At 69.9% G+C, this 57194-nt stretch carries 50 protein-coding genes and 3 pseudogenes (2 of these 53 running past the window's edge); 28 read left to right on the plus strand and 25 right to left on the minus strand.

Annotated features, from left to right (window positions below; all coding sequences use genetic code 11):
- From QUE79_RS19835 to QUE79_RS19850, 4 genes are all read right to left on the minus strand, one after another.
- Nucleotides 1–260, minus strand: partial view of a LacI family DNA-binding transcriptional regulator gene (locus tag QUE79_RS19835; protein WP_286344563.1) — the start only. 757 nt of this gene lie to the left of the window's left edge; only the first 260 of its 1017 coding nucleotides appear in the window; the start codon lies at nucleotides 258–260; the stop codon falls past the left edge of the window.
- A 124-nt stretch (nucleotides 261–384) separates the two neighbouring features.
- Nucleotides 385–1353, minus strand: a complete 969-nt coding sequence (locus QUE79_RS19840) for a ferritin-like domain-containing protein (protein WP_286344564.1) — start codon at nucleotides 1351–1353, stop codon at nucleotides 385–387.
- Between the two features lie 183 nt (nucleotides 1354–1536).
- Complete coding sequence (gene corA, locus QUE79_RS19845) at nucleotides 1537–2535, minus strand: magnesium/cobalt transporter CorA (RefSeq protein WP_286344565.1); 999 nt, start codon at nucleotides 2533–2535, stop codon at nucleotides 1537–1539.
- Nucleotides 2536–2571: 36 nt separating this feature from the next.
- Complete coding sequence (locus tag QUE79_RS19850) at nucleotides 2572–3144, minus strand: DUF6518 family protein (protein ID WP_286344566.1); 573 nt, start codon at nucleotides 3142–3144, stop codon at nucleotides 2572–2574.
- Between the two features lie 105 nt (nucleotides 3145–3249).
- Here QUE79_RS19850 and QUE79_RS19855 point away from each other — a divergent pair, with 105 nt between their 5' ends.
- From QUE79_RS19855 to QUE79_RS19880, 7 genes are all read left to right on the plus strand, one after another.
- Nucleotides 3250–3954 carry a 4'-phosphopantetheinyl transferase family protein gene (locus tag QUE79_RS19855; protein WP_286344567.1) on the plus strand — a complete coding sequence of 235 codons (705 nt, stop codon included), beginning with the start codon at nucleotides 3250–3252 and terminating at the stop codon, nucleotides 3952–3954.
- On the plus strand, nucleotides 3951–4409 hold the full coding sequence (locus QUE79_RS25890; protein WP_350271595.1) for an AMP-binding protein: 459 nt from the start codon (nucleotides 3951–3953) through the stop codon (nucleotides 4407–4409). The genes QUE79_RS19855 and QUE79_RS25890 overlap by 4 nt, the downstream gene beginning before the upstream one ends.
- A complete protein-coding gene (locus QUE79_RS19860; RefSeq protein WP_350271596.1) occupies nucleotides 4406–7717 on the plus strand; it encodes a Pls/PosA family non-ribosomal peptide synthetase in 3312 nt (1103 codons plus the stop codon). The genes QUE79_RS25890 and QUE79_RS19860 overlap by 4 nt, the downstream gene beginning before the upstream one ends.
- 213 nt (nucleotides 7718–7930) lie before the next feature.
- A complete protein-coding gene (locus tag QUE79_RS19865; RefSeq protein WP_286344568.1) occupies nucleotides 7931–9247 on the plus strand; it encodes a M1 family metallopeptidase in 1317 nt (438 codons plus the stop codon).
- A 398-nt stretch (nucleotides 9248–9645) separates the two neighbouring features.
- Entirely contained in the window at nucleotides 9646–10662 is a 1017-nt protein-coding gene (locus QUE79_RS19870) for an ATP-binding cassette domain-containing protein (RefSeq protein ID WP_286344569.1), read from the plus strand.
- Nucleotides 10659–11390, plus strand: coding sequence for a hypothetical protein (locus QUE79_RS19875; protein WP_286344570.1), 732 nt, complete (start codon nucleotides 10659–10661; stop codon nucleotides 11388–11390). Before QUE79_RS19870 ends, QUE79_RS19875 begins: the two co-directional genes overlap by 4 nt.
- Complete coding sequence (locus QUE79_RS19880) at nucleotides 11387–11599, plus strand: hypothetical protein (protein ID WP_286344571.1); 213 nt, start codon at nucleotides 11387–11389, stop codon at nucleotides 11597–11599. The genes QUE79_RS19875 and QUE79_RS19880 overlap by 4 nt, the downstream gene beginning before the upstream one ends.
- A gap of 94 nt (nucleotides 11600–11693) precedes the next feature.
- Here the strand turns inward: QUE79_RS19880 and QUE79_RS19885 are convergent, their stop codons facing one another.
- Together QUE79_RS19885 and QUE79_RS19890 are read right to left on the minus strand one after the other, a co-directional pair.
- Complete coding sequence (locus QUE79_RS19885) at nucleotides 11694–12191, minus strand: GNAT family N-acetyltransferase (protein WP_286344572.1); 498 nt, start codon at nucleotides 12189–12191, stop codon at nucleotides 11694–11696.
- 544 nt (nucleotides 12192–12735) lie between these two features.
- Nucleotides 12736–13311 (minus strand): helix-turn-helix domain-containing protein, encoded by a 576-nt coding sequence (locus tag QUE79_RS19890; RefSeq protein WP_286344573.1) that lies wholly within the window; start codon nucleotides 13309–13311, stop codon nucleotides 12736–12738.
- A gap of 39 nt (nucleotides 13312–13350) precedes the next feature.
- On the opposite strand from QUE79_RS19890, the gene QUE79_RS19895 reads away from it, so the two are divergent.
- Together QUE79_RS19895 and QUE79_RS19900 are read left to right on the plus strand one after the other, a co-directional pair.
- The gene (locus tag QUE79_RS19895) at nucleotides 13351–13893 is read left to right on the plus strand and encodes a GNAT family N-acetyltransferase (protein WP_286344574.1); all 543 of its coding nucleotides are present in this window, start codon (nucleotides 13351–13353) and stop codon (nucleotides 13891–13893) included.
- 19 nt (nucleotides 13894–13912) lie between these two features.
- Nucleotides 13913–14143 (plus strand): hypothetical protein, encoded by a 231-nt coding sequence (locus tag QUE79_RS19900; RefSeq protein WP_286344575.1) that lies wholly within the window; start codon nucleotides 13913–13915, stop codon nucleotides 14141–14143.
- On the opposite strand, the gene QUE79_RS19905 is transcribed toward QUE79_RS19900, so the two are convergent.
- On the minus strand, nucleotides 14140–15585 hold the full coding sequence (locus QUE79_RS19905; protein ID WP_286344576.1) for a DHA2 family efflux MFS transporter permease subunit: 1446 nt from the start codon (nucleotides 15583–15585) through the stop codon (nucleotides 14140–14142). The genes QUE79_RS19900 and QUE79_RS19905 overlap by 4 nt on opposite strands.
- Before the next feature lie 79 nt (nucleotides 15586–15664).
- On the opposite strand from QUE79_RS19905, the gene QUE79_RS19910 reads away from it, so the two are divergent.
- Nucleotides 15665–16288 carry a TetR/AcrR family transcriptional regulator gene (locus QUE79_RS19910; protein WP_286344577.1) on the plus strand — a complete coding sequence of 208 codons (624 nt, stop codon included), beginning with the start codon at nucleotides 15665–15667 and terminating at the stop codon, nucleotides 16286–16288.
- Nucleotides 16289–16363: 75 nt separating this feature from the next.
- On the opposite strand, the gene QUE79_RS19915 is transcribed toward QUE79_RS19910, so the two are convergent.
- Nucleotides 16364–17128 (minus strand): nucleoside/nucleotide kinase family protein, encoded by a 765-nt coding sequence (locus tag QUE79_RS19915; protein ID WP_286344578.1) that lies wholly within the window; start codon nucleotides 17126–17128, stop codon nucleotides 16364–16366.
- On the opposite strand from QUE79_RS19915, the gene QUE79_RS19920 reads away from it, so the two are divergent.
- The 4 genes from QUE79_RS19920 (at nucleotide 17127) to QUE79_RS19935 (ending at nucleotide 21037) form a co-directional block, all read left to right on the plus strand.
- Nucleotides 17127–17816, plus strand: a complete 690-nt coding sequence (locus QUE79_RS19920) for an endonuclease/exonuclease/phosphatase family protein (protein ID WP_286344579.1) — start codon at nucleotides 17127–17129, stop codon at nucleotides 17814–17816. The two genes, QUE79_RS19915 and QUE79_RS19920, sit on opposite strands and share 2 nt — an antisense overlap.
- A 332-nt stretch (nucleotides 17817–18148) precedes the next feature.
- Complete coding sequence (locus tag QUE79_RS19925) at nucleotides 18149–18850, plus strand: GntR family transcriptional regulator (RefSeq protein ID WP_286344580.1); 702 nt, start codon at nucleotides 18149–18151, stop codon at nucleotides 18848–18850.
- Nucleotides 18831–19535: a GntR family transcriptional regulator gene (locus QUE79_RS19930; protein WP_286344581.1), complete on the plus strand. Its 705-nt coding sequence runs from the start codon at nucleotides 18831–18833 to the stop codon at nucleotides 19533–19535. The genes QUE79_RS19925 and QUE79_RS19930 overlap by 20 nt, the downstream gene beginning before the upstream one ends.
- A gap of 167 nt (nucleotides 19536–19702) precedes the next feature.
- Nucleotides 19703–21037 carry an O-acetylhomoserine aminocarboxypropyltransferase/cysteine synthase family protein gene (locus QUE79_RS19935; protein WP_286344582.1) on the plus strand — a complete coding sequence of 445 codons (1335 nt, stop codon included), beginning with the start codon at nucleotides 19703–19705 and terminating at the stop codon, nucleotides 21035–21037.
- A gap of 45 nt (nucleotides 21038–21082) precedes the next feature.
- On the opposite strand, the gene QUE79_RS19940 is transcribed toward QUE79_RS19935, so the two are convergent.
- Nucleotides 21083–22453: a glycosyltransferase 87 family protein gene (locus tag QUE79_RS19940; protein ID WP_286344583.1), complete on the minus strand. Its 1371-nt coding sequence runs from the start codon at nucleotides 22451–22453 to the stop codon at nucleotides 21083–21085.
- 131 nt (nucleotides 22454–22584) lie between these two features.
- Between QUE79_RS19940 and QUE79_RS19945 the strand changes: the two genes are divergently transcribed.
- Together QUE79_RS19945 and QUE79_RS19950 are read left to right on the plus strand one after the other, a co-directional pair.
- Nucleotides 22585–23742, plus strand: coding sequence for an inorganic phosphate transporter (locus QUE79_RS19945; protein ID WP_286344584.1), 1158 nt, complete (start codon nucleotides 22585–22587; stop codon nucleotides 23740–23742).
- Nucleotides 23742–23999, plus strand: coding sequence for a hypothetical protein (locus QUE79_RS19950; protein WP_286344585.1), 258 nt, complete (start codon nucleotides 23742–23744; stop codon nucleotides 23997–23999). The genes QUE79_RS19945 and QUE79_RS19950 overlap by 1 nt, the downstream gene beginning before the upstream one ends.
- Before the next feature lie 68 nt (nucleotides 24000–24067).
- Here QUE79_RS19950 and QUE79_RS19955 read toward each other — a convergent pair whose 3' ends face one another.
- The 8 genes and pseudogenes from QUE79_RS19955 to QUE79_RS19990 all read right to left on the minus strand — a co-directional run bounded on the left by QUE79_RS19955 (nucleotide 24068) and on the right by QUE79_RS19990 (nucleotide 32411).
- On the minus strand, nucleotides 24068–24991 hold the full coding sequence (locus QUE79_RS19955; protein ID WP_286344586.1) for a PDDEXK family nuclease: 924 nt from the start codon (nucleotides 24989–24991) through the stop codon (nucleotides 24068–24070).
- 97 nt (nucleotides 24992–25088) lie between these two features.
- Nucleotides 25089–26602, minus strand: a pseudogene (gene araA, locus QUE79_RS19960) (L-arabinose isomerase).
- Nucleotides 26599–27375 (minus strand): L-ribulose-5-phosphate 4-epimerase, encoded by a 777-nt coding sequence (locus QUE79_RS19965; protein ID WP_286344587.1) that lies wholly within the window; start codon nucleotides 27373–27375, stop codon nucleotides 26599–26601. Before QUE79_RS19965 ends, araA begins: the two are co-directional and overlap by 4 nt.
- A pseudogene (locus QUE79_RS19970) lies at nucleotides 27372–29014 on the minus strand (xylulokinase). The gene QUE79_RS19965 and the pseudogene QUE79_RS19970 overlap by 4 nt, the downstream one beginning before the upstream one ends.
- Nucleotides 29015–29315: 301 nt before the next feature.
- Nucleotides 29316–29996 carry a substrate-binding domain-containing protein gene (locus tag QUE79_RS19975; RefSeq protein WP_286344588.1) on the minus strand — a complete coding sequence of 227 codons (681 nt, stop codon included), beginning with the start codon at nucleotides 29994–29996 and terminating at the stop codon, nucleotides 29316–29318.
- On the minus strand, nucleotides 29942–30319 hold the full coding sequence (locus QUE79_RS19980) for a LacI family DNA-binding transcriptional regulator (RefSeq protein WP_286344589.1): 378 nt from the start codon (nucleotides 30317–30319) through the stop codon (nucleotides 29942–29944). Before QUE79_RS19980 ends, QUE79_RS19975 begins: the two co-directional genes overlap by 55 nt.
- Nucleotides 30320–30394: 75 nt before the next feature.
- The gene (locus QUE79_RS19985) at nucleotides 30395–31453 is read right to left on the minus strand and encodes a PfkB family carbohydrate kinase (protein ID WP_350271728.1); all 1059 of its coding nucleotides are present in this window, start codon (nucleotides 31451–31453) and stop codon (nucleotides 30395–30397) included.
- Entirely contained in the window at nucleotides 31392–32411 is a 1020-nt protein-coding gene (locus QUE79_RS19990) for an ADP-ribosylglycohydrolase family protein (RefSeq protein ID WP_286344590.1), read from the minus strand. Before QUE79_RS19990 ends, QUE79_RS19985 begins: the two co-directional genes overlap by 62 nt.
- A 124-nt stretch (nucleotides 32412–32535) precedes the next feature.
- Between QUE79_RS19990 and QUE79_RS19995 the strand changes: the two genes are divergently transcribed.
- The 7 genes from QUE79_RS19995 (at nucleotide 32536) to QUE79_RS20025 (ending at nucleotide 37962) form a co-directional block, all read left to right on the plus strand.
- Nucleotides 32536–33315, plus strand: coding sequence for a putative protein N(5)-glutamine methyltransferase (locus tag QUE79_RS19995; protein WP_350271729.1), 780 nt, complete (start codon nucleotides 32536–32538; stop codon nucleotides 33313–33315).
- 13 nt (nucleotides 33316–33328) lie between these two features.
- Nucleotides 33329–33637: an EthD family reductase gene (locus QUE79_RS20000; protein ID WP_286344591.1), complete on the plus strand. Its 309-nt coding sequence runs from the start codon at nucleotides 33329–33331 to the stop codon at nucleotides 33635–33637.
- Nucleotides 33638–33827: 190 nt separating this feature from the next.
- Nucleotides 33828–34787: an iron uptake transporter permease EfeU gene (gene efeU / locus QUE79_RS20005; RefSeq protein WP_286344592.1), complete on the plus strand. Its 960-nt coding sequence runs from the start codon at nucleotides 33828–33830 to the stop codon at nucleotides 34785–34787.
- A complete protein-coding gene (locus QUE79_RS20010) occupies nucleotides 34721–35446 on the plus strand; it encodes a hypothetical protein (protein WP_286344593.1) in 726 nt (241 codons plus the stop codon). The genes efeU and QUE79_RS20010 overlap by 67 nt, the downstream gene beginning before the upstream one ends.
- Nucleotides 35433–36662, plus strand: a complete 1230-nt coding sequence (gene efeO, locus QUE79_RS20015; protein WP_286344594.1) for an iron uptake system protein EfeO — start codon at nucleotides 35433–35435, stop codon at nucleotides 36660–36662. The genes QUE79_RS20010 and efeO overlap by 14 nt, the downstream gene beginning before the upstream one ends.
- On the plus strand, nucleotides 36659–37117 hold the full coding sequence (locus QUE79_RS20020; RefSeq protein WP_286344595.1) for a hypothetical protein: 459 nt from the start codon (nucleotides 36659–36661) through the stop codon (nucleotides 37115–37117). The genes efeO and QUE79_RS20020 overlap by 4 nt, the downstream gene beginning before the upstream one ends.
- Nucleotides 37114–37962 carry a Dyp-type peroxidase gene (locus QUE79_RS20025; RefSeq protein ID WP_286344596.1) on the plus strand — a complete coding sequence of 283 codons (849 nt, stop codon included), beginning with the start codon at nucleotides 37114–37116 and terminating at the stop codon, nucleotides 37960–37962. The genes QUE79_RS20020 and QUE79_RS20025 overlap by 4 nt, the downstream gene beginning before the upstream one ends.
- A gap of 45 nt (nucleotides 37963–38007) precedes the next feature.
- Here the strand turns inward: QUE79_RS20025 and QUE79_RS20030 are convergent, their stop codons facing one another.
- Nucleotides 38008–39111: an acyltransferase family protein gene (locus tag QUE79_RS20030; protein WP_286344597.1), complete on the minus strand. Its 1104-nt coding sequence runs from the start codon at nucleotides 39109–39111 to the stop codon at nucleotides 38008–38010.
- A gap of 148 nt (nucleotides 39112–39259) precedes the next feature.
- Here QUE79_RS20030 and QUE79_RS20035 point away from each other — a divergent pair, with 148 nt between their 5' ends.
- Both QUE79_RS20035 and QUE79_RS20040 read left to right on the plus strand, forming a co-directional pair.
- Nucleotides 39260–40339, plus strand: a complete 1080-nt coding sequence (locus QUE79_RS20035) for an acyltransferase family protein (RefSeq protein WP_286344598.1) — start codon at nucleotides 39260–39262, stop codon at nucleotides 40337–40339.
- 203 nt (nucleotides 40340–40542) lie between these two features.
- Nucleotides 40543–40797 (plus strand): annotated as a pseudogene (locus QUE79_RS20040) (YveK family protein); the annotation flags it as partial.
- A 1197-nt stretch (nucleotides 40798–41994) separates the two neighbouring features.
- On the opposite strand, the gene QUE79_RS20045 reads toward QUE79_RS20040, so the two are convergent.
- Entirely contained in the window at nucleotides 41995–42951 is a 957-nt protein-coding gene (locus QUE79_RS20045; protein ID WP_286346790.1) for a glycosyltransferase family 2 protein, read from the minus strand.
- Between the two features lie 35 nt (nucleotides 42952–42986).
- Between QUE79_RS20045 and QUE79_RS20050 the strand changes: the two genes are divergently transcribed.
- On the plus strand, nucleotides 42987–43922 hold the full coding sequence (locus tag QUE79_RS20050; protein WP_286344599.1) for a glycosyltransferase: 936 nt from the start codon (nucleotides 42987–42989) through the stop codon (nucleotides 43920–43922).
- Nucleotides 43923–43977: 55 nt separating this feature from the next.
- Here QUE79_RS20050 and QUE79_RS20055 read toward each other — a convergent pair whose 3' ends face one another.
- The 5 genes from QUE79_RS20055 to QUE79_RS20075 form a co-directional block, all read right to left on the minus strand.
- Nucleotides 43978–45312, minus strand: coding sequence for an oligosaccharide flippase family protein (locus tag QUE79_RS20055; RefSeq protein WP_286344600.1), 1335 nt, complete (start codon nucleotides 45310–45312; stop codon nucleotides 43978–43980).
- A complete protein-coding gene (locus QUE79_RS20060) occupies nucleotides 45309–46310 on the minus strand; it encodes a glycosyltransferase (RefSeq protein WP_286344601.1) in 1002 nt (333 codons plus the stop codon). The genes QUE79_RS20055 and QUE79_RS20060 overlap by 4 nt, the downstream gene beginning before the upstream one ends.
- Before the next feature lie 53 nt (nucleotides 46311–46363).
- Nucleotides 46364–49900 carry a PKD domain-containing protein gene (locus QUE79_RS20065; protein WP_286344602.1) on the minus strand — a complete coding sequence of 1179 codons (3537 nt, stop codon included), beginning with the start codon at nucleotides 49898–49900 and terminating at the stop codon, nucleotides 46364–46366.
- Nucleotides 49894–51588 (minus strand): WD40 repeat domain-containing protein, encoded by a 1695-nt coding sequence (locus tag QUE79_RS20070; protein ID WP_286344603.1) that lies wholly within the window; start codon nucleotides 51586–51588, stop codon nucleotides 49894–49896. The genes QUE79_RS20065 and QUE79_RS20070 overlap by 7 nt, the downstream gene beginning before the upstream one ends.
- Nucleotides 51589–51789: 201 nt before the next feature.
- Nucleotides 51790–52167, minus strand: a complete 378-nt coding sequence (locus QUE79_RS20075; protein WP_286344604.1) for a hypothetical protein — start codon at nucleotides 52165–52167, stop codon at nucleotides 51790–51792.
- 318 nt (nucleotides 52168–52485) lie between these two features.
- Between QUE79_RS20075 and QUE79_RS20080 the strand changes: the two genes are divergently transcribed.
- Nucleotides 52486–54090, plus strand: a complete 1605-nt coding sequence (locus QUE79_RS20080) for a glycosyltransferase family 39 protein (RefSeq protein WP_286344605.1) — start codon at nucleotides 52486–52488, stop codon at nucleotides 54088–54090.
- Here QUE79_RS20080 and QUE79_RS20085 read toward each other — a convergent pair.
- The gene (locus QUE79_RS20085; RefSeq protein ID WP_286344606.1) at nucleotides 53979–55361 is read right to left on the minus strand and encodes a hypothetical protein; all 1383 of its coding nucleotides are present in this window, start codon (nucleotides 55359–55361) and stop codon (nucleotides 53979–53981) included. The genes QUE79_RS20080 and QUE79_RS20085 overlap by 112 nt on opposite strands.
- A 229-nt stretch (nucleotides 55362–55590) precedes the next feature.
- On the opposite strand from QUE79_RS20085, the gene QUE79_RS20090 reads away from it, so the two are divergent.
- Nucleotides 55591–57194 carry the 5' portion of a right-handed parallel beta-helix repeat-containing protein gene (locus QUE79_RS20090; protein ID WP_286344607.1) on the plus strand. It continues 922 nt past the right edge of the window, so the window shows 1604 of its 2526 coding nt (coding positions 1–1604); it begins with the start codon at nucleotides 55591–55593; its stop codon lies beyond the right edge, outside the window.

Here is a 57194-nt window from a genome sequence, read left to right on the forward strand (position 1 = left end):
CCGTTCTGCGCGAGCCCGACACTCAGCACCTCGCCGAACGCCGGGAAGATGGGGTTCTGCAGCTCGGGAAGCACCAGCCCGACCAGCCGGGCCCGCTCACCGCGCAGCTTGGTGGGGCGCTCGTAGCCGAGCACGTCGAGAGCGGTCAGCACCTGCTGGCGCGTCGCGTCGGAGACACCGGGCTTGCCGTTCAGCACGCGGCTCACGGTCGCTTCGGACACACCGACTTTTCGGGCTACTTCGGCCAGTCTGCGGGACATGCCGTCACCCTACTGCGCCCTGCAAGAACCCAGCAACATCACGCAAGAACGTGATATGGGTGCCGACCCGGGCAGGGCAGGATCGCAGGACGGGCCGCCCGCGATCCTGCCCGCCGGGGGTGACCTACGAGGTGGGGCTGCCCGGGTTGCCGCTGGCGACGATCGCTCCGTTCACGCCCGCGGGGTAGAAGCCGCCGTGGTCGATCTGGTTCGGGGTCAGGTAGACGATGTTCAGCACGCGCTCGGTCGTCCGGCCGAAGGCGATGCTGTTGGCGTCCGTCGGCACCAGGCTGATCACGTTGTTGACGACGACGCCCTGGTCGTCGTGCGTCGACCCGTCGAGGCTGTCGCGCGCCACCGAGATGGCGTCCGCCTGGTGGTACAGCCCCTTGTCGAGGATCCTGTCGCGGATGATGCCCGCGTGGTAGGCCTCGACCGCGAGAATGCCGGCGGCCGCCCCGAGGTAGGTCTTGTTCGTGATGAGCGGCGCCGCGCCCTTGTAGGCGGTCACTCCGACGTCCTCGAAGATGAACGCGCCGAGGAGGAAGTTCTCCTCGCTCGCGAACGGGTCGAAGGTCTGCCCGGCCTTGATCAGGCCGGCGGCCGTGGCCGCAGCGTTGAAGCTGGCCTTGAGATCGATGGCGGGCCGCGAGACCTTGGCGCCGCCGAGCGCGCCGCGCAGGAAGGCGACGTGAGCCTTCTCGTCGGCCGCGATCTCGGTGGCGATCGACTTGATCGCCCCCGTCTTGAAGGGCACCTTGGAACCGCCGACGACACCGCCCTGCGGGTCGATTCCGTCGATCATCGACGACGGGAGGCCCACGCCGGTGACGGCCCGGAGGTAGAACTCCGCTTCGAGGTACTCGAGGTTGAGCGCGAAGTTGAGGATCGCCGCGTCGGAGACCTCGCCGGCGTCGGCCGCGGCCTTGGCGTCGGCGGCCTTCGTGGAGGCGAAGGCGGGGGCCCCGGACGCGAGGACGGCGACGCCGGCCCCGACTCCCGTGACTCCGGCCGCCGTGAGGAAGCGGCGGCGATCGAGCGAACTCTCGGCGCTCCGGTTGATCGCGTTGCTGATGAAGCGTTTGTCGAACATCGGTGTTCCCTTCTGGGCACTGCAGAGCAGACGACACGGTGGGTGATCGCTGCCGCTCCCAGATGACGGCAACACGTGTCCGAGGGGTCGGGTGGCCCCTCTTAGGGGCACAAGGTAGTCCCGTTTGCCCCCGCTGACCAGAGCCCTGCGCAAATTGGTCCCGCCCGGGGCGTCACGGGCCGGTCAGAGCCACTTGCGGCGCTTGAAGACCCAGTACAGCCCGAAGCCGGCGGCGATCATGAGCAGGATCGCGAACGGGTAGCCGAACTCCCAGTTGAGCTCGGGCATGTTCCTGAAGTTCATGCCGTAGATCGACGCGATGAGGGTCGGGGTGAACAGGATCGCCGCCCACGACGAGATCTTCTTGACCTCTTCGTTCTGCTGGATGCTCTGGTCGGTCTGCCTCCGGGTGACGATCGTCGCGTGGACGGTCAGGGCGTTGTCGAGGATCGAGCGGAACGATCCGACCCGCTCCACGATCAGGAGCGTGTGGTCGAGCACGTCGCGGAGGCTGCGCTGCAGCTCGACGTCGACGCCGTACTTCTCCGAGCCGCGCTGGAGGTTCTCCAGCATCTTCACCAGCGGCACGACGGCCCGCTGGAAGTTGATGACCTCGCGCGAGAGGTTGTAGATGCGCTCGGACAGGCCGGAGCTCTCGTGATCGAAGAGGTCGTTCTCGATCTCGTCGATGTCGTTCTCGAGCCCCGCGATGACGGGCTCGTACTCGTCGACCACCTGGTCGAGGATGGCGTACAGCACCGCTTCCGGACCCTGGGCGAGGAGATCCGGGTTGGCCTCCATGCGCTGACGGACCTTCATCAGGTCGGGCGACTCCGCGTGCCGGATCGTGACCACGAACTCGGGCCCGAGGAAGATGTGCAGCTCACCGAACTCGACGACCTCCTCGGCGTCGACGTACCTGGCCGGTCGCAGCACCGCGAAGAGGATCTCGTCGTAGCGCTCGAGCTTCGCGCGCTGATGGCCGAGCAGTGCATCCTCGACGGCGAGCGGGTGGAGGTCGAACTCGTGGGCGACGGAGCGGACCTCGTCGGGGCTCGGGCGATACAGACCGATCCAGCCCATGCCCGCGTGGGCATGCATCAGCCGGTAGGTCTCGTCGAGGCTTCTCGGGTTCTCGATGCGTTTTCCGGCGACGTACACGCCGTTGTCGATCAGGGGCATGAGGGCAGGATGCCCCGCCCGGGTGAACGATACGGGTCAGGCGCGCCCGCGCCGCACGAGAGCCGCCGAAAGAAAGGCGGCGCCCGCCACGAGTTCGATGGTCCAGTACACGGGGCTCGTCGACCCGAGGAGGGCGATCAGGCCGTAACCGCCCTCGACCATCAGCACGACGCTGAGGCAGGCGACGCCGAGGACGCGCCAGAGGCGGCCGCCGTGCCGGGTCAGGCTCGCAGCCAGGCCGATGACGGGGCCCGCCGCGAGACCGATCACGGTCCACCGGGACGAGAACGGCGCCGAGAAGAAGAAGCCGCGCAGCCCGCTGACGAAGCCGTAGGCCTCGACCATGGCCTCGAAGGCCACGAGCCCGAGGATCGCGCCGAGCACCGGCTTCGCCCGCGACAGCCAGACGAGCAGGAAGGCGAACATGCTCCAGCCGCCCGCCGAGTTGCTCAGCGAGGTGACCCACGACGGCAGGAGCTGCTGCCCGAAGCTCGACAGACCACCCACCAGGAGGCTGCCCAGGATCACGACGGCCGCGGCGACGAGACCGGTCGTCCAGGACGCGGCGACGGTGGAGCGGCGCAGTGGGCGCGGGTCGAGTGGAGTCACCCGTCCACGGTAGAGCGGCCCGGGCGCAGGATCATCCTCCCAGAGGTGGCATGACCTGGTCCTGCGGGTGGACACGCGCGGGGCGCGAGACGGTACCGTCGGGGAATGGTGCCGGACGGGGTGCGGGTCGAGCTGATCGATCTCGACGCGGCGTCCGAGTCCGCGCCGTTCGGCGACGCGGCAGGCGACGCGGCGGTCGGCGACGCGGCAGGCGACGCGGCGGTCGGCGACGCGGCAGGCGTCGCGGCGGCAGGCGAGGCGGCGGCAGAGACACTCGACCCGGGCGAACGGGCGAGGGCTGCCGCGCTGCGGAGCGCGACCGACCGGCGTCGGTACGTCGCGGCGCACGCGTGGCTGCGGCGGCTGCTCGGCGAGGCGACGGGCGTGATCCCGCGGGACGTCGTGATCCTGCGCGGGCCCTGCTCGGCGTGCGGAGAACCGCACGGCAAGCCGTTCGTCGCGCGAGGCCCCCGATTCAGCCTCTCTCGAAGTGGAGGCTGGGCGGCGCTGGCCATCGGAGACACCGGCGAACTCGGCATCGATCTCGAAGCGGCGCAGGATCACGAGCGACTCGCCCCGCTCCGCGACTCGCTGCTGGCGCCGGGCGAGTCCTCCGACGACCTGTTGCGCACCTGGGTGCGCAAGGAGGCGCTCCTGAAGGCCTCCGGCGAGGGGCTCACCCGCGCCATGACGACCCTGCGCGCCGACGACGAACGGGTGCACGACCTGTCACTCCCGTCGGGACTGCGGGGTGCGGTGGCGCTGTTCACCGACGCGTCACGGCCGTCCGCTAGGGTGCGGCGCCGATGAGCCCTTCGCCTGAACCGACGCCCGGCCTCCTCCGAGGGTCCGCCCGGACGCCCGCGCCCCGCACTCTGATCGACGTGTTGAACGCCACCGTCGCCGAGCACCCGGAGGCGTCCGCGCTCGAGGACGAGCAGGGGGCGCTGAGCTACCGCGAGCTGGCCATCCGCGTTCGGTCCGTCGCCTCGGCGCTGGGAGCGGCAGGAGTCGGGCGAGGCGACCGGGTCGGCGTCAGGATGCCGTCCGGCGACCGCTCGCTCTACGTGGTCATCCTCGGGGTGCTGGCCGCGGGCGCCGCGTACGTCCCGGTCGACGCCGACGATCCGGAGGAGCGCGCCGCACTCGTGTTCTCGGAGGCGGGGGTGGTGGGAGTCGTCGGGGATTCGGGGGTACTCGTCCGCGACGGGGGTCCGTCGAGCTGCTCGCGGCGGCGGCGTCCGGGTCCAACCCGTCGTCCGTGATCCTGCCCGCCCTGGCGCAGCCCGACGACGACGCGTGGATCATCTTCACCTCGGGGTCGACGGGCACGCCCAAGGGCGTCGCCGCGAGTCACCGCTCGGCCGCCGCGTTCGCCGACGCGGAGGCGCGCCTGTTCCTCGCCGGAGACTCGACGCTCTCCGACGGCACCGGTGAGGGCGGCCCGCTCGGGCCGGGCGACCGCGTGCTCGCCGGCCTCAGCGTGGCGTTCGACGCCTCCTGCGAGGAGATGTGGCTCGCCTGGCGGAGCGGCGCCTGCCTGGTGCCGGCGCCGCGGTCGCTCGTGCGGAGCGGAGCGGACCTCGGACCCTGGCTCGTCCTGCACGGCATCACCGTCGTGTCGACCGTGCCGACCCTGGCCGGTCTCTGGCCGGCCGAGGCCCTCGAGAGCGTGCGCCTGCTCATCTTCGGCGGCGAGGCACTGCCCCCGGAGATCATCGACCGGGTGGCCACCGAGGGCCGCGAGGTCTGGAACACCTACGGCCCGACCGAGGCCACGGTCGTCACGACCGGCGCGCGCGTCTTCCCGGGCGAGGCGGTGCGCATCGGCCTGCCGCTCGACGGCTGGGACGCCGCGGTCGTCGACGCGTCCGGCCACCCCGTCGCCGACGGCGAGGTGGGCGAGCTCATTATCGGCGGGGTCGGCCTGGCGCGCTACCTCGACCCTGCCAAGGACGCCGAGAAATACGCGCCGCACGAAGGACTCGGCTGGGAGCGCGCCTACCGCTCGGGTGACCTCGTGCGCTTCGAACGAGACGGCCTGGTCTTCCAGGGTCGCGTCGACGACCAGGTGAAAGTCGGCGGGCGGCGGATCGAGCTCGGCGAGATCGAGGCGGCCCTGCTCGCTCTGCCGGGCGTCGGCGGAACCGCTGCCGCGGTGCGGACGACCGACGCCGGCAACCAGGTCCTCGTCGGCTACCTGGCGGTGCAGGGCGCCGCGGGCTTCGACCGCGCGACGGCCGTGGCCCGCCTTCGCGAGGAGCTGCCCGCGGCCCTCGTGCCGCTGCTCGCGCTGGTCGAGGGCGACCTCCCGACGAAGACCTCCGGCAAGATCGACCGCGACGCCCTTCCGTGGCCGCTGCCGCCGACGGGAGTCGACGAGGCATCCGGCGGGATGACGCCCGACGAGGTGATCCTGGCGGCCGACTGGCAGGCGGTGCTCGGGCTCCCCGTCGACGACTCGGCCGCGAACTTCTTCGACCTCGGCGGCGGATCGCTCGCCGCGGCGCAGCTCGTCGCGAGAATCCGGCAGCGCGACCCCGAGTTCACGGTCGCCGAGATCTACGCCCACCCGCGCTTCGGCGCCATGGTCGACGCGCTCGCGCTCCGAGCGGGATCGGCCGCCACGCCGAGCGACGACTACCACCGCAGCAGCCCGACCCCGCTGCGGATGCAGTGGCTGCAGACGCTGCTCGGCATCCCCCTGCACGTCCTGAGCGGAGCTCGCTGGGTGACGTACGCGCTCACGGCCTCGAGCATCCTGCACGCCGCCGGCCTGACCGCGCTGCCCGTGGTCTCGCTCTGGCTGCTGCTCCCGCTCCTCGTCGTGGTCGTCACTCCGTTCGGTCGCATGGCGATCTCGGTCGTGAGCGCGAGGATCCTGCTCGCCGGGGTGACGGCCGGCGACCACCCGCGCGGCGGCGGCGTGCACCTGCGACTCTGGCTCGCCGAGCAGATCGCGCACCAGATCGGCGCGGTCGGCCTCGCCGGCGCCCCCTGGGTGAGCTACTACGCCAGAGCCCTCGGCGCCAGGATCGGGCCCGACGTCGACCTCCACGCGCTGCCCCCGGTCACCGGGATGCTCCGAATCGGCCGCGGCGCCTCCATCGAACCCGAGGTCGATTTGTCCGGCTACTGGATCGACGGCGACACCGTGCGCATCGGGGCGATCAGGATCGGCGCAGGATCCACGGTGGGCATGCGCTCGACGCTGCTGCCGGGAACCAGGATCGGCAAGAACGCGTCGGTCGCGCCGGGCTCCGCGGTCTTCGGCCGGGTGCGCTCGGGGCAGGAGTGGGCAGGATCCCCCGCAGCCCGACAGGGGAAGAACCGCACCTGGTGGCCGGCCTCGCGCCCCGCGGCCGCTCGCCGCTGGCTCGTCGCCTACGGCCTCTCGTCCGTCGTGCTGTCGCTGATCCCGGTCGCGTCGATCGCCGCCGGCGGAGCGGTACTCGCCACCGGGATGGCCGGCTCAGCGACGCTCGGCGACGCGTTCTGGAGGGCGCTGGCGCTGCTCGTCCCCGGGATCCTGCTGACCGGCTTCACCGCGGCCGTCCTCGTGGTCGCGTTCGTCCGGCTGCTCGCGCTTGGCGTCGCCGAGGGAACCTCTCCCGTGCGGTCGCGGGTCGGCTGGCAGGTCTGGAGCACCGAACGGCTGCTCGACCTCGCGCGCACGTTTCTCTTCCCGCTCTACTCGAGCCTGTTCACACCCGTCTGGCTCCGGCTGCTCGGCGCCCGCGTCGGACGCGACGTCGAAGCCTCGACGGTGCTACTGCTGCCGTCGATGACGACCATTCGCGACGGGGCGTTCCTCGCCGACGACACCCTGGTCGCCTCCTACGAGCTCGGTGGCGGATACCTCCGCGTGGCGCGCGCCGAGATCGGCGAACGGGCGTTCCTCGGCAACTCGGGCATGACCGGCCCCGGCCACGCGGTCCCGCGCGACGGTCTGGTCGCCGTGCTCTCGGCGGCACCCCGCACGTCGAAGCCGGGCTCGTCGTGGCTGGGCTCGCCCGCGGTGCGCCTCCGCCGGACCGTCGCCGTGACGGACGAAGCGCTCACCTTCCGTCCGCCGGCCGCCATCCGCACCGCACGGATCCTCTGGGAGCTCGGTCGATTCGTCCCGGTGGTGGTGACCTGCCTGATCGGGACGCTCCTCGCCTTCGCGCTCCTCGCCATGACGTCCGCGATCGGCCCGGGATGGACGATCCTGCTCTCGGGACCCGTCATGCTCGTCGTCGGCGCCGTCGCGGCCTCGGTCTCGACCGTCGCGAAATGGGCCCTGATCGGCAGGATCACGGTCTCCGAGAAGCCGCTCTGGTCGTCGTTCGTCTGGCGGAGCGAGGTCGCCGACGTCTTCATCGAGCTGTGCGCGGCGCCGTGGTTCGCCCAGGCGGCCGCGGGGACCCCTGCTTTGGTCTGGTGGCTGCGCTCCTCGGCGCCTCCATCGGACGCGGCGTCTGGACCGACAGCTACTGGCTCCCCGAGGCCGACCTGGTCCGCCTCGGCGACGCTTCCACGGTCAATCGGGGCTGCGTCGTGCAGACGCACCTCTTTCATGATCGAATCATGAGCATGGACACCGTCACCCTCGGCGCCGGCTCGACGCTCGGCCCCCACAGCGTCGTCCTGCCGGCTGCCACGATCGGCTCGCACGCGACCGTCGGCCCCGCATCGCTCGTGATGCGCGGCGAGGAGTCCCGGTCGGGAGCCGCTGGTCGGGAAACCCGATCGGCCCGTGGCGCGAGGTGCGGTTCGCCGACTACCACGCCGGCGCGACGTCCTGATGGTCGGGCCCTACCTGCCCGACAGCGGAAACGCCGGCTACCGCACGCTCTCGTACGACCTGGAGCTCGCCTATCGGGTGGCCACGAACCGACTCGACGGCACCGCGACGATCCGGGCGATCGCGACCGCCGACCTCACCCGGTTCTCCTTCGACCTGACCCGGCTGCGGGCGTCGAAGGTGAGAGTCGACGGCACGAAGGCGTCCCGCTACACGCAGTCGACCGCCAAGCTCGTCGTCACGCCCGCGGAGACGATCGAAGCGGGCGAGGAGTTCGTCACGGTCGTGGACTACTCCGGGTCACCCGCGCCCCGCAACAGCGTCTGGGGAACCGTCGGCTGGGAAGAGCTGACCGACGGCGTGATCGTGGCGGCTCAGCCGAGCGGCGCCCCCACCTGGTTCCCCTGCAACGACGATCCGGGCGACAAGGCCCCTTACCGCATCCGCGTCACCACCGAGCAGCCGTACGCCGTCGTCTGCAACGGGCTCCTCTCGCACCGCACGACCAGGTCGGGCAGGACCACGTGGGAGTACGTCCAGAAGGAACCCACCTCCACCTACCTCGCCACCGTGCAGATCGGCCGCTACGAGCTGGTGCCCGCCGTACTGGCCGGGGTTCCCGGAGTTCTCGCCGGGCCGCCCGCGCTGCGGTCACGCATCGGACACGACTTCGGGTCGCTACCCGAAATGATGACGTGCTTCGAGTCGCTGTTCGGTCCGTACCCGTTCGAGGGCTACACGGTCGTCGTCACCGAGGACGACCTCGAGATCCCGCTCGAGGCCCAGGGCATGGCGATCTTCGGGGCGAATCACGCCGACGGCCGCTCCGGAGCCGAGCGGCTCGTCGCCCACGAACTCGCCCACCAGTGGTTCGGCAACAGCGTCGGCCTGTCGAACTGGGGTGACATCTGGCTCAACGAAGGGTTCGCCTGCTACTCGGAGTGGCTCTGGTCCGAGGCATCGGGTGGCACCTCAGCGGAGCGCCACGCCGCTGCCGCCCACGCCCGACTCGCCCGACTCCCGCAGGATCTCGTGGTCGGCGACCCGGGGCCGGACGACATGTTCGACGACCGCGTCTACAAGCGCGGGGCGCTCACCCTCGCGGCGCTCCGGGCGACGGTCGGCGACGACGTGTTCTTCGCGATCCTGCGCTCGTGGACCTCTCGGCACCGCCACGCCGTCGCGACGACGGCCGACTTCGTGCTGCTCGCCGTCGAGGTGTCGGGCGACCAGGAGCTGCCCGACCTCTTCGAGGCGTGGCTGTCGCGTCGGGCGTTGCCGCCGCTGCCTCCTGCTCACAGCCGCGGGCGGGCGTAAGTCGCCTGTGCGTTGGACGCCGCCCGGCGGCGTCTCTCGAGGGGTCTCAGCCATCACGCCTGGAAATATTGCCGCAGAGTATCGGGCTCCTGTTTGACATTTTATCTTTCGGTTCGCCAAACTGACGACGGGTAGGACGCTCTGTCGAGCGTCCTGCCCTGCCTCGGTCAGCTGCAACTGCTGAGGCATCCCGATCGGCAGAACTACTGCCGCTCGAGAATCGAACGGTACTGAAATGCAACGCAAGAATAATCGCCGGAACCTGAGACAGAGCGCAATCGCGGTCGTCGTCCTGGCTTCGATGGGCGTGCTCGGTGTATCCACATCCGCCACCGCCGTCACACCGAACAGCGTCGCGGCAGCATCCCCTGCGACGTCGTCTGCTTCGTCTGCAGCAAGTGGAGAGCGTCACCCCGCCTCCCCGCCATCCCACCTCCCCGAAAGCCATGATGCAGAAGACTCCTCCACAGCAAACAGATGATTCAGGGCTGGTCGTCGATGGATTGACCAAGTCATACGGCCCCAAAACAGTCGTCGACCAAGCTACGTTCATGTGCCCGCGAGGCACTATCACCGGGTTTGTCGGCCCCAACGGCTCCGGCAAATCGACGACCATTCGAATGATCGTCGGACACGTACTGGCGACGTCAGGAACAGCGACCTTCGACGGAATCCCCTTCCGCATGCTTCCCGAACCAGGCCGAACAGTCGGTGTTCTCATCGACGCGAGCGCTCAGCATCCGGGGAGATCGGTCCAGGAGACTGCAACACTGGCAGCTCTCACGATGGGTATTTCCGGCGACCGAACCAGGACCTGCCTCGCTGCGGTCGGTCTCGACTCCGTGCGACGAAAGAACGTGGGCGCGCTTTCGCTCGGAATGCGCCAGCGCCTGGGCCTTGCGATTGCATTGCTCGGTTCACCCCGATACCTCGTGCTCGACGAACCCGCCAACGGTCTGGATCCCGAAGGCATCCTGTGGTTGCGCGAATTCTTGCTCGGCTACGCTGCGAGTAGCGGTACCGTTCTTATCTCCAGCCACCAGCTCTCGGAGATCCAAGCCGCAACGTCCCGCGTCATCGTAATCGACCGCGGTCACGCGTCACTCTCACTCCTCGACGAGCAGAGTCACCAGCCAGTCACTCGCGTCTCGGCCGCAGATCTGCAAGGTCTTTCTCACGCCCTGACTCTGCGGGCTGTCCCGTTCAAGCCGACGTCAGGTGGGAGAGCCCTGCTCGCATACGGCTCACCCGAACACGTGGGCCAAGCGGCATGCGCCGCCGGAGTCCCACTTTCGCTCCTGACCCCGGAAGAGCACACTCTGGAGCAAGCGTTCCGAGAAACGACTTCCGGCGAATACACGGGCGCAACCGGGAGCGACCTCCTGCCATTGCTCGCGAGCGAGAGTGCTTCATGAAGTGGCGGTTAGTCCGAGTCGAGCTTCGTAAATGCATCGACACCCGTGCATCTCGGACCTTGCTGCTGGTGTTTGTCGCCCTCAGTACCGGTGCGGCACTTCTGTCCTTGAGCACGTCGCCGACACTGAGTGAGTTCCTCGCCGCCGCGGTCCTGCCCTTGCCGTTGCTCCTGCCCGTTCTGGCAATCCTCGCCGTGACCTCGGATTGGACTCAACGATCTGCCGTGACGACGTTCGCCCTCGTGCCGCGGAGGCACCAGATATTCGCGGCACGAGCGTTGGCGGCGTTACTCCTGGTTCTCTCAACCGTGGCAGTGACAGTGGTGATCTCGGCCGCTGTCTTCGTCTGCCTTGATCCAGCGGAAGCCTCGCAGACGGATTTGGACGATCTCCGCCAGACCGCGTGGTCCATCCTGGCAATTTCAATCGCGGCTTCACTCTCGGGCGTTGCAATCGGCTCGCTAGTCCTGAACACTCCGCTCGCCATCGTCATGACGATGCTGCTTCCCATCACCTACGACGTGACCATCGGTGCGCACTTTACGACCGTCGCGCCATGGATCTCCAGTCTTGCTTTCAGCCAGTGGCTTGCCAATCCGCAGTGGACGTGGCTCGCGCGCTTCGACAATACGATCGGGCTCGGTTCGGCGCTCTGCTCGCTGCTCCTGTGGGTCGTCACTCCACTCGCCGCCGGCTGGTTACGTCAGACGAAAAAAGAGGTCAAATGAGCAACGACACCGGGAGCCGTCCCGGACGCATCCGATTCGACGTCGTCTTCGTGCGCTGCGTCGCGGCTCTCGTGCTTGCCGGAGCATCCCTGGTGCTGGTCCTGCTCGAGGCGAAGTTGTCACTCCTGCCCCTTGTCGCCGGGTTCGGCCTCATCACCCGGGGTGCGCAGATCAAGAACCGGCACGAACCCCCATCACGTTCCTGCTGATGGTGCCGGTGATCGTGGCGATCGTCGTGTCGATGATCCGGCAGAGCGGCTAGCCGGCTGGGGCAGCGGCTCCCGCGAGCGCTGCGAGGCACAGCTACAGGACGAGCTCGTAGCAGAGCGAGAACGGGATCGTCGACGCGTAGGGCTCGTAGATCGGGATCGGCGTGTAGCCGGAACGCTCGTAGAGGCGCACGGCCTCGGGCTGGCGATCGCCGGTCTGCAGGATGATGCGGCGAGCGCCTCCCGCGCGGGCGGCCTTCGCGAGCTCGGTCATCAGCAGCGCGCCGATGCCTGCCCCGCGGCGCGACGCGTCGACGATTACGCGCTTCATCTCCCAGTCGCCGCGAAGGTCTTTCAGCGCGGCGTGCCCGACGGGAACTCCGTCCGCATCGCTCACCAGCACCGTGACGAACACCTTCCCCGGATCGACGGCCAGTGATCGCTCCAGTTCTTCCTGCTCGGCGGGAGAGAGCGCGTTCTGCTTGTCGGCGTACCGCGCGTCCATCTCGACCTCCATCGAGTGGCGGAGGGCTTCGGCTCGGGGATCGTTCCAGTCGACGTGCTCGACGGTCAGGGCAGGGAGTTCGTTCACACGGAACATTCTGTCGCACGCCGCGGGGCGCTTGCGCGTCGGTGCGGGCGTCGGCGGGCTCGGGGTCGTGGGTGCGGGGCGGCTGCTGCGGGCAGGAGTCGGCGGGTCGGGGCCGCTGGCGGGCGTGTGCGGGCGGCTGTCGGCTAGTGCGGGCGGTAATGGGCAGGTGCGGGCGGTGCGGGCAGGTGCCGGCGAGTGCGGGCGGTGCCGGCGGGCGCGGGCGGTGCCGGCAGGAGTCGGCGGGCGTGGGCGGCAGTGGGCGGGTGCCCGCGCGCCCGCCGACAGCAACCGCAGCCCGCCCACACCACAGAGGCACCCACCCGCGGGGGACGCCCGAGGCGTGCCGCTCGCCGTCGGCCGGAGGCAGCGCGGGCACGTCGGCGGGTCCGGGCGGCAGTGGGCGGGTGCCCGCGCACCCGCCGACAGCAACCGCAGCCCGCCCACACGGCGCAGGCGCCAGCCACACGGCACAGGCGCCAGCCGCACGGCGCAGACACCACGCGCACAGCGCAGGCACCAAACGACGCGAGCGAGACCGCGGGCGTCAGGCGCCGCGACGCGCGAGCGCCACGAGGTAGCGACAGGGCGCCGCCGTCTCGTTCTCGTACGCGCAGGGCGCCGGGGCACCGAGCTGCAGACAGTCGCCCGCCTCGAGCCGGTGCGTGACGTCGCCCTCGTCGAACCGGAGGCTGCCCTCGAGCACCCAGATCTGGTGGTGGGTGAAGGCGTAGGAGTCGGCCGGGTACGCGATCCTGACGCCGGCGGGGAGGTCGACCTCGACGAGTTCGATCGCGCCCCCGGCCCCCGGCGACACGGCCCGCCGCCGGTACCCCGTCTCGGGATCCTGCGAGACCGACTGATCGGCGCGCGTCGAGATCCTGCCTGAGGCGCTCTGCCCCTCCGCCCGGGCGATCAGCTCGGACAGCGTCATCCCGAGGGCGGCCGTCAGGCGACCGAGCAACGCCGCCGTCGGCTGCACGTCGCCACGCTCGATCTTGCCGATCATGGCGCGCGAGACGCCCGAGCATTCGGCGAGCGCGCTGACGCTGAGGTCGTGCGCGAGTCGGGCGTCGGCGAGAGCTGCGGCGAGCGAAGCGGTGAGGGCATCGACATCGGTCATGACTGTCACTATACGACTCACTGTGGCTACTATGGTGCCATGTCGAGCTTCCTGGTCCGCGATGCCACCGAGCACGACGCCGCGCGATGCCGCGACGTCTACGCCCCGTACGTCGAGTCCACGGCGATCACGTTCGAAGAAGAGGTGCCCTCCACCGACGAGATGCGCAGCAGGATCACCGCTGCGCAAGCCGCTCACGCCTGGCTGGTCCTTGAAGACGAACAGGATCAGCGCGTGCTCGGGTACGCCTACGCCGGCCCGTTCGCAAAGCGGGCTGCCTATCGCTGGGCCGCCGAGGTCAGCGTCTACCTGGCGGGTGGCGAGGGGCGGCGAGGAGGCGGTCGCGCGCTCTACGGAGCGCTGTTCCCCCGGCTGGTCGACCGCGGGTTCCGCATCGCGATGGCATGCATGACCCTGCCGAACGAGGCCAGCGTCGGCCTCCACGAGTCGCTCGGGTTCGAACGGGTGGCCACCTACCCCGAGATCGGCTGGAAGCTCGGCGCCTGGCACTCGACGGCGTGGATGCAACGGCGATTGCCCGGGGCCTCCGACCCGGCCACCCCTCCCGCTGAACTCCGCTGACCGCGACCGCTGGACTCCGGTGACCGCTGACCGCGACCACGAATCGGACACGACCGCGACCACGACCACGACCACCGCCGCCGGGGCCGGGGCGGCGACCACCACCACGACCAAGCCCACCACCACCGCCGCCACCGCCGCCACCACGACCACGACCACGACCACGACGACCACGACCACCACGAAAGCGACCCTCGACCCCGCACACGCGTGGTCGAGAGCCGCTCGCGGTCGCGAGACGACGCGCTAGGGAGCAGCCACCAGCTCCGCCTCCGGCGAGACGGCGTCGGGGTCGAGGGCCGGGGCGCGGCGCACGATGCCGGACGGAAGGAACAGCGCCAGGACCGCCGACCCGAGGAGCACGCTGGCCCCGACGACGACGGCAGGCACCGCCGCCGACACGTACCCGGTGGGTGTGAGCTGTCCTCCGGCGCCCGTGAAGACCGCCGTCAGAACGGCGATGCCGAGTGCGACGCCGATCTCACGCAGGGTCGAGTTCGTCCCCGAGGCCTTGGCGTGGTCGTCCGGCGCCATGTTGACCAGCACCGCCGTCGAAATCGGCGCGAAGACGAGGCCCATGCCGATCCCGGCGAGTAGGAAGCCGGGGAGCATCGTCAGGTACGCGACGTCGGCGGTCATGGTCAGGGCGATCTCGAAGAGGCCACCCGAGAGCAGGACCATCCCGGCCACGATCAGCGCGCGGGTTCCGACCCGGGGCACGAAGAGGCCGGTGAGCGGCGCCACGACCATCGGCGCGAGAGTCCAGGGCATCGTCGCGACGCCCGCCTCCAACGGGGTCTTCCCCTGCACAACCTGCAGGAACTGGATCAGGATGAAGACCGCCCCGAACGAGCCGAAGCTGAAGGTCATGCCGACGAGGTTGGCGAGCGAGAAGCTCCGGTCGCGGAACAGCCGCAGAGGCAGCAGCGGCGCGGCGGTCAGTGATTCACGGACCAGGAAGCCGGCGATGAGGAGGGCGCCGGCGATCAGCGAGCCGAGCACCTGGAAGCTGCTCCAGCCCGCATCGTTGCCCCGGACGATCCCGAAGACGAAGCCCAGGATCCCGAGACCGGCCAGCAGGACTCCGAGGAGGTCGGCCCGCACCCGCTCGCCGAAGCTGTTCGGAAGGGCGGCGAGCGCCAGCGGAATGGCGATGATCCCGACGGGGACGTTGATCCAGAAGATCGACTCCCAGCTCCAGCCCTCGACGACGGCTCCGCCGATCAACGGGCCGAGCGCCACGCCGAGCCCCGAGACGCCGCCCCAGATGCCGATGGCGAGCGGGCGAGACTTCGCCGACACGGCTCCGACGAGCAGCGTGAGCGACAGCGGCATGATGGCGGCCGCGCCGGCGCCTTCGAGCGCTCGGGCGGCGATGAGCGCGGACGTCGACGTGCTGAGTGCCGCGAACGCGCTGGCCAGCGTGAAGAGGACGATGCCGAAGACGAAGAGGCGACGACGGCCGAAGCGGTCGCCGAGGCTCACGGCGAGGAGCATCAGGGCCGCGAACGACAGCGTGTAGGCGTTGGTGATCCACTGCAGGCTCTCGACCGAGGAGCCGAGCTTCTCGTGGATGACGGGCAGCGCGCTGGTGACGACGAGGTTGTCGAGGGTGGCCATGAACATGGGCAGTGAGGCGGCGACCATGGCCAGCCAGACGGGAATGCGACGAGCGTTCGAGCGAGTGGACACGACGGCTCCTTCGGAAGAATCGAATTGTTGTAATCGGATGATTACTAGACCGTAGTAATCGACTGATAACATGTCAAGCATGGCCATCAAGAAAAGTTCGGCACCGGCTGCGACGGCAGCCCGGATGCCCGCTGCGCAGCGACGCGACCTCATCCTCGCGGCCGCCACCGAGCTCTTCGCTCAGCGCGGCTACCACGGCACGACGACCGACCAGATCGCGCAGGCGGCCGGCATCAGCCAGCCCTACGTCGTGCGCATGTTCGGTACGAAAGAGCAGTTGTTCCTCGAAGTGCTCGACCGCGCACTGCAGACGCTGTTCGTCGCCTTCCGGGCCGCGCTCCCCGATCCTGGTGACGGATCGAAGCTGACGCAGCGACTCGGCACCGCCTTCGTCGACCTGGTCGGATCGGTCGGGCTCCACCGCACCCTGCTGCACGCCTTCGTCTCGGGCAACGACCCGGTGATCGGGGCGGCCGCGCGCAAGGGGTTCGTCGGCATCTACACGTTTTTGCGCGACGAGGCGCACTTCGAGCCCGTAGACGTGCAGCAGTTCCTGGGCTACGGAATGCTCATGAGCGTGCTGCTCGGCATCGAACTGCCGTCGACCTTCGGCACGGACGCCGACGCCGACGAGCTGATGAACGTCGCCTTCGGCGACAAGTGCGGCGTCGTCCTCGCCGTCGCGGGGCCCGACGCGGCCTGACCCGAGAGAACCCCTCGCTCTCGAGCGCCTCTCCGAGACGACCGATGCACCCGACATGCTCGAGGCGGCGGAGAGTCACCGGGATTCCGGGCCGGAATCCCCAGCCCGCGCCGGCCAGAGGGCCGAGGCGTCGACGACGAGGTCGGCGCGGTCGCGGGTGGTGCGCACGAGCGAAGCGTTGCGCTCGTCGGGCCCGTTCGCCCAGGCCGTCGCCTGCTCCGGCGGTTTGCCGAAGGCGATGTGGCGCGCCACCAGCCACTCGAGCCGCAGGTCTCGGGGCGTGTCGACGAACCACACCTCGTCGAAGGCAGCCCGCACCCGCGGCCAGGGGTCCCGGTCGACGAGCAGGTAATTGCCCTCGCTGATCACGACGGGGATCGCGGGATCGACCAGGATCGACGACCCGATGCTCTCCTCGACCTCGCGGAGGTACGCCGGGGCATAGACGCCCTCGCCCGCAACGGGCGCGCGCAGGCGTTCCAGCAGCGCCAGGTAGCCGTGAGCGTCGAACGTGTCGATGGCCCCCTTCCTGTCGGCGCGTCCCAGGCGTACCAGTTCGGCGCCTGCCAGGTGGAACCCGTCCATCGGGACGACCACGGCGTCGCCCAGCGCCGCAGCGAGGGCGGCCGCGACCGTGCTCTTCCCGCCCCCGGGTTCGCCCGCGATTCCGAGCAGGACCCGGGATCCTGCTCTCTTCTTCTGGATCGCTCGGACACGCTGGACCAGGTCGTCGATCTGCACGTGACAAGTCTGTCGTGCCGCGCGGTTCTGTGACGGTTCGATTAACTCCGGAGGGTTCCTGAACGCCGAGAGCGCCAGGACGGACGACAATGTGCTCATGGAATCCGATTTGAGAATTGTCAGCTACAACCTTCGCGAGCACCTCGCGATCGGCGAGTTGACCGCTCTCGTCGACGCTCACGCGATGGACGTCCTCTGCCTGCAGGAGTGCGACAGCACCGACATCCCCGACGAGATCAACGGCCTGACCCTGGCGGCGTCGACGAAGACCAACCGCCTCGGGCTCGCGCTCTACTACAGCGAAGAGCGCTTCGAACTTCTCGGGACGAGCCTGTTCGCTCTCATGAAGTCGATGCACGACCGCGTGATGGCGCCCGCCCACGAGCGTCTGCTCGCTGCGAGACTGCGTGACCGGCAGACGGGTCACGAGCTCATCGTCGCCGACTTCCACGCGGCGCCTCTCACAGCGTCGAACTCTCTCCGACGCAAGCAGATCGGGCTCGCGCACGAGAAGCTCAACGAGCTCGCCGACGGCGTTCCGACCGTGATGGTGGGCGACTTCAACTACCCCTGGTTCCGGCAGGGACTCCGCAGGCACCTGCTGAAGACGGGCTATGAACTCTCCATCACCGAAGAGCCCACCTACGCCCGCTCGGGCTTCCGCGGCCACTTCGACTTCGCCACCACCATGGGCATGCAGATCGCCAGCGTGCTGTCGCTCCCCCAGGGCAAGTCGGATCACCGACCGATCCTGCTCCTCGCGAGCGTCGCCGCCGTCGGCGTCTGAGCCGGTCCGGCACGCAGGATCACCGGCTGCGCAACGCCCGATCGAGGCGAACATCCCGGCAAGAATGTTTTCCTCAGATGTTGCTGCTCGGTCGGTGATCTGATTAGTATCTTGATTACGCCACTGATCCGGCGGTGGCGGGAGCTCTTTATTCGGGTAAGAGACTCCCGCCCTTTCTTTTCGTTCCTCAGCCGACGACCGCGCATGTCGGAATGTGTCTCGACTGTCGACGCCGGAGGCCGCCGTCTCAGAAAGAAACGTACCGACCGGTACGTGTACGATTTCCAGGGCTTCCGGTGCGCCAGCGGCACCGGGCCGCGAGGGGATGGTGCATGGCCGACGACACGAATTCGCGCACGCTGCTGCGCGAACGCATCCACGGCCAGATCCTGCGCGCCATCCTCGACGGCACCCTGAAACCCGGCGAACGCCTCCGTGACGACGAACTCATCGCCTGGCTCGGCACGTCGCGCGCGCCGATCCGCGAAGCCCTCACGCAACTGGCCGACCTCGGCGTCGTCGAGATGTCGCCGAACCGCTTCACGAAGGTGGCGCAGATCTCCCCGCGCCTCTACGCCGAGAGCGCGTCCGTCTGGGCGACCCTCGTGACCCGGGCCATGCACTGGGGCATCCTCGATTTCCCGCCCGATCAGCTGCCGATTCTCGAAGCCCTGAACGAGACACTGCGCACGACCCAGGCCAAAGACTTCCCGCCCGGCCCGACGCCGATCGACGGTTTCGTCGGGGTGATCGTCCAGCACTGCTCGAACCAGGTGCTGCTCGACAGCATCCGGGTGCACGACCCGCTGCTTCAACTCGGCGTGAACCGGTACAAGGGCTTCATGAAGACGGAGCCGATCCACCTGTACTTCATCGAACTGATCCGGCGCTGCCGCGACCACGACGTCACTGGCTTCGAAGCGGGCATGCGCGCCTTCCTCTCCGGCCCGATGCGCGCCTACACGCAGGAGATGACCGGCTTCCACGGCTTCAGCGACTACGAGGGGAGCCACGGTGCCGGTTCCGAACAGTAGCCCGGGCTCTCAGGCGGCCATCCAGCCCGCCCGTCGACTCCTGACCGACGACGTCTACGACCGACTCCAGGACGACATCGTCCGGGGGCGGTTGGCCGGCGGACAACGCATCCACGACATCGAACTCGCCGGCCAGCTGGGCTTCTCGCGCGCCACCGTCCGGACCGCTCTCCTGCGTCTGACCCAGCTCGGGCTCGTCGAGACGGTTCCCAACCTCTACACCCGCGTCACGTCGATCGACCTGGTGCGCTACCTCCAGACGCAGGACACCGCGCGGGCGCTGTACCTCTTCGCCGCCCGCTACGCGACGCCCGTCCTGACGGACGCGCACCTGGCGATCCTGACGGACTGGTCGACGAGTCTCGGCAGCGGCCGCGTCGATCCCGAGGCCATCTTCACCGGAAAGGCGTCGAACGGCTTCTTCCAGGTCTTCCTCGACGCCCTCGACAACGGTCCGCTGCAACGCACGATCCAGCGGTTGCGCCCGCACCTGCTGCGCGTCATGGGCCAGTACTCCGAGCTGCTGCCCTCCGGCGAGATCGACGCCACGCTGCTGAGCACCATCGAGGCGGCGTCGCGGCGCGACCCCGACGCGACCGCGGAGGCGCTGACGGCCTACTACGAGGGGCCGCTCGAGACGTTCCACGCTCGGCTCGCCGCCCAGCCGGAGTTCACGGCCGGCTGAGGGCCCGGTCCGCGCGCGTGCCCCTCGGCCGGGCCAGGCCGTCGTGATCCTGCCCGCCCTTTGTGTACCCGTGTGACGGCGCGCTGTCGGCGCGCAGGTCGCTCGGTTAGCCTTCGTTGACCACTACCCGCCGGTCAGCGTGACCGCCAGAAAGCCGAGAAACCGCCATGACCTCCTCCGAGTTCGACTTCGACACCCGTCAGATCCATGCGGGCACGAAACTCGATTCGGACTTCGGCGCTCGGCTGAGCCCCGTCTACCAGACCGCCGGATTCGTCTTCGACTCGTTCGACGACGGCGAGGGCCGCTTCAACGGCACCGTCGAGGGCCAGGCCTACTCGCGCACGGACAACCCCACGAACGCCGCCGTGGCCCGGCGCCTCGCCGACCTCGAGGGCGGCATCGGCGGCCTCCTGACCTCGAGCGGCACCGCGGCGATCGCCGCCACCCTCAACAGTCTCGTCGTCGCGGGCGACCACGTGCTCGCCACCGACAGCCTCTACGAGGGCACACGCACGCTCTTCTCCAACAGCTTCGCGCGCCAGGGCGTCGAGGTCGAGCTGATCTCCGCCGACGCTCCGGACGACGTCTGGAAGCGCGCGATCCGACCGACCACCAAGGCGCTGTTCACCGAGACGATCCCCAACCCGAAGAACGACGTCGTCGACCTCGAGCGCCTCGCCGGGATCGCCCACGCGGGCGGGTTCCCCCTCGTCGTCGACAACACGGTCGCCACCCCCTACCTGAACCGTCCCATCGAGCACGGCGCCGACATCGTGATCCACTCGACGTCGAAGTGGCTCTCCGGTCACGGTGCCGTCATCGGCGGCGTCGTGATCGACTCAGGCACGTTCGACTGGTCGTCGCAGAGCGCGCGGTTCCCGAACATCGCCGTCGCGAGCAACCGCGGCGTCGCGTCGTTCGTCGAACGCTTCGGTCGCTTCGCGTTCCTCAGCTACCTCAAGAGCGTCACGGCCCTCGACTACGGCCCGACCCTGCCGGCGACCAGCGCGTTCCTCCTGCTGCAGGGAATCGAGACGCTGTCGCTCCGGATGGACCGACACGTCGCGAACTCGCTTGCGCTGGCCCAGTGGCTGGAACACCACGACGAGGTCGCCCACGTGGCCTATCCGGGTCTGGTCTCCGACGCGTCGTACGCGCGGGCGCAGAAGTACCTCCCGCAGGGGGCCGGCGCCGTCGTCACGTTCGAACTCGCCGGCGGACGCGAGGCGGCTCGCGCGTTCATCGACTCGCTGCAGCTGATCAGCAAGATGACCCACCTCGGCGACGTACGGACACTCGCGATCCACACCGGCTCGACGATCCACGGCCACCTGACCGAAGACGAGCGGCTGTCCCGGGGAATCACGCCCGGCACGATCCGGCTGTCGGTCGGTCTCGAGAGCGTTCGCGACCTCCGCGCCGACCTCGAGCGGGCGCTTGCCGCGGCTGCCACGGCTTCCGCCTCGGCCGGAGCCGTCGCGGGCGCGAACGCCGCCTAGTCCGGCGCTCTCACCGGGCCACCCGGCGGACGCCGTCGCGCCGACTCAGTAGCTCGTGCTGCGCACCGGCTCGCCGAACGGCCGTGTGCCGAGCGGAACCGCAGGCCGCACGAACGCCGCGTGACACAGCTTCGCGACCGACCATCCGAGCACGACGAGGAGCAGGATGTTCCGCGCCGCGAGCAGGATCAGCACGAGCGGGTGGAGAGCGATGAGCGCGAAGTAGAAGGTCGGGAACACGAGCGTGGTGAGGATGGCGACCGCCAGCATCAGAAGCGCGGGAGTCTTCCAGTCGGGCGGTCGGAGGACCAGCCCGACGGCGACGATCGGCGTCAGCCAGAGCATGTACTGGGGCGACCCCACCTTGTTGAAGACGATGAACGCCGTCGCGAGGCCGAGCGCCCCCACGAGCACGAGGTCGACCTCTTTGCCCATCGGGTGGACGAGCGCCGACAGGCGGTGGGTCGCGATCGCGAGCAGGACCACGAGGGCCGCCATGACCCCGAACATCACCCAGGTTCCGTTGGCGACCATCCACGCGTCACCGGGCCCGGTGACCTCCTCGGTGATCAGCGCCGAGTCGTGGAAGAGCCGCGCCCCGGGAACCTGGAACATCGACATCCACAGCCACGGTGTCGACAGCGGTGCCTCGATCTGGAGCGGACGACCGTTCTGCTGGTTGACGAACGAGGTGAGGTGCGAGGCGCCGCCGCCCAGCACCACCACCAGGGAGACTCCGACACTCGTGGCGAGTCCGGTCAGGATCACGATCCAGCGCTTGGTCGACGCCACGATCACCGCGACGATGACGGCGGCCGGCCAGACCTTGATCCAGGTGGCGGCGGCGAGCAGCAGACCGGCGATGCGGGGCCTCGAGCCGAGGAACAGCATGCCGACGACGACCATCGGGGCGGTGAACCCTTCGATCCGCAGGAGGTCGACCGGACACAAGACTCCGACGGTGAGCACCCACCAGCCGGCAGCCGTCTGGTTGCGCAGCAGACGCCCCCGGCGGATCAGCGCCTGCAGCGCCACCGCATTCGCCGCGGCGATGAGCACGAGCCACACGACGCCGTAGAGGTTCGCGCCGAGGACGCCCGGCAGCAGCACGGGGACCAGGGCTCCCGCGGGATAGACCCAGTCGTAGTCGAAGACCGGCCACGTGCCGCCCTGGAAGGCCTCGGTGGTCCAGTGCAGGTAGACGGGCAGGTCGCCCCCGAGCTCGCCGCGCAGCATCATGGGCAGCATCAAGAGGAAGACGGCGATGTGGACCGCGGCGAGGCCGCTCCAGAGAACGCGGGGATCTTGGCGGAAGGCGTGCCAGCGCTGACCTGCGGTGGCCTCGACGTGCACCCGCGTCGCACCTCCGCTGGGGAGGGTCGACGAACGCACGTGCACGGCTTCGAGCTTAGACAATTTCTGCGGCCTTCCCTGACCCTTGCCTGGGCCCCTCGACCACGACGGTTAACCCGCCGTTAAGCGGTCGGAGTTAGCTTCGCCGCACTGCTCGGGCTCACCGCGTCGGGCGCTAGTGGAAGGAGCTGCCCATGGACGTGCTCATCACGGTGACCCTCGTCATCGTCGTCGCACTCGTCTTCGACTTCACCAACGGCTTCCACGACACCGCCAATGCGATGGCCACCTCGGTCGCGACCGGTGCCCTCAAGCCGAAGGTCGCCGTGCTCATCTCGGCGGTCCTCAACCTGGTCGGGGCGTTCATCTCGACCGAGGTCGCCAAGACGGTGTCGAACGGCATCATCAAGGAGGGCCCGGGCGGCGTCGACATCACGCCGGTCATGATCTTCGCCGGGCTGGTCGGCGCAGTCCTCTGGAATCTCACCACCTGGTACCTCGGACTCCCCTCGTCGTCCACCCACGCGCTGTTCGGCGGCCTGATCGGGGCAGCGGTGATCGGAGCGGGCGTCGGCTCGGTCGACTTCGGCGTGGTCCTGTCGAAGATCGTCGTGCCGGCCGTCGTGTCGCCGCTGGTCGCAGGATCCGTCGCCCTCGTCGCCACGTTCGCCGCCTACCGGATGACCCGCAACGCCCGGGCTCGGGGCTCCGAGCGCGGCTTTCGCTACGGCCAGACGGTCTCCGCTTCGCTGGTCTCGCTCGCGCACGGCACCAACGACGCCCAGAAGACCATGGGCGTCATCACGCTGACCCTCATCGCCGCCGGATACCAGGGTTCCGGCACGGGGCCCTCCCTGTGGGTGATCCTGGCCTGCGGGCTCGCCATCGGCCTCGGCACGTACGTCGGCGGCTGGCGGATCATGAAGACGGTCGGCAAGAACATCACCGACGTCCAGTCTCCGCAGGGTTTCGCCGCCGAAACGGCGTCGGCCGCGACGATCCTGATCTCGTCCCATCTCGGTTTCGCCCTCTCGACGACGCAGGTGACCTCCGGCTCGGTCATCGGGGCCGGGCTCGGCAAGCGGCTCGCGATCGTGCACTGGGGCGTCGTGGGCAGGATCGCGACGGGCTGGGTGGTCACCCTGCCCGCCGCTGCGCTCGTGGGCGGAGTCGCCGCGTTCATCGCGTCCACGTCGACGGTCGGCCTCGTCGTGGTCGCCGTCCTGGCGGTCGCGGGCGGTGTCACCTTCTACACGCTGGCGCGCCGCAAACCGATCTCGGCCGCCGACGTCGCCGGCTCGTCGACTGCCCCCGCTGCGTCGGACGCCGCCCTCGCCGGGGAGGTGCGCTGATGTTCCTCGGAGTCGACTGGGGCGCTTTCGTCGTCGTCTTCCTCGTGGCGCTGGCCGCGACCGCCGTGGTGGTGCTGGCGTTCTCGCTCGGGCTGCGACTGCTCGCCGACGGGGAGCTGGAGGGTGCGCCGGCCGGCGGGCGCTCCGGGCCGCGCTCGATGCCGCGCTCGATCGCTGCCTGGGCCTGCATCGCCGTCGGAGCAGCCGCCGTGCTCTTCGCGCTCTACCTGATCATCCCGCAGTTCCACGGCGGCTGACCTTCTCCCACGATTCGGACGTGAAACCATTGCCGGCAGTGGTTTCACGTCCGAATCGTGGGAGATGGTCACCTCACCGGAAGGCCCGAATCGACGAGCAGGACCCGGAGGCGCCACGGGGCCACCAGATCGCTCCAATCGACCCGCACCACCGTCCGCACTGCGGGCACGGCCAGCAGCCGGCGTTCGCGGCGCCGCTCGTGCAGAACGACCTCCGACGCGCTGCGACCGTTCGCGTAGCGGGACGCGAGATACTTCTGATCGCCGTCGAACTCGACGATCACGCCGTGCTCCTCGAACCAGAAGTCGACCGAGCCGATGCGCCCCTGCCTGTCCCAGAACGACTGCTGCAAGACCGGGACGGGTGCCCCCAGCTCGTGGAGCCGGCAACGGCACCACGATTCTCCGCCGGAGTCCGACAGCCCCGACGCGAACGACAGAGCCGCTGCCGCCGCCGCGATGCGTCCCCGCGCGTGCGGCCGCTCGGCGAGCTTGGCCAGCAGAAGAGGCGTCGAGGTCGGCGTACGCCGCAGGCATTCGTCGGCACACGCGACCGCCACGTCGAAGCCTCGCGTGAGCGCGATGTCGACACAGGTGCGGGTCAGGCTCGTCGCCATCGTGCCGTCGATCACGACGAGGTCGTCAGGCGTCAGGGCCGCTGCGTGCTTGACGACTCCCGCCCAGGCCTGGCCGCGCTCTCGCCGAGCGTCGGTGACGTGGACGTCCGCCGGCCAGGCGCGCAGAAGGGACCGACCGTGAAGGGCCAACGCCGACTCGTGCGAGACCACGAGTCGCGCACCGAGCGACGGCACCGCGGCGCGAACCAGGAGACGGTAGCGCTGCGTGCCGTCGAGCGCCTCCCAGGCCGAACGCTCCACGAACGCTCCCGAGCGCACCCGGACGAGTTCTCCCCGGCCCGCAGCGCGGTGGACCGACCGCGTCGCGGCGGCCGACGACGCGCGGTGAAGTGGCGGCAGGTCATCGGACGACATGGGGCGCAGGATGCCACGCGACCTGCGTGGGATCCTGCGCCCGGGACCCGCCCTGGGGAAGGAGTCGCCCGGATCGGCCCTGGGGAGGGGAACCCGGCTAGAGGCCGCGAGCGAGGCGGTAGTAGGCGGCGTTCCACTGCACCTCGCGGCGGAACTCGCGTAGGCGCGTCTCTTCGTCGATGATCAGCAGCTCGGTGCCGGCCATGAGCGCGAAGTCTTCGAACGCCTCGAGGCCGACGGCCGTGCTCATGACGGTGTGGTGCGCGGCGCCGGCGGTCAGCCAGGCCTCCGCGGAGACGGCGAACGAGGGCCGGGGCTCCCAGACGGCGCGGCCGACGGGGAGGTTCGGCAGCGCGGCGGTCGGCGGGACGACGTCGACGACGTTGGCGGTCAGCCGGAAGCGATCGCGCATGTCGGAGAGCGCCACGACGACGGCGGGCCCAGGATCGGCGGTGAAGACCAAGCGGACCGGGTCGTCCTTGCCGCCGATCCCCAGGGCGTGGATCTCCAGCGTCGGCTTGGCGGCAGTGAGCGTGGGCGAGACCTCGAGCATGTGCGCCCCGAGGATCTTCTCCGCGCCCGGGGTCAGGTCGTAGGTGTAGTCCTCCATCAGGGACGCACCGCCGGGCAGGCCGGCTCCCATGACGTTGGCGGCCCGCACCAGGACGGCCGTCTTCCAGTCGCCCTCGGCGCCGAAGCCGTAGCCCTCGGCCATCAGGCGCTGCACGGCGAGACCCGGGAGCTGCTTGAGAGCGCCGAGGTCTTCGAAGTTGGTCGTGAAGGCGCCGAAGTCGCCTGCCTCGAGGAACGAGCGGAGCCCCAGTTCGATGGCGGCACCGTCGCGCAGCGACTGGTGGCGGTCACCCCCGGCAGGAGGGAAGGCACGACGTCGTACGAGTCGACGTACACCTGCACGAGCGCGTCGACATCGGCCGACGAAGCCGAGGCGACCGCCTCGGCCAGCTCGTTCACGCCCCAGGTGTTGACCGAGACGCCGAACACGTGCTCGGCCTCGGTCTTGTCGCCCTCCGTGACGGCGACGTTGCGCATGTTGTCGCCGAAGCGCGCCAGCTTGAGGTCGCGCGTCGCCGCCCAGCCGGCGGCGGCGCGGGTCCAGGTGGCGATCTGCGAGACGACGCGAGGGTCGGAGTGATGCCCGACGACGGTCTTGCGGGCGACGCCGAGGCGCGACTGGATGTAGCCGAACTCGCGGTCGCCGTGGGCGGCCTGGTTGAGGTTCATGAAGTCGAAGTCGATCTCGGCCCAGGGCAGCTCGACGTTCGCCTGCGTGTGGAAGTGCAGCAGCGGCTTCTGGAGCGCGTCGAGCCCCTTGATCCACATCTTGGCGGGGCTGAAGGTGTGCATCCACGCGGTCACGCCGATGACGTCGTCGCGGGCGTTGACCTCGAGAGCGAGCCTGCGGATCGCGTCGGAGTCGGTGAGGACCGGCTTCCAGACGATCTTCACGGGAATGCCTGGATTCGCTTCGAGGGCGTCGGCGATCTGCTTCGACTGCGAAGCGACCTGGCGGAGGGTCTCTTCGCCGTAGAGGCCTTGCGAGCCGGTGAGGAACCAGACCTCGAAGTGGTCCAGTGAGGTGGTGAGCGTCATGGGGTTTCTCCTGTCGAGTGGGCATCCGGCGCCGCGGCGCCGTCCGCACTGCTGTGCCGGGGCAGAGCTTCGCTCTGCCCGTAGACGTTCTGGTAGCGGTCGAAGAGAGCGTCGATGCTCTCGCTCGGGATGGGCAGCGGGTCGCCGAGCTGGCGCGAGATGTGGACGGTGCGCGCCACGTCCTCGGCCATGACGGCGGCCTTGACGGCGTCGCGGGCGTCCTTGCCGATGGTGAAGACGCCGTGGTTCTGCATCAGGACGGCGCGCGAGCGATGACCGGTGAGGGTCGCGACGACGCCGCGGCCGATCGAGTCGTCGCCGATGATCGCGAACGGGCCCACGGGGATCTCACCGCCGAACTCGTCGGCCATGGCCGTGATGACGCACGGGATCGCCTCACCCCTGGCGGCCCAGGCGGTGGCGTAGGTGGAGTGCGTGTGCACGACTCCCCCGACGGCGGGCATGTTCCGGTAGACGTAGGCGTGGGCCGCGGTGTCGGACGACGGGGACTTGTCGCTTCCCGGCGATCCTGCGATGACGATGCCCTCGAGGTCGCAGAGGATCTGGTTCTCGGGGGTGAGGTCGTCGTAGTCGACGCCGCTCGGCTTGATGACGAAGAGGTCGGCGCCGGGCACGCGACCCGAGACGTTGCCTCCCGTCCAGATGACGAGCCCGTACTTCGTCAGCTCGGAGTGGAGCTGCGCGACCCGCTGCCTCGTCTGCTGGATGGCGATCTCGACTTCTGGGGACCAGGATCCGATGGGCTCGGTCATGCTGTGGCGCCTTCTTTCGAGGTGGTCGGGGTGGCATCGGCAGCAGCCCGCTGGAGGGGCAGCGCCAGCCGGTAGCGGTCGAGGTAGGCGGCGAAGCCGTCGAGGTCGGACGGCGTCGGCGCGACCGTCACGGCTGCGCCCTCGTCGAAGACCTCGCCGGTCAGGAACTCCGACAGCGACGTCGACGACGACGAACGGAGGAAGGAGGCGAGCACGGCGATGCCCCAGGCGCCGCCCTCGCCGGCGGTGCTCTCGACCGAGATCGGAACGCGCAGGGCGGCTGCCAGCAGCTGCTGGGCCGCACCCGGAGTGCGGAAGAGCCCCCGTGGGCCAGGAGGCGATCGACGCGGACCTCTTCGTCGGCCAGCGCCTCCATGCCGATGCTGAGAGTGGCGAACGCGGCGTACACCTCGGCTCGGATCAGATTGCCGAGCGTGAAGCGGCTCGCGGGCGTGCGCACGAACAGGGGGCGCCCGTCGTCGACCCCGGTCACCGGCTCGCCCGCGAGGTAGTTGTAGGCCAGGAGACCACCGGCGTCGGGATCGCCCTTCACGGCTTCGTCGAGGAGGGTCGCGTACACGTCGTCCATCCCGACCGCCGAACCCGTCGCTTCGCTGAACCGCCCGAACACGCGAGCCCAGGCCGCCAGCTCGCTCGCGCCGTTGTTGCAGTGCACCATGGCGACCGCATCTCCGGCGGGGGTGGTGACGACGTCGAGCTCGGGGTGCACGCGCCGCAGGGGCGCGTCGAGGACGACCATGGCGAAGATGCTCGTGCCGACGCTCACGTTGCCCGTGCGGCGAGCGACCGAGTTGGTCGCGACCATGCCCGTTCCGGCATCGCCTTCCGGCGGGCAGAACGGCACACCGGCCTGGAGCGCACCGGTCGGATCGAGCAGAGCGGCCCCGTCGGCGGTCAGCTCACCGGCGCCCCGGCCCGCGACGAGGACGTCCGGAAGCAGGTTCGCGAGCGTGAGGTCGGGGGCTCGTTTCGCGAGGAGATCCTGCGCGACACCGAGCATGCGCTCGTCGTAGTCGCGCGTCGCGGGATCGATGGGGAACATGCCCGAGGCGTCGCCGACGCCCAGGACGTCGCGCCCGGTGAGGGCCCGGTGGACGTAGCCCGCGAGGGTCGTCAACGAGGCGATCTGCGCGACGTGGGGCTCGTCGTCGAGCACCGCCTGGTACAGGTGCGCCACCGACCAGCGGAGCGGGATGTTGAAGTCGAAAGCCTCGCTGAGTTCGGCGGCGGCCGGGCCGGTCGACGAGTTGCGCCAGGTGCGGAACGGGACGAGGAGCTCGCCTCGGGTGTCGCAGGCGATGTAGCCGTGCATCATGGCGGAGATCCCGATGGCGCCGAACCGGTCGGGGACCACGCCGAAAGTCGTCTTCACGTCGGCGACGAGATCGGCGTAGCTCGCCTGGAGACCGGCCCGGACGGCCTCGACCGAGTAGGTCCAGCGGCCGTCGACGAACTCGTTCTCCCACTCGTGGCTGCCCGAGGCGATGGTGACGTTGCGCTCGTCGACGAGGCAGGCCTTGATGCGGGTCGAGCCGAACTCGATGCCGAGGGTGGCGCGGCCGTCGGCGATGACCCGCGCGAGGCGGGCCACGGCGTCGGCGTCGGTGGGGGTGGTCATGAGGACGTCCTTGTCGTCGAAGAGTCGTGCGCCCCCAGTGTGCCATGTGAGCGCTCACATGCCAAGCCCGGCGGATGCGCTGGTGCCTCCCCGGTCACCCGCCCGCCGCCTACCCGGCACCTCCCCGGCACCTAACCAGCACCTACCCGCACCTACCCGCCGGAAATCGAAGGGGATTTTCGCCGCAGGGTGCGTTCCGCCGCGCGACGTCGAGCGCGCGACGAAAATCCCCTTCGATTTCGGGAGGGGAGGGGGTGGGCGGGTAGGCGGGAGGGCGGAGGCCGGGGCGGGGCAGAGCCGGTCAGGAACGACGGCGCGCCGTGCTGGAGCGGACGACGAGGGTGGGCGCGGCGACCCGGCCCACGTCGGCCGCGCCGCCGGCGAGCAGCGACTCGACGGTCGCCATGATCTGGCGGCCGAGCGCGGAGAAGTCTTGGCGGACGGTGGTGAGCGGCGGGAAGTAGTGGGCGGCCTCGGGCACGTCGTCGAAACCGGTGATGCTCACCCGGGCGGGCACCTCGATCCTGCGCTCCGCGAACGCGTGCAGAACTCCCAGCGCCATCTGGTCGTTGGCGCAGAAGACGGCGGTGAGGTCGGGGGACTCGGCGAGTTCAAGGCCGATGCGGTAGCCGGACTCCGGCGTCCAGTCGCCGCGCAGCACGGCGGGGCTCTCGAGCCCGAGGGAGTCGAGGGCCGAACGCCAGCCGCGCTCGCGCTCACGGGCGTCGGTCCACTCGGCCGGGCCGCCGACGTGGACGATCGAGGTGTGCCCCAGGGACGCGAGATGCTCGGTCGCGAGCACGGCGCCGGAGAACTGATCGAGCGACACCGAGACGAGGCCGTCGTGGGCCGTCGAGTCGGCGGTGACGAGCGGCACCCGGATGTCGACGGCCTGCACGGCTTCGATGGCGCCGGAGTCGGGCGCGATCAGCACGATGGCCTCGACGTTCTGCCCGAGGAGAGCGTCGACGGCGGCGCGCATCCCGGTGCGCATCGTCTCGGCGTCGGAGGGGGCAGGGTCGCGATCGACACCTGGTAGCCGGCCTGGCGCGCGGCCCCGTCGAACCCCTGCATGATGCTGGACGGCCCGAACAGGGGGCCGCCGGTCGAGATGAGGCCGAGGGCGCGGGTCTTGCGGCTTGCCAGGGCGCGCGCCGCGGCGCTCGGCCGGTAGTTGAGCTTGGCGATGGCCTCGTCGACCTTGGCGCGGGTCGCCGGCCGCACGTTCGGGTCGCCGTTCACGACGCGCGACACCGTCTGGTGCGAGACGCCGGCTTCAGACGCGACGTCGAAGATGTTGGCCACGCCGTGAGTCTATGTGCACGCTCACTCGGGACGTCCGATGCCCGCCGACACGAGCAGGAACAGCCCGGAGCAGGATCACGCCGGGTCGGCTACGAGGGCCAGGAGCGCCTCGATCTCGACAGCCGTCGGCGCGGTGGCCGGGCCCCGGCGTCCCACCGCGATCGACGCGGCCGCATTCGCGCGCCGGGCTGCTGCGGTGAGCGAGCCTCCGCGTGCCAGGCCTGCGCACAGCACCCCGCAGTGGGCGTCGCCCGCCCCGGTCGTGTCGAGGACGCGACTCGGGAAACCCGGTATCCGTTCCGCAGACGGGGCGCCGTGCTCCGCCACCCAGCACCCGTCGGCGCCGTCACGCACGACGACCGCCGCTCCCGGCCGCGCTCGCGCGGCCAGACGCGTCGCGTCGCTCCCGGCCCGCCCGCCGTCGAAGGGCAGCGGGTCGACCTCGGGCCGGGGGCCGGCCGCGGTCCGCGTCCCCTCGCCGCTCGGAAGACGGGCCAGCAGCAGGTGAGCCTCGCGGGCATTGGCCGTCAGCACGTCGGTGCGAGCGAGGACGGCCGCGAGAGCTGAGTCGTCGAGGCTCGCCACGAGCGGCGACGGGTCGAACACGACCCTCACCTCGGGGCCGAGACCGGCCACCCACCCGGGCAGGGTCCGCGGCGAGTGGGCGAGGCTGTAGCCGGAGACGACGACGAGGTCGCCCGCTTCGAGGGCGACGGCGTCGAGATCCTGCCGGGTCAGGCGCGCCTCGGCGCCCACGTGCGTGACGAAGGTCCGTTCGCCACTCGGGTCGACCAGCACGACCGAGTAGCCGGTGTCGACGTCGTACACGGGCCCGAGGGCCGGTATCCCGGCGTCGCGCAGCGCGGCGGCGGCGACATCGGCGAACCCTCCGGTGCCGCGCGCGCCGACGTGGACGGCGTCGAGTCCGTCGCGGCGTGCGGCGACGAGGGTGTTGAACGCTCCTCCGGCCGTGATCGCCGAGGAGGACGCGAGCGCGTCTCCCCGCGCTCCGGAAGCGCGTCGACGGCCAGGGCGATGTCGATGATGACGTTGCCGGTGTGGACGAGTCGCGTCACTCGCGCACCCCGCTCCCGTCGCGCAGTTCCAGGAGCCCGTCGGCGAGGGCGGCGAGATCGAACCCGTTGACGCGGTCGATGCGGGTCACGGCGGCGCCGGGCCAGACCGCCGTGCCGAACACGGCCCCGAGGATCGCACCCGCCATCGCTCCGATCGTGTCGGTGTCGCCGCCCACGCTGGCCGCCTGGCCGAGGGTCGTCCACGGATCCTGGTCCAGAGAGGCGAGTGCGACCGCGGCCACCACCGACTCCTGGGACGCGACCGAGGTCCCGACCACGTCGAAGAGGGCTTCGAGGCGCGCCTCCGCCGGCACCCGCGGCAGCCACGACCGGGCCCACTCGATGCGCGCCGCGATGTCGCCGCCGGCCACCCAGACGCCGCGGCCCGCTCCCTCGCGCGCGGCCTCGACGGCTGCGTCGACGGCCTCCTCGCGGCTCGCCCCGTCGATGCCGGCGCTCACGGCCGCCGCGACGGCTGCGGCACCCGCGATCCCGAGCCCCGTGTTGTGCGTCACCGAGCTCGCCGCCACGACGGCGTCCACCAGCGACGACGTGTCTCCGGGCGGAGTCGCGATGCCCACCGGAGCGATGCGCATCGCCGCGCCGTTGGTGGTGCCGCCCGACCCGGCCTCCGAGACGGGTACGCCGCGCAGGATCCTGCCGACCGCCGCTTTGGTGCTGGGCCCGAGCAGATCGAGGGATCCTCGCGCCTCCATCGCGCGCTCCCACTCGACCAGGCGGTCGGCGAACTCGCGCGGGTCGATGTGGCCTCCGCCGTCGATGAGCAGCCGGGCGACGAGGATCGCCTGCTCGGTGTCGTCGGTGACGGTCGCGGCGCGCATCCCGTGCGCGATGCGCTGGTTCGGCGAGGCATCCACGAAGTCGGTGATGCGGCCGTAGTCGGCTCGGATCTCGCGCAGGGACATCGACTGCGTCGGCATTCCGAGGGCGTCGCCGATCGCGAGGCCGGTGAGCGAGCCGAGAGCGCGGTCGCGACGTGCGGGATCGCCTGTCATGGGCCCATCGTGCCAGGGTTGAGGGAACGGGAGACGAAGATGTCGCCCGACGAGCCTTGCCCACGATCGACACCGAAGGAGCATCGAGCTGACCTGTGCGACCGACGACGACCTGGTCCGCGCGCTGCGCGCGGGCGGCAGCGTCTTCGCCGAGGACGAAGCCGGCCTGCTGCGGGAGGCCGCTGCCACGGGGCGGGACCTGGGCAGGATGCTCTCCGACCGTCTCGCGGGCAGCCCGCTCGAGCAGGTGCTCGGCTGGGCGGAGTTCCGGGGTCTCCGCATCCGGGTCGAGCCGGGGGTGTTCGTGCCGCGCCTGCGCACGACGTTCCTCGTCGAGACCGCCCTCGCGCACCTGGCCGGCGCGGGCTCGACGGCCCCGATCGTCCTCGACCTCTGCTGCGGCTCCGGCGCCGCCGGGGCCGCCGTCGAGGACGCCCTGCCGGACGCCGCCGTGTTCGCCACCGACATCGAGCCGGCTGCCACCGCCTGCGCCCGTTCGAACCTCGCGCACCCCGAGCGCGTCTTCGAGGGCGACCTCTTCGACGCCGTTCCGACCGCGCTCCTCGGCCGCTTCGACGTCATCCTGGCCAACGCCCCGTACGTGCCCACGGACGAGATCACCTTCATGCCGCAGGAGGCGAGACTGCACGAGCCGGGCAGCGCTCTCGACGGCGGGGTGGACGGCCTCCGGATCCAGGCGCGGGTCGCCGCGGCCGCCACCGACTGGCTGAGGCCGGGCGGACTCCTCGTGATCGAGACGAGCGTGCGGCAGGCAGAGGCGACGCGCGAGCTGCTCGCCGAAGCGGGTCTCGAGACACGGATTCGTCACTCGGACGACCTCGACGCGACCCTGGTTGCGGGAGTACACCTGGAAAAGCTCGACCAGAGCGACTCCGACTCCTGACGAAAGGCGCCCCATGCCGACCAAGATCACCTTCATCTACGACAACCCGACGGACCCGGAGGCGTTCGAGGCCGGCTACGCCGAGAACCTCGCTCTCGCCAAGGCGCTTCCGGGCATCACGAAGGTCGAGACCAGCAAGGTCTGGCCCAAGGAGGACGGCACACCCACCCCCGCCTACCGGAGCGTCGACCTCTACTTCGCCGACTACGACTCGGCGAGCGCCGCCGTCGCCACCGAGCAGGCGGGAGCCCTGTTCCCGAACGCGTTCGGACTCGCGACCGGCGGTGTGCGGATCCTGTTCTCGGACATCGAGGAGGGGTAGGGCGGCTCTCAGGTCACCGCGAGCAGCTGGAGGACGACCCGCCCCGGATGGTTGGGGGCGGGTCGTTCGGCGTCGAGATAAGGGCTTCCTAACCGCCGGGCAGCACATGTAAGGTTTGCCTTACCTTCCTCCATCGGGCGCGCCCGATGCCCCATCTCCGGAGCGAAGTCCGCCCGGCTAGAGAAACGTCATGCTCGCAACCCTCGTGATCGGCCTCCGTGAAGGCCTCGAAGCCACGCTCATCGTCGGCATCATCGCAGCGTTCCTCACACGCAACCGCATTCCCCTGTGGCCCATGTGGCTCGGAGTCGGCGTGGCCGTCTTCCTCAGCGTCGCGGTCGGCGTCGTCCTCGACCTCGTCGAGCAGGCTCTCCCGCAGGCCGAGCAGGAGGGGATGGAGGCGATCATCGGCGCGGTGGCCGTCGTATTCGTCACGACGATGATCGTCTGGATGCGGAAGCACGCTCGCGATCTCAAGGGCGACCTCGAGGCCGAGGCGACCGCCGCGACGAACCGCGGCACGGCCTGGGCTCTGGCCGGCATGGCCTTCCTCGCGGTACTGAAAGAAGGCTTCGAGACCTCCGTCTTCCTGCTGGCGACCTTCCAGGCCTCGTCCGACACGGGTCTCGCCGCCCTCGGCGCCGTCATCGGAGTCGCCGCAGCCGTCGCGATCGGGTTCGGCCTCTACACCGGCGGCGTCCGCCTCAATCTGGCCAAGTTCTTCACCGGCACCGGCGTGTTCCTGGTGTTCGTCGCCGCGGGCCTCGTCATGACCGCTCTGCGCACGGCGCACGAGGCGGGCTGGATCCAGATCGGCCAGCAGCGCACCGTCGACCTCAGCTGGCTCGCGCCCAACGGAACAGTGCTCGGCGCCCTGATCACCGGCGTCCTCGGCATCCAGCCCGATCCGCGCCTCGTCGAGGTGCTCGGCTGGTTCTGCTATCTCGTGCCCGTGCTCCTCCTGTCGATCTGGCCTCGCGCCTGGCGTCCCACGCGCGCGGGCATCCCCGGGTACGCGCCGTCTTCGCGGCCTCGTTCGCGGTCGCGGCCATCGTGCTGGCCGTGGCGGTGCACGGTCCGTCCGTGGCGGCGCCCGGCACGCTGGCCGTCTCGAGCGGATCCGGGACGGCCCAGGCCGCCGCCACGGTGACCGGCCAGCGCGCAGACCTGCGGGTGACCGGCGATCAGAAGGTCCGCGTGGCGTTCCCCGCCTCGGCCCACAGCACGGGCGAGCACGCCGGGGTGAGCGCTGATCGCTGGCGGACGACCGCAGAAGTGCCCACCGCCGACCGGCCGTCCACGGTCACCGTCGACGACCTCGTCTCCCTGTTCGCGCGGATTCCGGTCGGCATCTCGCCCGACACGCAGCCCGGCCCCTACGCGGCTCGCTGGTCGACGACGGCCACGACGACCCTGTGGAGCGTGGGCGGCGGCATCCTCGACACGAAGCGCACCGAGCGGACCGTCCTGACCATCTCCGGCGGCGGGCTGACGACCTCGCGCTCCTACTCCGTCGACGCCGCGTCCGGCAGCGGTGACTCGACCTGGTCGGTCCCCTCCGCCCGCGTCGACTCGATCGCGCTCGACGTCCGCGCGGCGAAGACAACCACCTCCGAGTTGCGCGTCTGGAACGCCTGGCTGCCGATCGCTCTCGGCATCGCGGCCCTCTGGCAGGCGGCGCTCCTCGTGCGCGACCGCCGCCGCGCCTCCCTCGAATCACAGCCTTCCGAATCCCCCACCCCCACCCCTGACGACTCGGTGTCCGATCAGGGCGACACCACTAGGAGCTCCAGCTATGCCGTTCGGTGACCCGAAGCCAACCCGGACCAGATCCGTCCTCCTCATCGGTGCGATCGCCACCGCGACCGCTCTCGCCCTCGCGGGCTGCTCGACCGGCGGCGGTCCCGCCGCGGACGCCTCGTCGGGAGGCGTGAACCACGTGAAGATCACTCTGACCGGCGACGGCAGCGACTCGTGCGCCGTGTCGACCCAGAAGGTTCCTGCGGGCCCCGTGACCTTCACGGTCACGAACAAGTCGTCGACGGGCATCACCGAGGTCGAACTCCTCCAGGAGCAGAAGATCCTCGGCGAGAAGGAGAACCTCGCTCCCGGTCTCGCCGCGGCGAAGTTCACGGTGACCCTCGGCGGCGGCAAGTACCAGGTGTACTGCCCCGGAGCCACCAAGGAGCTCACCGACTTCACCGTCACCGGCAAGGCCGCGAGCGCCTCGAACAGTTCGGCCGCGACGCTGCTGCGCACCGGTGCCAAGCAGTACGCGACCTACGTCAACGATCAGGTCTCGACCATGGTCGACACGACCGAGGCCCTTCAGACCGCGGTCGACTCGGGCGATCTCACGGCAGCCCAGACCGCGTACGCGAAGGCCCGCCCCTACTACGAGCGAGTCGAGAGCGACGTCGACGGGTTCATCAAGCCCGGTCACAAGGCGACCGACAACGCCGGGAACCTCGACTACCTGATCGACATGCGAGCCTCCAACCTCGACCCGGCCGTCGGCTGGCACGGTTACCACGCCGTCGAGCGCGACCTCTTCCAGGCCGGCAAGATCACGGCGTCCACCAAGTCGCTCGCGGCCGAGCTGACCGCGAACGTCAAGGAGCTCAACACGCTCGTGCCGAAGCTCGGTTACAAGCCGGAGGACCTCGCGAACGGTGCCGCCGGTCTCCTCGAAGAGGTCCAGTCCGAGAAGGTCACCGGCGAGGAGGAGGCCTTCAGTCACATCGACCTCGTCGACCTCGCCGCCAACGTCGAGGGCGCCGAAGAGGCCTTCGCCTACATGCGCCCGGGCCTGACCAAGCTCGACCCGGCGATCACGAAGCGGATCGTCACGCAGTTCGCCGCGACCGACGCTCTGCTCGACAAGTACCGCGACGCCTCCGGCCTCGGTGGCTACATCACGTACGACGCCGCCGCCAAGGCCGCGGACGCGAACACGATCTCGCAGCAGATCCAGGCGCTGCAGGATCCTCTGGCGCAGCTGGCCGAGAAGGTCGCCACGGCGTGACGGAAGATCGTCACGACGACGGCGCCGGCTCCGGGGAACACGTCCCCGCGCCGGCGCCGTCCGGCGTCTCTCGGAGGGCCCTGTTCGGCGGCGGGCTCGCTGCCGCTGCCGGCGTCGGCGCCCTCGCGGGCATCGGAGGGTCTCTCGCAGCGCAGGCGGCGTCGGCGCCGCCGCCCGGCGAGGACATCGATCTGTCGGCGAGCCACCCGTTCTACGCCGAGGCCACGAAGCAGCCCCAGGGCGGCATCCGGACGGTTCCCCAGCGCTACTGCGTGCTGATGACCTTCGACATGTCCTCGACGCTCACCGCCGACCTGCAGGTGCTGCTCGCCCGCTGGTCGGCCGCGATCGCGCAACTGCAGGCCGGCAAGACCATCGGCAGCGTCTCCCCGCGCACGGCGCGGGGGTCGGCGCCGACACCGGCGAGGCGCTCGACCTCGGCCCCGCCTCGTTGACCGTCACGGTCGGCCTCGGCCCGGGGATCTTCGACGGCCGGTTCGGACTCGCGAACAAGAAGCCGGCGCATCTGGCCCAGATCCCCGACCTGCCGAGCGACAACCTCGCGGCCGCGACGACCGGCGGCGACCTCTCGCTCCAGGCGTGCGCCGACGATCCTCAGGTGGCCTATCACGCCATCCGCGACCTCGCCCGCATGGCCAGAGGCACGGCGACCGTGCGCTGGACCGTCCTCGGGTTCGGACGCGCCTCCGCGGGCAAGAACCAGACGACGCCGCGCAACCTGATGGGCTTCAAGGACGGCACCCGCAACATCACCTCGGACGCCGACTACGACGAGTTCGTCTGGCTCGGCGACTCCGCCGGCTGGATGGCGGGCGGCACCTACCAGGTCGTGCGGAAGATCGAGATGAACATCGAGATCTGGGACGCCGACGTCATCAGCGACCAGCAGCGCGTCTTCGGGCGCACCAAGGTCGACGGCGCGCCGCTCTCGGGCGGCAGCGAGCACACCACTCCCGACTTCCACGCGAAGGCCGGTGGCGAGCTGAAGATCGACCCGCGATCCCACGTGTCCCTCGCGGCCCACGAGCACCACGGCGGGGTCAAGATCCTGCGCCGCCCCTACAACTACACCGACGGCCTCAACCAGTACGGACAGCTCGACGCCGGGCTGCTGTTCACGGCGTACATGAACGACCCGGAGCACTTCACCCGGATCCAGACCCGGCTCGGCTCATCCGACCGGCTCAACGAGTACATCTCGCACATCGGGTCGGCGGTCTTCGCCGTTCCGCCGGCCCCGCGGGCCGGGGAGTACATCGGGCAGGCTCTGTTCCGCTAGCGGTCCCGCCCGGCCTCCCGACGCCGTCCTGCGCGGCCGATGCCGTCAGCCGAGGGATTCCACCCCGCCCGCGGCGGGCGGCACCGGGGTGGCGACCCGGCTGGCGCGCGGCTGTTGAAGTCGGCGGCCGAGCCGGGCCAGGGGTTCGGGCAGGCCCCAGAGCCAGGTGGCGCGCTTGGTCAGCGAGTGGACGCCGAGCGAGACCAGGATCGCGACGGCGGTGAAGATCGGCGGCACGATCGGCGCGAGGACGTGGAGCGAGCTCGCCACCGGGGCGAGCAGGGCGACCCCGAGCAGGATCGGGTAGAAGTGCACGAGGTACACCTGCAGCGTGTTCTGCCCGAGCAGCCGCAGCCAGCCGAAGGCGGGCAGCCGACTCAGCATGATGGCCAGCGAGCATCCCGCGGTGATGGCCAGGAGGCTGACGACGACGCGGACGACCGGGGCCGTGAGGAAGTCGAACTTCGCGCTCGAGACCGCGGCCGCGAAATAGAACACGAAGGCCAGGATCGTGAAACGCCAGGTCGCGCGGGGAGCCCACGCCCGCACCATCGGCGAGACCTTCGTCGCGAGCAGGAAGTACAGGAAGTACATGCCCATCTTGTCGAGGGCGCCGTTCGGGGAATCGATCAGCTTGGTGCCGAAGAGCTCGACGATCACGAAACCGATCGCCAACTGGACGCCGATCGGGAGCGGCTTGATCACCCACGCCAGGGCGAAGTACACGGCCAGGCCGTAGATGAACCAGGTGCTCTCGTTGGGCCAGACGAGCGACAGGGCCAGCGAGAGGGCCGTCGGGGCGCTCTGCCCCTCTCCCACGAGCGGGATGAACTGGAACGCGACGAACCAGATGACGCACCACAGCACGAAGAGCCAGATCAGCCGGGCCATCCGAGACCAGAAGAGCTCGGGGAACGATCTCGAGATCGCCTTCTGAGCGAACATGCCCGCCGTGAAGAAGAACAGCGGCATCCGGAAGGTGTCGAGCAGGGTCGCCGGGGTCTCCCACGGCCCCGCGAGGTGGAGTTCCGCGGGGAAGATGATGGAGTGGAAGAGCGCGACGAGGATGATCGCCATCCCCTTCGCGACGTCGATCCAGGTCTCGCGGATCTTCGTTGCGGGGGAGCTCGCGTTAACTGCAGTAGCCATGTGTCACCGTCTCGGGCCGATGAGGCGACCGAGAATTCGGGAACCCGGTCATCCGACAGACTAGCGGTGACGGCCGGAGGGCTCTACGCTCTCATCGGGATGAATACCCGAATGTTCATCCCTGTGTCCTTGACCCGAAAGGCCACTCGTGTCTCACGTCGCCGCTGCCCCGCGCGCCGTCACCGGCCGGATCCCCTGGATCGACACCGGTCGCGGCATCGCGATCCTGCTCGTCACGCTCTTCCACACCACCAACTGGCTCCTCGGAGCCGGCTTCCACGTCGAGTGGTGGTCGACCGTCGACAACACCCTCGCATCCCTCCGGATGCCGCTGTTCTTCACCCTCTCCGGCATCTTCGCGCCCAAATGGCTGCGCGCCTCCTGGGGTGACCTGCTCCGGTCGAAGGTTCTCCTGTTCGTCTGGGTGTTCCTCATCTGGGAGACCATCGGCGCGATTTTCTTCCAGCTGGGCCTCGTCATGCAGGACAAATGCTGCGGGGTGCGCGACACGGCCATCGGCCTGATCCTGTCGCCCGTCATGCCGATCTACGAGCTCTGGTTCATCTGGTCGCTGGCCATCTTCTTCGTCGTCGCCCGCGCGACCCGCAGGATCGACTCCCGCATCCAGATCGCCGTCGCCGCCGCGATCGGCTTCGTGGCGCTCATGGGCTGGCCGGGGATCAACGACGGCTGGGAGGGCAGCGCCAAGTACTACATGTTCTTCATCGGCGGTCTGTACCTGCGCGAGTGGATCGTGCGCTACGGGAACACGAGGAACCAGGTGATCCTCGCGGCGGCCCTCGTCGTCTGGGCGATCATCTCGATCGTGCTCGGGGTGTTCGACCTGGGTCACGTGCCCGGCGCGTACTTCCTCAACTCGATCGCCGGGGTCCTCGGCGGGATCGCCCTCAGCCGGTTCTTGATGCCGGTGAGATTCCTGGGCAGGATCGGCCAGCAGACGCTGCCCATCTACCTCGCTCACACGCCGATCATCCTGGCCATCGTGTTCGTCATCCACGAGACACCGCTGCTGGGTGCCCTGACGCCGTTCGCGATGATCCTGCCGCCCGTGATCGCCGGCATCGCCGTCTTCCTCACTCTCCGGCTGCACGCGATCCTCGCGAAGACACCGCTGCGCTACCTCTACGAGCCGCCGGCGGCCCTGGCGCGCAAGCGCGCACCGAGACTCCCGGAGACGGCCGTCGCTCCGGGACGAGTCATCGGTTGAACCAGGGGACACGCCGTGTCCCCTGGTTTGGGGGCACACCGAGGTTCGGTCTCCCCTCCCTCGGCCTCGCCGAAACCACATAGGCTGAACGAATCGCTGCGGCAGTGCCGGTGGGTGCACGCGAGGCGACACACGGCCCGGGAGCCCGAATCTCCCGGTGAACCGCCCTCGGCCCACCTTGATCAGGAATGGAAGCCCCTCCGATGGACCCGAACGACTATTGGAAGGCTCTTCGTAAGAGCTGGATCGTCATCGTCGCACTCGCGATCGTGGGAGGCATCGTCGGCGTCGGCTACGCCTCGACGCTGCCCGACTCGTACAAGGCGCAGTCGAGCCTCTTCGTCGCGTCGAACGGCGCGAACAGCGGCAGCGACCTCGTGCAGGGCTCCACCTTCACGCAGAACCTCGTGCAGTCGTACTCCGCACTGGCCACGACGTCCTCCGTCCTCACGCCGGTGATCGCCGAGTTGAACCTCGACACGACTCCCACGAAACTGGCCCGCCAGATCAACGCGCAGACGCCGCTCAACACGGTCTTCGTCAACATCACGGTCACGGACGCCTCCGCTCAGCGCGCCGCGGACATCTCCAACGCCGTCGCCCGCTCCCTGCGCACCGTCGCGACCGACCTCGCCCCGACGTCGTCCACCGGCCGCGCGCCGATCGCCATCTCGATCGTCGCGCCCGCCCTGGTTCCGGCGAGCGCCACCGGTCCGAATCGCCACCTGATCGAGATCACGGCCGCGCTGATCGGCCTCGTCGTCGGCATTCTCTACGCCATCGGGCGCCTGCTGTTCGACACGCGCATCCGCACGGTCGACGACGTCGAGGCGCTCAGCGCCGTCCCGGTCATCGGCGCGGTCCGCCGCGGTCACACCGACCACGTGGCGCTCCGCGACGAGCCGGACACCGCCCTCGCCGAAGACTTCCGACGCATCGGCGCCACCCTGCGCTTCGCCGGGAACGGCCGCTCCATCCGGTCGATCACGCTCACCTCCTCCTCCCGGGGCGTCGTGGGCACCGAGATCGCCCTCGACGTGGCCCTGGCCGTCGCCGAACGGTCCCTGCGCGTGCTGGTCATCGACGCCGACCTCCGGTCGCCGTCCCTCGCCGTCCGCGCCGGGCTCACCGGCGGCGCCGGCCTCACGGACGTCCTCGACGGCAGCGTCCTCCTCGACGACGCGGTGCAGCCCTGGAGTGACGGCGTGTCGCTGCTCACCGCCGGAGCCGGACACTCGAACCCGCACTTCGCGCTCGGGTCGACCGACATGGCCGACCTCGTCGCCGCGGCGGTCGAGCAGTACGACTTCGTCCTCGTGCAGGCCGCCTCCGTGCTCGACTTCGCCGACGCGCTGACCCTGGGCCACCTGACCGACGGCACGGTCGTCACCGCTCGCAGCCGCTCGACCAACCGCAAGCAGCTCCTCCGCGGCCTCGACTCCCTGCTGGGCGCCAAGGCACCGATCCTCGGCATCGTCCTCACCCAGGCGCGACTCGACAAGACTCGCGGCGTGACGGCCATCCCGGCCACGGCGAAGCCCGCCCCTCCGTCGGCGCCCCTCGCCCGACGAGGGCCGAGAACGAGTCGGCGACGGCCGACAGCGTCGGCGTCCGTTGAGCGCGTGACCCCGCGAGCGCTCGGCTCGGCCGGAGCGTCAGGGCCTGCGGTACTCCTGGTACGCGTAGCCCCACGCCCCGCTCACCATGCCGGCACCGCGCGCAATCGTGCGGACGCCCTTGGCGCGGTCGCGCAGACTCCGCGTGACGACGCCACGGGCGACCCTGGCGATTCCGCCTGCCACGCGCACGGCCCCCTGGGCCGTCAGCGTCAGGCGGAGACGCACACGCCCGGCCGGAGCACGCGTGAGGAGCAGCGACGTGAGACTCCAGCCATTGCCGCTGGAGAAGGCGCGCTGCGTCACCCAGCGCCGCGTCAGTCGCTTGAGGGGGACGACATCGGTGACCTGGGCTTCGGCGCACCAGAGAATCGCTCCGCCCCGCGCCACGATCTGCCGCGTGAAGAGGGTGTCCTCGCCTCCGAACGCTCCGAGATCGCGGTCGAACGCCAGGCCGTGACGGCGTACGAACGCGAGGTCGAGCAGGAGGTTGTTCGTCGCGGCCACCTCGACCGCCGTGCCCGTCGCCAGGCGACGCCGCACGAAGAAGTCACCCGCCGTGATCCACGGGTCGGGTGTCGCGGCGAACTCCGAGACCACCGGACCGACCACGGCCTCGGCACCGCGCTCGCCCTGCAATCGGACGAGTTCACGCAGCCAGGACGCCGAGGGCCGCTCGTCGTCGTCGATGAACACCAGGAAGTCGGCGCCAGACGACTCGTCGAGGGCGCGATTGCGGCCGGCGGCTATGCCGGGCGTCGTCTCGGAGACGTAGACGACCGCGACGTCGTCGACGGAGTCTCCGACCGCCTCCACCGCGGCTCTGGCGGACGCCTGGGGATCATTGTCGACGACCAGCACGCGGGCCGAGACGAGGTCGGCGACCTGCCGAGCCTGGTCGATCAGCGCGGGCAGGACCACTGCCAGGTCGTCGGGGCGGCGGAACGTGAGGACGGCGATCGTCAGTCTGGTTTCGGGTGGCGTCACAGTGCCCATTATCGCGGGCGTCGCGACGCCGCAGGGGAGACGAGATGAACGAGTTCGACGAGCTGTCCATCGTCGTCGTGAACTACGGGTCGAGCGACCTCCTGGCGGTGAACCTCGCGCCGCTGTCGCGGGCCGCGGCGGGGGTCCGGGTCGTGGTCGTCGACAACTTCAGCGAGGCGGCCGAGCGCCAGGCGGTCATCGCTCTCGCCGCCGTCGAGCGTTGGAGCGTGGTGCTGCCGGAGCGGAACGAGGGGTTCGGCGGCGGCATGAATCGCGGTGTCGCTCGGGCCGCCGAGCTCGGAGCGAAGCACCACCTGTTGCTCAATCCCGATGCCGTCGTCGACGTCGACGCCCTTCGCCGGCTGCTCGACCACTCGCGGGAGCATCCCGACACGATGGCGGCACCGCGCATCCTGCGTCCCGACGGGTCGGTCTGGTTCGACGGGTCCGATCTGTACCTGGACGACGGCAGGATCCGGTCTCGTCGCCGCCGCGCGCCGGGCGCCGACGCCCGAATCCAGCCGTGGCTGAGCGGGGCGTGTCTCGTTCTCTCCGACGCCCTGTGGCAGAGCTCAGGCGGCTTCGACGAGGACTACTTCCTCTACTGGGAGGACGTCGACCTGTCGCAGCGCGTGACGGCCGCCGGCGGCGCGCTGGCGGTCCTGGACGACGTCGCGATCGTCCACGCGGAGGGCGGCACTCAGAAGGGCGGCGGTCTCGTCGTCTCCGGCGAGGCGAAATCGTTGGTCTACTACTTCCACAACATCCGCAACCGGCTGCTCTACGCGGCCAAGCACCTGCCCGACGACGACCTGGTGCGCTGGCGCGCGGTGTCGCGTCGCGTGGCCTGGGAGATCCTGCTGCAGGGTGGGCGACGCCAGTTCGTGACCTCGCCGCAGACGCTCGTCGTGGGGTTCCGCGCCCACCGGGCAGGACTCAAACTCGCCGACGCGGAACTCGAGCGCCGCAGGCGAGCCTGACGCTTCTGCGGAGCGGGCGGCTGCCTAGTCGATCAGCGTGTCGGCCCCGCGCAGCTCAGCAGCGCGCTCGGCGCGACGACGCGCGAGATCCTTCGAGACGTACCAGAGGTTGGGGAACATCTGGAGGACCAGGACCGTGAGAGCCGACCCGATGATCGGGCCCGCCGCACCGAAGGGGGCGATGAGGAGCCAGGACACGCCGAGGTTGAGCGGGATCATCAGCAGGCTCGGCACCACCTGGAACTTCAGTCCGGCCTTGTCGGTCATGTACATGCCGATGGGGTATTTCGCCGCCTGCAGGGCGACGTACGCCACGAAGGAGATCACCAGGACCGGCGACAGCTCGATCTTGTCGCCGGCGATGAAGTCGACGAGCCACGGAGACAGCAGCGCGAGGATCCCCCGACCGCGAGCCCTCCCCGAGGAACCAGAACGTCGGCTTGGTCGGCGACTCGATCCTCCCGGCGGCTCGGTGCCCGGCGTAGATCGGCCAGAGCGCGACACCGGCGGCGGCGATCGTCTGAAGGACGAGTCCGAAGAGCTGGGAGGCGAGGTTGTACTGAGCGAGGTCGTGCGAGGTGCCGACGTGACTGAGCAGGATCCGGTCGGTCTGGAAGGCGATGGGCTGGGCGAGCGTCTGGACGAGCATCGGCCAGGCGAGCCCCAGCACAGCGACGCTCTTGTACGCCCGCACTTTGAAGACGAGCCGGAAGGCCTGCCCGATCTGGGGCGACAGCGCCCGGGAAGCGATCCAGAGGCAGAGCACCGACAGCAGCGCGTTCCCGACGTAGGAGACGATCGAGAGGAACGTCCCGGCCGGAATCGCCAGCATGGCCAGAGCGCTGATGACGAGCAGCATGAACGGGGCGACGATCGCCTGACTGGCGACCTGGACGTTCGTCTTCTTCAGTCCGACCAGGATCCGCTGCCCGACCGTCAAGGGCACCGCGATCCCGAAGATCACCAGGCACAGCCCCGCGGTGAGGTTGCCGCCGCCCATCAGCCCCTTGCCGAGCAGCAGGGGCCACCAGCCGAACACGGTGATGACGATCGCGACGACGACCATGATGCCGCCGGAGATCATCAGGGTTCGCAGGGCGGTGACGATCGTCCGGCGCACGGCGTCGTCGGTGCGCGGGGACTTCGATCCTGCGACCTCGTTGATGATCACCGCCGCGATTCCGAGGTCGGCGAACGGGAGGAGCGTCGGGAAGCTGGAGAGCAGTCCGTACTGCGCGTACGCGTCTGTGCCGAACGAGTGCAGGATCACGCGGCTGGTCAGGATCCCGAGGATGCCGGAGAGCCCCATGACCAGCACCTTGATGATCGCCGTCGACCCGACCGCGCGCATGCCGCCCGAGCGGACCGGGGGCGTCTCCGTCGTCGTCATCGCGGCCCGCCCCCGCGCAGGACGGCCACGGCGCGCCGATAGGCGTCCACGTGTCGGCGACCGGCGTCGTCCCAGTCCCGCTCGGAGAGATCGGGGTGGTCGCCGCGACCCGCGGTCGACACCTCGGCCAGAGCGCGTTCGATGTCGTTCGCGTCGAGGTCGCCGTCGTACCGGTGCACCCAGCCGGGACCGGTCTCCTCGGCGAGGCGCTCGGTGACCGGATTCGACGGAACCAGAACGGGGCGGTCGAGGGACAGCGCGGTGAGAACGCCGCCCGAGTTGTGCATCTCGCGATAGGGGAGAACCACCAGCGAGGCCTTCCGCACGTTCGTCACGAGGTCGGCGTCGTCGAGGAACCGCAGATCGAGACTGACGCGTTCGTCGGCGTCGGCGAGGTCGGTCAGGCGCCCGGCGAGTTCAGGAGTCGACGGCCGACCCGCTACGTGGAGAGTGGACGGCCCGGGTACCGAGCGGAAGACCTGGAGGAGCTCTTCGACGCCCTTGTAGCGGCGGATGAGGCCGACGAACCCGACCCTGCCGGGCTCGGCCGCGGGCTTCGCGTAGCTCTCGAACCAGTCGCGGTAGTGACCGTGCGGAATCAGCTCGTAGCTACGGCCCGGCTGCTCCGGCGTCTCGTCGTTGAGCCGGATCCACAGCGTGGTCCTTCGCTCGATGAGTCCGAGCAGGATCCGCTCGCGCCGGGAGATGCCGGAGGGCCGTTCGAGATTGTGCAGCGTGCGCACGATCGGGGTGCGAGTGGCGGCCAGCTTCGCGACCAGCAGCAGCGTGAGCACCTGCCGGACGAGCTTCTTGAGCGGGCTCTGACCCGAGACCAGGATCTCGGGCCAGTGCACGTGGAAGACGTCCGCTCGCCTGGTGAGAGCCGCCCGCCAGGAGAAGGTCCTGAGCTCGACGCCCGGCTGGGCGGCGACGCTCCTGGCGAGCATCACGAGGTACGGGTTCGTCGTCGGCCGGGGCCGCGGGAAGGACTGCTGCACGATGAACGTGCGGCCCTCCCCGCGGACCCGGTGTTCTGACGATCCCCGCCGCGTCACGGCTTGAAGGCGCTCAGCTGCTGGAAGCTCACGACCTGCGCGCCGTTGGTCGACGAGCCGGACTCGTAGGCCAGGACTCCGACGTCGCCGGCGGTCTGCAGAGACGAGGACGAGTCGGTCGCACTGACCGTCCACGCGGTCGGCTCGGCCGTTCCGGTGGCCCAGACTTTCGCCCGGATCGTCGTCGGGCTTGTGCCGGTCACCTGGAGCCTCATGCTGATCGAGGATCCCGGGGTGACCGTCAGCGGCACCGTCGTGTCCTTGGTCAGGGCGATCGAGGTCGACGAGTTCGGGAACGCGCTCAGGTTGACCGTCGCGCCTCCGGTGCTGAGCAGCCGCACGGTGGCGCGGTACTCGTTGTTCGTCGAGATCTTGCGCCCGGTGGCCGTGATGTAGGTTCCGCCGCCGGTCGCCGCCTTGTCGAGGCTGAACTGGAGTCGGTAGTCGGTGTCGGTCTGCTTGACGCCGGCCAACTCGGCACCGGCCTGGGCACCCGCTCCGGAGAGCGAGACCTTGCCGGAACCGGACGCGACCGAGAGGGCCGAGGCCGAGCCGATCCTGGTCCAGGCTCCTCCGACGTCCGCCGTTCCCCAGCCGTTGCTCACGGTGCGCCCGAAGGCGTCGAGGGCGAACGGCGTGGCCGCGGGAGCCGTCACGGTGACCGTGGCGGTCTTCGTGTTGGTGGCGCCGGAGTTGTCGGTCACCGTGAGGCCGACGGTGTACGTCCCGGCCGCCGTGTACGCGTGGCTGGTCGTCTTGCCGGTCGCCGTGGCTCCGTCGCCGAAGTTCCAGGCGTAGGACGCGATCGTGCCGTCCGCGTCTGCCGAACCCGAGCCGTCGAGAGCCGCCGTGAGGCCGGTCACGGTGGACGTGAAGGCCGCCGTCGGAGCCTGGTTGGCCGGAGCCGCGACAGTGACCTGCTGACTCTGGGCCCCGGTGGCACCGTCGTTGTCGGTCACCGTCAGCGTGACGGTGTACGTGCCCGCGGCTGCGTAGGTGTGATTCGCCGTGGCGGTCGTCGCCGTGCCGCCGTCACCGAAGTTCCAGGCGTAGGAGGCCACGGTGCCGTCGGAGTCCGCCGAGGTCGTGCCGTTCACGCTCAGCGCCAGGTTGCTCGTCGAGGAGGTGAACGACGCGGTCGGAGCGACGTTGGGCGCCTTCACGACGGTGACCTGCTGCGTCGTCGTCGCCGTCGCTCCCTGGTTGTCCGTCACGGTCAGCGAGACCGTGTACGAGCCGGCCGCGGTGTACGTGTGCGTCGCCGTCTTGCCCGTGGCCGTGCCGCTGTCACCGAAGTTCCAGGCGTAGGAGGCGACGGTGCCGTCGGAGTCCGCCGACGCCGAGGCGTCGACCGAGAGCGCGAGCGCGTTCGATCCTGCGGTGAAGGACGCGGTGGGAGGCACATTGGCGGGCGGCGCCACCGTGACGGTCTTCGTGGCGACGCCGGTCGCGCCGTCGTTGTCCGTCACCGTGAGCGTGACCGTGTACGTGCCTGCCGCGAGGTACGTGTGATCGGCCGTAGCCGTCGTGGCCGAGCTGCCGTCACCGAAGTCCCAGGCGTAGGAGGCCACGGTGCCGTCGGAATCCGAGGACCCCGTGCCGTCGACCGAGACCTTCAGGTTGCTGACCGTCGAGGCGATCACGGCGGAGGGTGCGACGTTCACGTGCGGCGGCGTGACGGTGACGCTCGAGGTCGAGACCCCGGTGCCGCCGTCGTTGTCGGTCACGGTCAGCTTGACGGCGTAGGTGCCGCCGGCCGCATAGGCGTGCGTCGGGGAGACCCCGGAGCCCGTGGTCCCGTCACCGAAGTCCCAGGCGTACGAGGCGATCGTGCCGTCGGAGTCCGCCGACGCCGAGGCGTCGAAGGCGCTGGACAATCCGGTCGCGGTCGACGTGAACGACGCGGTCGGCACGACGTTGACGTGCGGCGCGGTCACCACGACCTGGCTCGACGTGACGCCGGTGGCTCCCTTGTCGTCGGTGACCGTGAGGGTCACCGTCTTGGTTCCCGGCGTCGTGTAGGCGTGTGTCGGGGTCTTGCCGGTGCCGGTCGAGCCGTCACCGAAGTCCCAGGCGTAGGAGGCCACGCTCCCGTCGGCGTCCGCCGAGGCGGACGCGTCGAAGGCGGCCGAGAGGTCGGTCACCGCGGAGGTGAACGACGCCGTCGGCGGCTGGTTCGTCGCACCGGCGCCCCCGAGGGCGAAGTGGTCGCTCACCGTCGAAGCGCTGAGCGCCTTGTCGTAGATGGAGACGTCGTCGATCGAGCCGGCGAAGTACGCGCTGGAGGAGCTCCAGGTGTTGTCGCCGCCGATCTTCCAGTAGCCCGTGTAGGCCTGCGCCTGCGTGGTCGGGTTGGTGCCCTGGAGGACGCCGTCGACGTAGAGCTTGAGGCCGTCGGACGACTGGGACGCGACCACCTGGTGCCAGGTGCCGTCGTTGTACGAACCGGGGGTCGTGATCGTGTTCGTCTGCCCGGTGTACGTGCCGAAGACGAGCTGGCCGTTGTCCTGCATGTAGACGTGACGGTCGTAGGCGCTCGAGGTGCCGGTCTGGCTGTTGCCGAACCCGACGATCTTGCCGCCGGTCGTCGTCGTCGTCTTGAACCACGCCTCGATCGAGTAGACCTCGGGGTCGTTGTACGACTGCGTGCTGTCGACCTGGCCCGACGATCCGTCGAAGGTCGCGGCCGTGTCGGTCGTGCCCGCGATCGCCCCCGCCGCGCCCTGCGTGACGCCACCGGTGTAGACGCCGGCGGTCCCCGAGAGGCTCGAGTCCTTGGCCGTCGTGGCACCGCTGGCGTCACCGAGACGGTAGTAGAGGTACGGGTTGTCGCTGAAGACGCGGCTGCCGTAGTTGTCGGTCGGCGCGCTGTTCAACTGCGAGGCGTAGCCGGCGGCGACGTACTGGTTGTTCGCCTGCGTCTGCGTCAGCGCCGTCGGGTACACCGAGACGTCGTCGATGGAGCCGGACAGGAAGTTGCTGCCGTTCCAGGACGAGTCGCCGCCGATCCGCCAGTAGCCGGTGTAATCCTGGGCCGTGGTGATGTTCGGAGCCGTGCCGACGCGCTTGCCGTCCACGAAGAACTGCATGCCCGACGAGCTCAGCGTGCCGATCAGCTGGTGCCACTGGCCGTCGTTGATGGCCGTGGGGCTGCTCAGCACCTCGGTGTTGCCGTCGTAGACGCCGAAGTTCGCCTTGCCGCTCGGGTCGAGGTAGAGGTGGCGGTCGTACGAGGAGGACGTGCCGGTCGGCGAGTTGCCGAAGCCGACGATCTTGCCGCCCGAGGTGGAGGTCGTCTTGACCCACGCCTCGACCGAGAACGTCTGCGGTCCGGGGACGGACGACTGGGTCGAGGAGAAGCCGGTGGAGCTGCCGTCGAACGTCGATGCGGTGTCACCGTCGACGGTCGCTCCCGCGGTGCCGCGGGTGACGCCCGCTCCGGCGACCTGGTCGTTGTAGCCGGCCGCGTCGTAGACGGTCGTGCCGCTGGCCTCGTCGAGGCGCCAGAAGGACGACGCGCCCTGGTTCAGCACGGTGGTCGTGTACGTCGACGGCTGCTTGTTCGTGACCGTGACGCTGACGTTGTCGCCGAGGACGGTGTTGCCGTCCGGGTCGGTCGCCCGCAGCCGGTACGTGTAGCTGGTCCCGGGGTCAGGCCGGTGTCCGTGAAGCCCATGGCGGGCTTCTTCCAGATGGACGAGTCGGCCTTGGTCGTGTAGACCGGCGTGGTCATGTTGCCGTTGCGGTACACGTTGTAGGTCAGGGTCGAGTTGTCGGGGTCGGAGTTCGCGGCCCAGCTGAGGCGCACGGTTCCCGACGTGAGCGAAACCGCACTCGGGGTGAACTGCGCACCCGAGGCCTGGGGGCCCATCTTCTTCGGCGCGATCGAGGGGATGGCGAAGCGGGTCAGACCCTGCTGCCGCACGCCGTTGACCGTCGTGAACTCGCCGCCGTAGACGACGTACTGGGAGTTCGCCGCGACGCTCCAGGGGCCCTGCGTCTTTCCGGTGAAGGTGCCGGTGTTGAACTCGGGGTACCAGTTCAGCAGGCTCGGCGCGGGCGTGCCCGCCCAGTTCGTGTAGCCGTACGGGTCGGCCGTGATCGTCTGCGTGGCCGCCTTGCTGAAGGCGATCGCGCGGTGGAAGGTCCAGTTGGGCTGAGGGTCGGTCTGCGGGAAGCCGCCGATGTTGCCGCAGTAGTGCGGGTGGCCGGCGAGGTACTCGGCGTTGTCGCTGACAGCGATCGAGTAGGAGTCACCGTGGCAGTCCTCGACCCAGGTGATGTTGCCGGTCGACCAGTCCGCGTGGAAGGAGCCCTCGAGAGTGCCGGGGCCGAAGGTGTAGCCGGAGCCGTAGACACCGGACGCGTCGCCGACCAGCGAGGTGATTCCCGAACTGGTGTCGGCGTCGCGAACGACGTTGTTGGCTGCGAAGGGCTGGAGCGCTCCGGTCGGGTCGACGGAGCCGAGACCGTAGCCGGGGTTCGACGAGCCGTTCAGCGAGGTGAAGCTGCCGCCGATGACGATGTGCGTGCCGTCGGGAGAGACCGCGAGGGCTGCAACGTCGCCGCCCGCCGCACTGGCCGTGAACGGCGTGACGTTCTTGCCTGCCGTGGTGAGGGCCACGACCTTGTTGTGGGTCTCCTTGTTGACGCTGGAGAAGACACCTCCGAGGTACACGGTCGACCCGGAGACCGCGATCGCGTTGACGGTGGAGTTGATGGTCGGGGCGAACCCGGAGAGCATCGCGCCGCTCGTGGGATCGAGAGCCGCCACGCGGTACGCGTTGGCGCCGTTGACGGTGGTGAAGGCGCCACCGACGTAGATCCGCGACCCGTCGGGCGAAGCCGTGATCGCGCGCACCACACCGTTGAGCTGCGGGTTGAACGACGTGTTCAGCACGCCGGTCGTCAGGTTGTAGGAGAGGATGTTCGTCCGTGCGACGGTGTTCACCCCCGAGGCGGCACCGGCCGGCTGGGCCGTGGTGAACTGCCCACCGGCGTAGACCGTGTTGCCCACGATGGCCTGCGACCAGACGACGCCGTTGATCTGCGGTGTCGGCAGGGCGTCGGCCGTGACAGTCGTCGGCGTGGCCGGGTCAGCCGGGTTCGTGGGGTTCGTGTCCGCGTGAGCCGGCACGCCCAGGGCGAAACTGCTCAGGACGATGACGGCGGCGGCGGCGATGCTCGGAACGCGCAGGCGCGACGACACGGATCTCTCCATGGGGTGCCTCTAACAATTCGGGTAAGCCGTGGGTCGGGAGTCCCACGTGAGTTTTGCGTGAGTTTCGGGTTCACGCGCGCTGTGAAATTCGGGTGTCACAGCCTGGGACGACTATAGGTGACCGCAGGTCGGGGAGCACACCCCCAAACGGGGGTGGAATGCTCACCCCCGGAAACGCCCCCTCGGCCGGTGACGGTCGGCTCAGGCCGGAGCCTTGCCCGCGAAGACCACGCTCGGGATCGAGACCCCGTAGTCGACCGTGATCCGGACGTCGGATCGCTGCGCGACCGGGATCGGGAACGTGTAGGTCGCCTGGCCCGTCGCGCCCGCGGCGACGGTCGGGGCGAACGCCTTGCGATTCGAGACCAGCTCGTTGGACGGGGTGTCGTCGGAGCCGTACGTGACCGAGACGACCGTCGACGACAGGTCGAGGAGCTTGCTCGAGTGGTTGGCGATCGTCACCGTGAAGCGCAGCGACGGACCGGACACCTCGCCGACGCCGTCGCCCTTGCCGGAGACCGCCGCGACGCCCTTCAGAGCCACGTCGACCTCGGAGGTGAGCTTCGCGGTCGAGGACAACCCGACCGGCTTCTGCGCCTGACCCGACGCGGTGCCGGAGTCGGCGGTGGCGGAGGGTGCTGCCCGGTACGTCCTGGGTGCCGGCGGCCGGCTTCTCCGTCGGTGTGACCGTCGCCGAGCCCGCGCCGGGAGTGACCGACGGGCGGACGGTGGGCGCCGACGAGTAGGTCGCCGAGGATGTCGGAGACGCCGTGGTCGTGTCGTTCCCACGGCTGACGCCGACGACGACGAGCACCACGACGAGGGCGACGCCGACGACGATGGCTGCGACGGTGATGAGGGTGCGGCGGGAGACGCTCATGCGAGTCCTCTCGGATCATGGGCGCGAACGCGACCGACTGCTATTATCACCGGACCTTGACCACGTCATCACCGCGCGTCGCTTCCCGAAGAGCCGACCCGGCCGTCCCGAGGGTGATCCCCGGTGCGTCGCCCGTCGGCGTCCCCGTCGCGCTCGGGCTCCTCGGAACCCTCCTGTCGCTGCTCGGTTCGTGGAACGTCTCGCTCTGGACCGACGAGGCCGCCACGATCTCGGCAGCCCGGCGCAGCACCGCGCAGCTCTGGTCCCTCGTGCACCACATCGACGCGGTCCACGCCGCCTACTACTTCTTCATCCATTTCTGGGCGGGCGCCTTCGGCTACAGCGCGTTCTCCCTGCGCCTTCCAAGTGCCATCGCCACCGGCCTCGTGGTGGTCGGGGTCTGGGCGCTCGCCCGGGCTCTCGGCCGGGCCGACGTCGCCGTCGCGGCCGGTCTCGTCGCGGCCGTGCTCCCCCGCATCACCTGGATGGGCATCGAAGCGCGCTCCTTCGGGCCGAGCGCCGCTGTCGCCGTCTGGGCGACCGTGATCCTGCTCGTGGCCCTCCGCGGCCGGAAGCGCTGGTGGTTCGCCTACGGCGTCCTGATCGCTCTCGGCACCGCCGTGAACATCTACCTGGCCCTCCTGGTCGTGGCCCACGCCACAGCGCTTCTGATCATCGAGAGGCGCAGGAGTAGCTCGCTCGGCCTGTGGCTCGCGGCGGCCGCAGGCGGGATCGTGCTCGCGTCGCCCGTGGTGCTGGAATCGCTCGGGCAGCGGGGTCAGCTCGGCGACAACGCCGTCTCCGCGTCGACGCTGCTGCGGCAGGCCGTCGTCAACCAGTGGTTCCTCGGGCAGACGCCGACCCGGGTCGCATCCTCGAGCGACGGACACTCGCTGTGGTCGCTCGCATCGCTCGCGCTGGCGCTGGTGGGCTGGCTGCTGATCGTCACCGGCGTGATCTCGGCCCTACGCCGGAGCACCTGGCGCAGCGTCTGGATCCTGGTGCCGTGGCTCCTCCTGCCGACCGCACTCGTCGGCCTGTATTCGCTGGCGGTGTCGCCGCTCTACAACCCGCGCTACTTCACGTTCTGCGCCCCCGCGGCCGCACTGCTGATCGCGCTGGGGATCGGTGCGCTGCCACGCCTGTGGCTCCGAATCGCCGCCGTGGCTCTGATCGTCGTGCTCGCCGCCCCCATCTACCTCTCCCAGCGCGAGTCGACCGGCAAGAGCGGCACCGACTGGTCGCAGACCGCGGCCTACGTCGACCGGCACGCCCACCGGGGCGACGGCGTCTACTTCGCGCCGCTCGACGCGACCACGGCGTCGCGGGTCGAACGGACCACCAGGAACGTCGCCGTCGCCTACCCCGACGCGTTCTCCGGCCTGACCGACCTCACCCTGCGGGTCTCGCCCACCGCGAACTCGAGTCTGCGCGGGCTCTCCGCCGAGCTGTCCGCCTCGACCGCGCGACTGGCGACGGTCGACACCGTCTGGGTGGTGCGACCGACCGACTATCCGGCGGCTTCGTCCGAGAGCGACGCGGCGGTCTTCGCCCGAGAGGGCTTCCACCGGGCCGCGCGCCTGATCGGGCCGATGGACTCGGTGATCGAGTACACCCGCTGACCCGCGCCGCGTGTGACCGGGATGGCCACCAGACCGATCGCCAGCACGAACAGCGGCTCGGCGCTGAAGAACGGGCTGAACGCGAGATCCCAGAGCGATTTGGCGACCACGTACAGCAGGACTCCCGCGGCCAGGCCGTCGGCGATGTTGCGGGTCAGACCGTAGATCATCAGGACGGCCGCTACGAACACGAAGGCCAGTCCGATCACACCGGTCTGAGCCCACAGGTCGCCGAAGACCGAGTGCAGCTCGACGTGGCCGCCGAACATGTAGCGCTCGACGTAGCCGTTGTTGGGGTCGTAGCCGATGGCCTTCATGCCCTCCTTGGCCGTGACGACCTCCGACGGCGACGGGGAGACGCCCGCGCCGAAGCCCCAGACCTTCTGCCCGATCAGCGCGATGGTGGCGCCGAGCTCGGGTCGTCCGCCGAGCACGAGTGAGCCGGAAGCGTTGACCTGCGCCAGCGATCGCTCCGTGGTCGACTGCCCGAGGAGGCCGGAGAGGACGAGAGCCGTGCCGAGGTTGTAGACCACGATGCCGACCACGACGATGCCGAGTGCCACCAGCGAGGCGGACCCTCGATGCCCGACCCGGAAGACCGGCAGCTGGGCGAGCAGCAGGATGGCCGCGAGCAGGAGGAGCGCGAAGGTCGCTCGCGCGTCGTTGGCGGCCGACAGACCGGAGAGCACCAGGACCACGATCAGCTCGACCCACCAGCGCCGGGAGAGCTTCGCGAGAGCGAGGAGCACGACGGCCAGGGGAATGGCGAATCCGAACTTGTAGGGATTCGACGCGAACTGCGCAGCCGACGGCGAGATGCCCAGGAAGAGGCCGACGCCGAAGAGGAGCGCGACCGTCGAGACGGAGAAGAGGGTGCGGGTCCAGAGGAGGAGCCCGATCGAGAGGATCGCACCGATGAGCAGAACCGTCGTGCTGGTGGCGATCGAGGTGTCGACCGCGTGGTCGTCCGCATTGGCGACCCGGAGCCAGAGGCCGGCGCCGACCGCCGCCACTCCCAGCAGCATCAGCACCGGCATGCCGCGGAAGCGGCGCACGGCCGGAATCCACAGCGGCATGAGGAGCGCGGCGACGATGTAGCCGACCTCGACGCCCTGCGGGAGGACGATCTGCATCGCCACGACGACGATGGACACGGCGGCGATCAGCTTGACGATCACCGGAGCCTGCGCAGGAGCATCGACACTGCCCGTCGCGCGGAAAGCTGCGGGGGTCGTGCGGTCGTGCGCGACGAGTGCCGGGGCCGAGTTCATGGAGACACTCTAAGCGAGTGTTCGGGCCCTGCAACCGGTAATTCTGTCCCCCAAACAGCCCACACCTTGTCGGGGGCTATCAATGAATTCAAGGAAACGCCAGAGTTTTGGTAAAGATCGGGTTACACTTTCGTATCCCCTCTGACCCCCGTTCTGGGGACATGCACGTCTCCGTGTCACCCAGAACACCGCCGTCCGACGCTCCGCCCGACGAAAGGACCACCCCAGGGTGACTTCTCCTGCGCCACGCCACGCCGCCTCGCGACGCCGAATCCGACTCCCCGCCGTCGCGGGCATCGCCGCCGGAGTCCTTCTGGCTGCCGTCATTCCCGCTCAGCTCGCCACCGCGGCCCCCGTCACGGTGGCCAGCGACTCCTTCACCCGCACCGTCTCGTCCGGGTGGGGCTCCGCCACGAAGGGCGGCGCCTGGTCGACCTCGGTCCGCTCCGGAGCGCGGGCGACCGTCTCCGCCGGCCACGGCGTCATCTCCGGTCTGGCCAAAGGCACGTCGGCCTCCACGCAGCTGACGAGCGTCTCCGTCCTCGACACCGACGTGACCGGCACCATCGGCCTTCCGACCAAGGCCGCCACCCTCTACTCCGCCTTCGAGATCCGCCGGCAGACGAACGCCTCCTACCGGGGCCGTCTCGAGCTCTCGGCCAAGGGCACGGCGGTCCTCGCCGTGTCGCGCGTGACCAAGAGCGGCGAGGTGAACCTCGGTCGTGTGACGCTTCCCGGCACGTACGCGCCGGCGACCCGGATCGCCACCGAGTTCCAGGTCACCGGCACCTCGCCCGTGTCCATCCGCGGGCGCGCCGCTCGCGTCGGGGCGGCGATGCCCTCCTGGCAGCTCACGGTCAAGGACTCGTCGTCGGCACGGATCACGACCGCGGGCCGGGTCGGCCTGTGGCAGTACTCCAGCGGCAGCAACTCCGCTGCGCTCACCACCACGCTCGACGACGTCACCGTCACGAAGAACCCGAGCACGGCCGCGACCACGCCTCCCGCGTCGAGCAGCCCCACGCCGACGCCCAAGCCCAGCACGTCGGCTCCGACTCCTCCCGCGACCACGACGGCGCCGACACCGCCGGCCACGACGGCGCCCAGCTCTCCGGTCGATCCGACGGCGCCGAGTCGCGGATCCGTCGCCGTCGGTGGGACGAACTACGCGGTGCCCTCCAAAGCGATCGTGGTGTCTCCCTCGGGAAGCGACTCGTCCGCCGGCACCGTGGCGGCGCCGCTGAAGACCCTGGCCACCGCGATCTCCAAGGCGGCGACCGGCGCGACCATCGTCTTGCGCGCCGGCACCTACAACGAGTCCGTCACCGTGCCCAAGGCCAAGTCCCTCACGATCCAGTCCTATCCGGGTGAGGCCGTGTGGTTCGACGGCTCGCAGCAGGTGTCCTCGTGGTCCAGGTCCGGTGCCACCTGGAACACGAACTGGAACTACTTCCCGTCCGGCGTGATGGACGGGATCCAGGACAACCCGTTCTTCGTCGCCTCGGCGAAGCCCTACGCCTCGCGTCCCGACCAGGTCTTCTTCGACGGAGCACAGCTCACGCAGGTCGGCTCGGCAGCGGCGGTCACGTCAGGGACCTTCTACCCCGACGCCAAGAGCGGCAAGGTGATCCTCGGCAGCGACCCGTCCGGCCACACCGTCCGGATCAGCAACCTGCCCCAGGCCATCAAGGTCCAGTCGCCGAACACCGTGCTCCAGGGCTTCGGGGTGCGAAACTACGGCACCTCGTACCTCGACAAGGGTGCGGTGCGCCTCAGCAGCACCGGTGACGTCGCTCGCAACCTCGTGATCCAGAACAACGCCATGATCGGCAT

The organism is Frondihabitans sucicola (assembly GCF_030296615.1).
Lineage (GTDB): Bacteria > Actinomycetota > Actinomycetes > Actinomycetales > Microbacteriaceae > Frondihabitans > Frondihabitans sucicola.

Excerpts from the sequence above, each read along its gene's own strand:
- QUE79_RS19895 (WP_286344574.1), top strand. The coding sequence starts at position 13,351 with ATGTCGAGCTTCCTGGTCCGCGATGCCACCGAGCACGACGCCGCGCGA.
- QUE79_RS19925 (WP_286344580.1), top strand. The coding sequence starts at position 18,149 with ATGGCCGACGACACGAATTCGCGCACGCTGCTGCGCGAACGCATCCAC.
- QUE79_RS19920 (WP_286344579.1), top strand. The coding sequence starts at position 17,127 with ATGGAATCCGATTTGAGAATTGTCAGCTACAACCTTCGCGAGCACCTC.
- QUE79_RS25890 (WP_350271595.1), top strand. The coding sequence starts at position 3,951 with ATGAGCCCTTCGCCTGAACCGACGCCCGGCCTCCTCCGAGGGTCCGCC.
- efeO (WP_286344594.1), top strand. The coding sequence starts at position 35,433 with ATGCCGTTCGGTGACCCGAAGCCAACCCGGACCAGATCCGTCCTCCTC.
- QUE79_RS19935 (WP_286344582.1), top strand. The coding sequence starts at position 19,703 with ATGACCTCCTCCGAGTTCGACTTCGACACCCGTCAGATCCATGCGGGC.
- QUE79_RS19910 (WP_286344577.1), top strand. The coding sequence starts at position 15,665 with ATGGCCATCAAGAAAAGTTCGGCACCGGCTGCGACGGCAGCCCGGATG.
- QUE79_RS20030 (WP_286344597.1), bottom strand. The coding sequence starts at position 39,111 with ATGGCTACTGCAGTTAACGCGAGCTCCCCCGCAACGAAGATCCGCGAG.
- QUE79_RS20050 (WP_286344599.1), top strand. The coding sequence starts at position 42,987 with ATGAACGAGTTCGACGAGCTGTCCATCGTCGTCGTGAACTACGGGTCG.
- corA (WP_286344565.1), bottom strand. The coding sequence starts at position 2,535 with ATGCCCCTGATCGACAACGGCGTGTACGTCGCCGGAAAACGCATCGAG.
- QUE79_RS19990 (WP_286344590.1), bottom strand. The coding sequence starts at position 32,411 with ATGACAGGCGATCCCGCACGTCGCGACCGCGCTCTCGGCTCGCTCACC.
- QUE79_RS19855 (WP_286344567.1), top strand. The coding sequence starts at position 3,250 with ATGGTGCCGGACGGGGTGCGGGTCGAGCTGATCGATCTCGACGCGGCG.
- QUE79_RS19915 (WP_286344578.1), bottom strand. The coding sequence starts at position 17,128 with ATGAGCACATTGTCGTCCGTCCTGGCGCTCTCGGCGTTCAGGAACCCT.
- QUE79_RS19840 (WP_286344564.1), bottom strand. The coding sequence starts at position 1,353 with ATGTTCGACAAACGCTTCATCAGCAACGCGATCAACCGGAGCGCCGAG.
- QUE79_RS19945 (WP_286344584.1), top strand. The coding sequence starts at position 22,585 with ATGGACGTGCTCATCACGGTGACCCTCGTCATCGTCGTCGCACTCGTC.
- QUE79_RS20000 (WP_286344591.1), top strand. The coding sequence starts at position 33,329 with ATGCCGACCAAGATCACCTTCATCTACGACAACCCGACGGACCCGGAG.
- QUE79_RS19890 (WP_286344573.1), bottom strand. The coding sequence starts at position 13,311 with ATGACCGATGTCGATGCCCTCACCGCTTCGCTCGCCGCAGCTCTCGCC.
- QUE79_RS19975 (WP_286344588.1), bottom strand. The coding sequence starts at position 29,996 with ATGCGCGCCGCCGTCGACGCTCTCCTCGGGCAGAACGTCGAGGCCATC.
- efeU (WP_286344592.1), top strand. The coding sequence starts at position 33,828 with ATGCTCGCAACCCTCGTGATCGGCCTCCGTGAAGGCCTCGAAGCCACG.
- QUE79_RS19865 (WP_286344568.1), top strand. The coding sequence starts at position 7,931 with ATGGTCGGGCCCTACCTGCCCGACAGCGGAAACGCCGGCTACCGCACG.
- QUE79_RS20085 (WP_286344606.1), bottom strand. The coding sequence starts at position 55,361 with ATGAACTCGGCCCCGGCACTCGTCGCGCACGACCGCACGACCCCCGCA.
- QUE79_RS20080 (WP_286344605.1), top strand. The coding sequence starts at position 52,486 with ATGGGCGCGAACGCGACCGACTGCTATTATCACCGGACCTTGACCACG.
- QUE79_RS19880 (WP_286344571.1), top strand. The coding sequence starts at position 11,387 with ATGAGCAACGACACCGGGAGCCGTCCCGGACGCATCCGATTCGACGTC.
- QUE79_RS20070 (WP_286344603.1), bottom strand. The coding sequence starts at position 51,588 with ATGGAGAGATCCGTGTCGTCGCGCCTGCGCGTTCCGAGCATCGCCGCC.
- QUE79_RS20045 (WP_286346790.1), bottom strand. The coding sequence starts at position 42,951 with ATGGGCACTGTGACGCCACCCGAAACCAGACTGACGATCGCCGTCCTC.
- QUE79_RS19955 (WP_286344586.1), bottom strand. The coding sequence starts at position 24,991 with ATGTCGTCCGATGACCTGCCGCCACTTCACCGCGCGTCGTCGGCCGCC.
- QUE79_RS19965 (WP_286344587.1), bottom strand. The coding sequence starts at position 27,375 with ATGACCGAGCCCATCGGATCCTGGTCCCCAGAAGTCGAGATCGCCATC.
- QUE79_RS19875 (WP_286344570.1), top strand. The coding sequence starts at position 10,659 with ATGAAGTGGCGGTTAGTCCGAGTCGAGCTTCGTAAATGCATCGACACC.
- QUE79_RS19950 (WP_286344585.1), top strand. The coding sequence starts at position 23,742 with ATGTTCCTCGGAGTCGACTGGGGCGCTTTCGTCGTCGTCTTCCTCGTG.
- QUE79_RS20055 (WP_286344600.1), bottom strand. The coding sequence starts at position 45,312 with ATGACGACGACGGAGACGCCCCCGGTCCGCTCGGGCGGCATGCGCGCG.